The organism is Nostoc sp. (assembly GCF_036917515.1).
In the GTDB taxonomy this organism is placed as follows: domain Bacteria; phylum Cyanobacteriota; class Cyanobacteriia; order Cyanobacteriales; family Nostocaceae; genus Nostoc.
This window is the reverse complement of sequence record NZ_JBALDE010000107.1, coordinates 1-57,671: the sequence shown is the minus strand read 5'-3', so window position 1 is coordinate 57,671 and position 57,671 is coordinate 1. Positions and strand designations below refer to the sequence as shown.

Here is a 57,671-nt window from a genome sequence, read left to right as displayed (position 1 = left end):
TGCAATATTAATGTTGGCCTTGCTGAGAAACTTTCAGTAAAACCAGATCTGCCTTTTCGAGTTGAACATGAATATGAACGAAAAGGAGCACTGAATTTATTTGCCGCTTTTGATATCCCTCTGACCGCAAGCGTCAAGAAGAGTTTATTGCTTTCCTTGAGTATTTGGAATCGGAGATTCCCTGACAAATCACAACAATTCATCTGGTGTTGGACAATTTAAATGTACATAAAGGTCAGAAAGTCAGAGCTTGGTTAGTTAAACACCCACGTTTTGTGTTCCATCATCCCCCTGTACACTGTTCATCGATGAATCAAGTTGAGCAATGGTTTAGTATTCTCCAACATCAACCTCTCAAAATTGCTGATTTTGCTGATAAAAAAGCTTTAAGTGCGCGTTTACAAGCTTTTATTTCTAAATGGAATACAAAAGCACATCCTTTTAGTTGGAGTGAAAAATCAACTTTAAAAGTTATTGCTAAATGTCAAATTCCAGGTTCCAATTCTACGCCCAAAATAGACCTTGCGAGCGCAGCTTAATTTCCGCACCTTTTTTCTGGTGACGTGTACTTAGTAAGGTGGATAATTGTGGTTAGCAGCCTCCTCAATCACCTCATACATCACCTGAAGGATATGACTAAAAGTCAGTTTATCTGGATCGCTAGTAGCCATATTGATGATATCAACTCCCTTAGCAACAAGTTCATTCCGCTTGTAGACAAATTCAGCAAACAGATTGGGAGGAATTTTTTTAAGCATTTAGCGAACTGTATGAAGATTTACTACGAATGCACAATGTAGATATTTTTTAATACAGTTTACGCTACCTTAAGTATTGAAATAATCAACCTTATAGAAAAATACTAGTAATGATATCGCCCTTGTATCTCCCTGCTAAATTTAATTACGAATTACGTTAGGGAGTGCTTGTATTCTCACACAGAAGCAAGCTATACACAACTTCTGTCTGCGACACGCTGCGCGAACGTAGAGAGCGTCATTATGAATTATTTTAAAATCCCAGGCTAGGAACCAACTGGATTCGTCCAGCATCCATCTCTGCCATTAATAATTCTAGGGCCTCGTAATCAACATCAGAAATATAACCTAGTTCTGTTAGCTCTGAATTAATTTCATTCTCTATCTCAGGAGTTAGTTTTTTAATGTCAAGAGCTTTTTCTACCAATTTACGAATAGCGTACTGAGTTCTCATAAGTAATAATCCAACCGTAATATGACACTAATCATCCCAGATCAGCCTCAATATAAAGAGTGATCAAAATACTAACTTAGTAGTGATATATATCACAATTTAATTAGTTAGATAGATAATTCACTATGACTTTGCCGTATGCTATCAGCAACGCTAAAGTGAGAGATTTAACCTAACGTTAAGACTTAGCTAAATTAGCTTTATTTATAGACTAAGCAAGGTTTGTCAGCATAGTTACTGATAAATTATCTGCTCTATGGCCGTCTATAGTTGATTGTTTTTGAAGTTACATGAAAAAAAAGTATATTTAAACACATTTTAACCTGGAATTATAACAATCTTTAAACAGACATACTAAAGAAATAAAGATTTAGCAAAGAGAGCTAAGACGTATGGTCGATGCAACAAAATAGAGTTTATGTTCAAATAATCCTTAGCTTGACGCTTCAAAATTCTTAATAGGATGTAACTATGCAGGCAGTGCTTAACTATCCCAAGATTGCAGTTATTCGTCCCCAAGGGTGTTTAAATGCTGCAAACGCCTTGGATTTTGAACGAGATATGACTACAGCGTTGGCGCAAAATGCTATTTCCATCTTGGTAGTAGACCTCGCAGCAGTAGAATCGTTAGACAGCACGGGGTTGATGGCATTGTTATCTACACACAAGCTGGCTCTTACTTTAGGAAGAAGTTGCCGACTTTGCGCTGTTGCTCCACAAATTAGAATTATTTTTGAACTGACGCAACTCGATAGAGTATTTGAAATATTAGACACTGAAGCCGAATTGGCCCAAACATAACTTTATGTAAAAGCACAAAAGTTCGCGTAATAAATGGGCTTTTTGTAAAGGAGTTGTAAGTTGCAACGATAAACTCTGTCAGAAGACCTAATTCAATGCTAATGTTAGGATTGGATAGCTGTAATTAAGGTAGCTAGAAGATAGCACAGTGGTTGTTGCAGTTGAAAGATTAATAACGTCAGATATTTTAAAACCAGCCCGTTACCTGGGTAACGAGCTGTTAGCAGTACACAAACCTTGGGATACGGCAGCAATACGTTGGGTTTTAACCTACCCAGAAATATATGAAGTCGGTGCATCTAATTTAGGGCACATTATCCTTTATAACATCTTGAATGCCCAACCGCGTCAATTGTGCGATCGCGCCTACCTCCCAGGAAAAGACCTGGCAGGCAAACTACGCGAAACGAATACGCCATTGTTTGCGGTAGAATCAAAGCGATCGCTGACAGAATTCGACATTTTAGGCTTTAGCCTCAGTTACGAGCTGGGTGCAACTAACGTCCTCGAAATGTTAAATTTGGCTGGAATTCCATTGACGTGGCGAGAAAGGCAGGGAAGTATAGGGGCAGAGGAGCAGGAGGGTAGGGGGGAACTTACCGATACCCAGTCATGCTTTCCGTTGATTTTTGCTGGTGGGCAAACAGCGACATCGAATCCTGAGCCTTATGCTGACTTCTTCGACTTTTTCGCCCTTGGAGATGGAGAAGAACTACTGCCAGAAATTGGTTTAGTGTTGGAAGAAGGCAAACAAGCAGGATTGAGTCGGGAACATCTGTTACTTGATTTGGCACAGATACCTGGCGTATATGTCCCTCAGTTTTACGATATGGCAAAGGATGGTTCAGTTCATCCTCGTCGCCTGGATGTGCCAAAACGAATTCTGCGACGGGTTGCAAATCCCATACCAGCATATTCCATTGGGCTAGTTCCTTATGTAGAAACGGTGCATGACCGCTTGACCATTGAGATTCGGCGTGGTTGCACTCGTGGCTGTCGCTTCTGTCAACCAGGAATGCTGACTCGACCAGCACGGGATGTAGAACCCGATCGGGTTGTAGAAGCAATTGAACAAGGGATGCGGGCAACTGGTTACAATGAGTTTTCCCTACTATCTCTGAGTTGTTCTGATTATTTGTCCCTACCAGCAGTAGGGATGGAAATCAAAAATCGCTTAAAAAATGAAAATATTTCTCTGACTCTACCAAGCCAACGGGTAGACAGATTTGATGAGAATATTGCCAATATCCTTGGAGGTACACGGCAAGGTGGACTAACTTTTGCTCCAGAAGCTGGTACTCAGCGGATGCGAGACATTGTGAATAAGGGGTTGACAAATGAAGAATTATTGCGGGGAGTAAAAACCGCTTGGGAACAAGGCTGGGATAAAATCAAGTTGTATTTTATGATTGGCTTGCCAGGTGAAACGGATGCTGACGTTGTGGGCATTGCGGAAACAGTAAGCTGGCTACAGCGAGAATGTCGGGGCAAAGGCAGAAAACCCCTAAACTTTAACCTGACAATTTCTAACTTTACGCCCAAGCCCCATACACCATTCCAGTGGCATTCAGTTTCTACTGCTGAATTTAAGCGAAAGCAAAACCTGTTGCGGCAAGAATTCCGCCGAATCAAGGCAGTGAAGGTAAATTTTACCGATGTCCGCATTTCGGCAATGGAAGATTTTGTCGGACGAGGTGATCGCAATTTGAGCAAAGTAGTCCGCCGTGCGTGGGAATTAGGTGCTGGTATGGATTCCTGGTATGAAAATTTAGATCGGGCTTTTATTGCTTGGGGGTCTGCGATCGCCCAAGCTGATTTAGATTGGAAATACCGCCAAGTAGAAAATGGCGAATGGAATTTGTTTTACGCAGAAGAGCAGAGGAGCAGATTCGAAGATGGAGAAAATACCCAACTCCTCCTAACTCCTAACTCCTCACTCTCTAGTACAGACGCCATTAATCGCGTTTCTTCCCACTCCCTCGATATTCCCCTACCTTGGGATCATATTGATACCGGGATTGACAAAAAGTGGCTCCAAGAAGACTTGCAACGCGCTCTAGAAGCTGCAATTGTACCTGACTGCTCTTTTGAAGGTTGTTCTCATTGTGGCGTCTGTGGTACCGACTTTGGGCATAACGTGGTGATTGAATCACCTGCTATCCCAAAATTCGCTGGTGAGTTTGTCCCCAACACAACTAAGGCGCAAAGACTGCGAGTTTGGTTTGGAAAACAAGGTAATATGGCTTTGATGAGCCATCTGGATTTAATCCGTCTCTTTGACCGAGTTGTGCGGCGAGCAAGCTTACCAATTGCTTTTACTGGTGGATTTCACCCAATGCCACGGATTTCTCTAGCAACTGCTTTGGCTCTAGGAGCTACTAGCAGCTGTGAAATTGCAGATTTTGAGTTAACTGTGCCAGTGGAAGTTAATACTTTCCGAGAAAAGTTGGCTCGTGAAATGCCTACAGATATACCTATATATAATGTGGAGCAGATAGATTTAAAAGCTAGTGCCGCTACCCAACTGCTAGAGTCCGTAGAGTATTTAATTACTGTAGCAGCACTTGTAGAAATAACACCTATACAATGGCAAAACTGGATTGATACAATCAAAGCAAAAAAGGAACTTTGGTACGAGCAAATAACTAAGTCAGGCAAGAGCCAGTTAATAAATCTGCGCGATCGCTTGTTTGAACTGGAATTAGTAGAAACCCATAATCACAAAGCAGAATCTATGTCATCTGTAATCCGTTATCTAGGTAGCTATCGCCAAGACGGTTTGCTGTTGCGTCCCGAACAAATCCTGTTTATGCTAGAGACAGTGGCTAATGTAGAATTTAAACTCCTGCACATCCACCGCAATCGGCTAATTTTAGGGGTATAATCCCTGTAGGGCAACTTGCTAGTAGTTGTCCCAAGATGGCAGCTCATAGGAATTGATTTTTAGCAAGGTTGCGTTAGAATAGGGTGAAGAGAAATTTTCTGGCGCTGCATTGAATTAGCTGGTTCACTACCCTGGTATTCAGGGGGCGAAAGCAAAGATATTAGAGTGCAACTTCTAGGATTTTATCCTAGACAAACAAAAAGCAGATTAAAGAATGCACACTTTCTCTATAGCTACCTTGTGAATCAGTAACTAACAGCAGGCTCGGTTAGCTTCTCTAAATTCATGCTTTTTAAACAACTGCTGAATGTCTAATCCATGTAGTGCTCAAAAGCTAGTGCATTACATTACTTTTTTTAGAGTTAAAGCAACTGCCGTCGGTTTTGCCGACTTGTAGACGTTCACCAGACGCGCAAAGCGCTGCTTGTCTTAGGCTAGAGCGGCTCAAGGTAGGGTAGTAACTGGCGCTGCTGAGTATAACCCTAAGATAAATCCGGGGAATGGAAAATAGAAATAGTTTCTTTTTCTTAACGAATTCAGTAGGTTCCTCTCAAATAAAGCATCCTGAGTTAAAATGCTCACTCAGGATTTATAACTTTCAACTCAGAACTCTTTTGATTGAGAGTATTGCATTATAAATCAACCACGACGGTTGATTTAATTGCTTAAACGATATGCAGCAGTTCTGGAATAATCAGCCGTGAAAACGCTCTTAAGAGCGCCAATAGCTATTTAACTTAGAAGCTCAGATTTGCGATTTTTATTATCAGTAGCGCCTCTTGAGGGTTGCGAGGGCAGCGAAAGTATAATATCAAACCGAGAAACACTGATAGTTCAAACTGACGCAAAGACGCAGGTAGTTTTGAATTATTAAGTAATTAACCGGACTTGATACAACAAACCTCAAACCTGTAAGTGCTGCCAATTTTTGAGGAAATTGAATGCCAAAACAAATTATCATCGCGGAGCAGCACCAAATTGCTGCGGTTTTTTCTGAAGACCAAATACAGGAACTTGTTGTTGCTACAGGTCATCATCAAATAGGTGATATCTACTTAGGAGTAGTAGAAAACGTATTACCTGGGATAGATGCGGCATTTGTCAATATTGGAGACCCAGAGCGCAACGGTTTTATTCACGTCACCGACTTGGGGCCATTGAAGCTCAAGCGTACCGCAACCGCAATTACAGAACTACTGACACCACAACAGAAAGTTTTGGTGCAAGTAATGAAAGAGCCAACGGGGACGAAAGGACCCAGGCTCACGGGTAATATTACTTTACCCGGACGCTACGTAGTACTGATGCCTTATGGTCGGGGCGTAAATTTATCTCGACGGATTAAAAGTGAAAGTGAGCGCAACCGCTTACGAGCACTGGCGATTTTGGTCAAACCGGCGGGAATGGGTTTGCTTGTGCGTACAGAAGCAGAAGGCAAACCAGAAGAAGCAATTATGGAAGATTTGGAGTTACTGCAAAAGCAATGGGAGGCCATTCAGCAGGAAGCCCATTCCACTCGTGCTCCAGCACTGCTCAACCGAGACGATGACTTTATCCAGCGCGTATTGCGGGATATGTATGGCGCGGATGTAAATCGGATTGTCGTAGATTCTAGTACTGGTTTGAAGCGCGTCAAACAGTACTTGCAGAATTGGAGTGGCGGTCAAACACCGCAGGGATTGTTAATAGACCATCATCGCGATCGCTCCCCAATTTTAGAGTACTTCCGCATCACTGCTGCCATTCGAGAAGCCCTCAAGCCAAGGGTAGACCTACCTTCTGGCGGTTACATCATCATCGAACCGACGGAGGCATTAACCGTAATCGATGTTAACTCAGGTTCCTTCACGCGATCGGCAACAGCTAGAGAAACAGTTTTGTGGACAAATTGCGAAGCGGCAACAGAAATTGCTCGCCAGTTGCGTCTGCGAAATATCGCTGGGGTGATCGTCGTTGATTTTATCGATATGGAATCGCGACGCGATCAACTGCAAGTTCTCGAACACTTTAATAAAGCACTCAAAGCAGACAAAGCTCGTCCCCAGATTGCCCAACTTACCGAACTAGGTCTAGTAGAATTGACCCGCAAACGTCAGGGTCAAAATATTTATGAATTGTTTGGGGAAACTTGCCCCACCTGTGGTGGTTTAGGACATACCGTGCGTCTGCCTGGAGAACTCGAAAACCGATTACCGATACCAGCAGAGACACCAGAGCGCGAGCGTTTTGTATCCTTGCCTCACCGAGAACCACGTCAGTCATCTGCCCGCATCCCAGAACCAAGAGAAACCTATGATGGATTTGGGGAAGCATTTGACGGCGACTCAGAATTGAGCAACCTCAATCTGATCAATCATCCTAGTTATCAAGAACTTAATGATAAGCGTCGTACCCGGACTCGCCGTAGTCGAATTGGTGTCAATGGATTAAACGGGAAAGATGAAGCTCGGACTGTTCCCAATCCCCTAGCTTTTGTTAACGAGCCAGATTTAGACCTAGATACAGAACCAGAATTAGGAGTTGCGCCAGAAATTCCCTCACCCACTCTTGGTAAACCAGGCTGGAGTGAAAGAGTAGAGCGCACTAAAATTATTAAGGCAGAACCTGTTAAGCCAGTGGTAGAACCACCGGAGATTAGAACTGTAGAAATGAGCCTCCAAGAACAGGATATATTTGCTTTGATGGGAATATCTCCCTTGGTGAAGTTAGAGCAAGAGGTTAAAAATACCAAGTCTGTGATTATTAATGTGATTCAGCCCGGTCAACAGCCAACGACTCCAATTGAATCAACTTCAGAATCAACTATTGTCCAAAAAGCAACACCTGAAATAATCACTATTGCCCAAAAGGCAACACCTGAAATAACTGCCAGCAAAATACCGACACCAAAAGTTATTGAGTCAGAACAAAAATCTTTGATCGAAGAGACAACTGAAGCATCGGAGTTGACTGTGAATCCTTCGGGACACTTGTCTGCGAAAGCTACTGCTGCCGAGAAAGAGATCGCAGATGAAAGTGAAGCTAATAGTAGCGCCACAGCCAGCCGTCGCCGCCGCCGTCGTTCCTCAGCGATCGAGGATAATTAATTTACATTATGGTAGAAACATTGCCAACGCCTTTGGAACAATCCACTTGGCTGGAGTTTTCTACCTTGTCAGGGATTCCAGGGTTGGTTGCAGGTGTGGATGAAGTAGGGCGAGGCGCTCTGTTTGGCCCTGTGGTAGCGGTAGCAGTGATCCTACCAGATCGCGCTTTGCCAATACTGATAGCAGCTAAAATTAAAGACAGTAAAAAGTTGTCTAGTTCTCGGAGAACTCAGCTAGCGCAGCAAATTTGTGAGCTAGCTATAGACTGGAAAATAGGGTTTGCTTCTACTGCCGAAATTGACAAAATAAATATTTTGCAAGCAACGCTGTTAGCAATGAGGCGGGCTGTGCTGAAGTTAAAAGTACAGCCTGCACTTTGCTTGATTGACGGCAATCAGTTAATCAAAGATTTGCGATTGCCGCAACAAACAATAGTTAAAGGGGACGAGCGATCGCTCGCTATTGCCTCTGCTAGTATTGTCGCTAAAGTTTGGCGTGACGAATTGATCGTGCGTTTGGCATTAAAATACCCTATGTACAACCTGGAGTGTAACAAGGGTTATGGTAGCCAGCGGCATTTGCTGGCTTTGCAACAATACGGGCCCTCGCCTTTACATCGTCAGTCTTTTCGTCCTTGCCAAATCAAAGGTCTGAGTACTGAGTGATTAAATAATTACTCAGCATTCAGGATTGGGAATTCAGTAGTATCACTATCAAGTTCTTTATCTTTGGTTTGTGATATTACCCAGTAACGATAATCCGTCAAAAGTTGATTTAATAACCGTTGCTTAACCGACAACAGCACGCTTTTGAGCAAACCATTGCCAGTAGCTTCTAAAATTGGCTTAGGAGTGAAGGAGAATGGCGGTGGGAAATCCACCAGCACTTCTAAATCAGCTTTTCCTTGCAGGCGAGTACCAGTACTAAACTCTTTGGGAGACAAATACCCTTTTAAATTGAGAGCAAAGCGCTGGTTAATATACTCGAAACCTAAAATTTCACAACCTAACGATCGCAAATAAATTATTCCATTTGATTCTGCCCAGACTCTCATGTCTACAGTTGGTTGAATACTCAATGACATAAAAGTCAGCGGACGCATTTTCAAGCGAAATACTTCTTCAGAAAGCTGCTGAATCCGGCTATTCTCAACCAAAGCCTTAACCAGGCGTTGAGGCTGACGCAAGTAGTGCTGAATAGGAATAGGCTGCTCTGGAACAGCGATTTCAACCGATTGGGAGGCAGTAAACCGGGTAGCCATGAGCTGATAAAAATATATGTTTCTTAATTTTAATATTTTTTAACAACTTAGTTCTGATTATTAGAAAAGTACAAAGTTTCTTGACTAGAAATCAGCTATACATTGTTAGCAAAAAGTTGGTACGCTCATTCTATCTTTAGTTCAATAAATATAGATTAGAATTTAAATCTTGACACAAAATCAAGACTATGCTCATTTATTTGGGTAGAAACCAATATCATTGCTCTTAAATCTTCAGAAGAATTTAGCAAAAAACTGCTAGGAAATCTATCTATTAAAAGACTGATTTCCATAACTTATTTTCTTAAATACATATTTCGTTCTATCGCTTTAGTGTATAAATTTTAAAGATAACAGTGTTTAAGTAAGAGTAAAGGTTGGATATATTTACCAAAGCAAAATATCATAATTTCTACCTACGCATTAAACTTGCAACTCAAGGCTAAAAGCATGACTTTATCAATCGCACATTTAGGGCCTCCCGGCACTTACACAGAACAAGCAGCTGTTTTTTATGTCAACTGGTTGAGCAAAAGTACGGGAACTGAAGCTATATTATGCACCTACCCCACTATCCCTCAATCACTGCACGCCGTTGCTAATGGTCAAGCTCACTTGGCTGTTGTGCCAGTAGAAAATTCTATTGAAGGGAGTGTGACTACAACAATGGATACACTATGGCAGTTGGACAGTTTGCGAATTCAGTTGGCTTTAGTATTACCCATTGCCCATACGTTAATTTCTTGCGCGTCTAATTTAGATAAAATTAAAACTGTTTACTCCCACCCACAAGCTTTGGCACAATGTCAGGGATGGTTAGAGCGGTTTCTCTCAACAGTACAGATTATTCCCGGTAATTCCACAACCGAAGCACTACAGCGACTGGAGCAAGATACAACAACGGCAGCGATCGCTTCTAGTAGAGCAGCCCAACTCTACAACCTGCCGATACTTGCTAGTGGTATCAACGACAATCCAGAAAACTTTACTCGTTTTTGGGTGGTAAGTCAAGGTAAAATGGACGCTGCATACCAGGCAACAAAAGCACCTGCTAGTCACACATCACTGGCTTTTACTATGCCTGCCAACACACCCGGAGCATTAGTAAAACCTTTGCAAATATTTGCTCAACTAGGAATTAACCTCAGTCGGATTGAATCTCGTCCGACGAAGCGATCGCTAGGCGAATACTTGTTTTTTATGGATTTAGAAGCAGATGCCAAGGAAGCACAAATGCAATCTGCTTTAGCAGAATTAACTATTCACACAGAGATTTTAAAAATTTTTGGCGCTTACAATGTTTTACCGATCAGCACCCTTACTTGAAAAGTTAAGAGTTATCTGTTTGGGACTATAAATTATTTGTTGTTATTTCTTCCTAACTCCTCACTTTTCGTTAAATGTATCTTTGAGAACAGCGCGAGCTGCTAAGTGATTCCGAGTAGAAGTTAAAATTTCTGCTTCCCGCTCTAGACGAGTTACAGTATCTTGCATTTCTAACAATAATTGCTGCTCTGCGGCGACACCATAAAGGTTACTGGCTACCCAATAAGATAACTCTGTTGGTAAATCGGGTAAATCTTCTGGCAGTTCGATATTTTGTTCGGTTAATTTGGCTGACAGACGCACTACATCTCGCAATAATTGTTCTACCTCAGAAGATAAAGGTCGCAAATCTTTAGTCGGTGGTTGGTCTTCAATCCACTCAACTAAGCCAACCCGATATGGCTTTTCACGAACATATTCTAATACACGAAATCTTTGCTGCCCTAAAGTCATCATCTTGATCCGATCATCTGGTAGCCGTTGATGATGAATTATTTCGGCGCAACAACCAGTGTTTGCTATTGTACCTTTGACTGGATCAAACATCAAAACACCGAACCTGCGATCGCTCTCCAAAATCGTGTTCATCATGATTCGGTAGCGGAATTCAAAGATGTGTAGGGGTAATGGTCTGGTAGGAAACAGAACTACTTCAGGTAACGGGAATAGAGGTAATTCGCGAACTGCAATTTTAGAAGATGATGTCATTGTTGCTTTGGTATAAACTTAATCTTTAAAATTTCTTTTTCTCTACTTTTCCCGTACTTTATCTACATTCTATCATTTGTTTCCTAGCTAAATAAAAGCCCTGAGATATATTTCTTCAGGGCTGTGTAAATATTCATACTAATGTCATTTGTCCTCTGTTACAAAGTTCTGATTGGAGGAAACCTCCGCTCAACGCCAGTGACGCTCCTGCGTCGCTACCGCTGACGCTCGATGACTCGCTAACGCTTCGCTATCGCTAACGCCCAAGTGGGGAAACCCTTCCTGTGCGACTGGCTCGACTTTGCGCTTTGTCCTTTGCTAATGACTAATGACTAAATTAAAGTTTGACTTCGATATCTACGCCCGATGGTAGATCCAATTTCATCAGGGCATCAATAGTCTTAGAAGAGGGCTGGTAAATGTCAATAATCCGGCGATGAGTACGGGTTTCAAAGTGCTCCCGTGAATCTTTATCTACGTGGGGCGATCGCAGCACACAATAGATCCGGCGTTTTGTTGGTAAAGGAATTGGGCCTATAGCTGTAGCGTTGGTGCGGTTAGCTGTGTCTACAATCTTCTCGCAAGATGTATCTAATAACCGCCTGTCAAAGGCTTGTAAGCGAATTCTAATCTTCTGCTGCTGTAGAGTTGCCATCTTTAATTTTCCAGGTTCTGCGTAATTAGGGGAGTATTTACAGGTTAAAGGTTACAGGGTAAAGGTTACAGAAAACTATTACCTGTCCCCTGTAACCTATTACCTTATTTATAGAGGGAAGAGAAAGGAGCAGAGAGGCAAAATACATACCATCTCTGCTCCTTTGTTATGAGCAAAAAGGTGCTACTTGATAATTTTGGAGACGACACCAGCACCGATGGTGCGACCACCTTCGCGGATAGCGAAGCGCATTCCTTGTTCAATCGCGATCGCGTTGATCAATTCTACTGTCATCTTGATGCGATCGCCTGGCATCACCATTTCTACTTCTTTGCCTTCATCGGAGGTGTAGGCTTTGATAGTACCAGTTACATCGGTTGTCCGCACGTAGAACTGAGGACGGTAGCCAGCGAAAAATGGAGTCTTACGACCACCTTCTTTTTCTGTGAGGACGTACACTTCACCTTCAAATTCATTATGAGGTTTAATTGAACCTGGTTTGGCAATTACCATACCCCGTTCAATATCAGTCTTCTGGATACCCCGGAGTAGTACGCCAGCGTTATCTCCAGCCATACCTTGCTCAAGACTCTTCTTGAACATTTCAATTCCAGTTACGGTAGTAGCGCGAGTATCTCTGATACCCACTAGTTCAACGTTATCGCCAACTTTGACTACACCCCGTTCAATCCGACCAGTGGCTACAGTACCACGACCTGTGATTGAGAACACATCTTCTACAGCCATCAGGAAGGGTTTATCAACATCCCGCTCAGGTGTGGGGATGTAAGAATCTACAGCATCCATCAGTTCATAGATTTTGTCTACCCAAGGATTTTCTCCTCGTTGGGTCTTGGGATTCTTGGTCATTGCGTCCAGAGCTTGCAGACCAGAGCCTTTGATAATAGGGATATCATCGCCAGGGAAATCATAGCTGCTTAACAGTTCTCTTAGTTCTAGTTCCACTAGTTCCAGGAGTTCTGGGTCATCCATCAAGTCTTCTTTGTTCAAGAAGACAACCAGACTAGGAACGCCAACCTGTTTTGCCAACAGAATGTGTTCGCGGGTTTGAGGCATAGGACCATCGGTAGCAGCAACTACAAGGATACCTCCGTCCATCTGTGCAGCACCGGTGATCATGTTCTTTACATAGTCAGCGTGTCCTGGACAGTCTACGTGAGCATAGTGTCGATTTGCAGTTTCATACTCTACGTGAGCGGTATTGATGGTAATACCCCGTGCCTTTTCTTCTGGGGCATTATCAATTTGGTCGTAGCCCTTAGCTACAGCCTGACCCATAGCTGCTAAGGTCATGGTGATGGCTGCTGTCAAGGTAGTTTTACCGTGGTCAACGTGGCCAACTGTACCGATATTGATGTGGGGTTTATTCCTTTCAAACTTTGCGCGTGCCATGAATACTCATTTCCTTATTTTAACTAAGCGTTCCCTTTGCTTTTTGCAATGATAGTTTCAGCTACGCTGCGAGGCACCTCTTCGTAGTGGCTGAACTCCATCGTGAAGATACCCCGACCTTGCGTCTTTGACCGAATATCAGTGGCATAGCCAAACATGGTCGCCAGTGGAACTTTGGATGCGACCTTAGCAAGTCCCTGTTCGGTGTTTTGACTTTCAATTTGCCCTCGGCGGGCGATGAGATCGCCAATGACGTTCCCGATATAGTCTTCAGGAACTTCAACCTCAACTTTCATCATAGGCTCTAAGAGGACGGGTGAAGCTTTCAGCACAGCCTCTTTCATCGCCATTGAACCAGCGATTTTGAAAGCCATTTCTGAAGAGTCCACATCGTGGTATGACCCATCGATTAGCGTTGCTTTAACGTCAATCAATGGATATCCAGCTAGAACGCCTGATTCGCAGCTTTCTTTCATTCCTTGTTCTGCGGGGCCAACGTACTCTTTCGGTACTGAACCGCCGACAATTTTGGAGACGAATTCAAAGCCAGTACCAGCGTCTCCAGGCTCCAAATTGATCACAACGTGACCGTATTGACCTTTACCACCACTTTGGCGGATAAATTTACCTTCAATTCTGCTCACAGCTTTCCGAATTGTTTCTCGGTAAGCTACTTGCGGTGCGCCTACATTCGCTTCCACCTTGAATTCTCGTAACATTCGGTCTACTAGAATTTCTAGGTGTAGCTCTCCCATCCCCGCGATCACGGTTTGGTTTGTTTCCGGATCGACGCGGACACGGAAGGTAGGGTCTTCTTCTGAGAGAGATTGCAGAGCCTTGGACAGCTTGTCCATGTCGTTCTTAGTTTTGGGTTCAACCGCTACCGAGATTACAGGCTCAGGAATGAATAGAGATTCCAGAATTACTGGCGATCCATCATCACAGAGCGTGTCACCTGTCAAGGTGTCTTTCAATCCCAAAGCTGCTCCCAAATCGCCCGCTCGCAGTTCATCGACATCTTGCCGTTCATCTGCCTTCATTAGAACTAAGCGGGAAATCCGTTCTTTTTTATTCTTACTAGCGTTGAGAACGTAGCTGCCCTTTTTCAAGACACCAGAATAAACACGAACAAATGTCAGGCGACCGTAAGGGTCAGCCATAATCTTGAATGCCAGAGCTGCTAGGGGTTCGTTGTCATCAGCCCGCCGCTCAACAGTATCGCCATTCGGCAGTAAGCCTTGAATTGGTGGTACTTCACTTGGTGCTGGCAGGTAATCGACAACGGCATCCAGCATCAACTGTACGCCTTTATTTTTGAATGCCGAGCCGCAAAGTACTGGTACAATTGTCCCCGCGATTGTGCCTTGACGCAGGGCAGTCCGAAGTTCCTGTTCTGTAAGTTCTTCGCCCTCGAAGTACTTAGTCATCAGAGCATCATCAGTTTCTGCCGCAGCTTCTATTAGCTTGGTGCGGAATTCGTCTACCTGCGCTTGCAATGCTTCCGGGATATCAGTTTCCTGGATATCGGTTCCTTGGTCATTTGCATAAATATACGCACGCATTCGTACAAGGTCAACAATACCTTGGAAGTCGTTTTCACTACCGATTGGTAGTTGAATGGCGATCGCATTTGCCCGCAGGCGATCACGGATTTGGTCGTGAACTTTATAAAAGTTCGCTCCGGTGCGATCCATCTTGTTGATAAAGACTATCCGAGGAACTTTGTAGCGTTCTGCTTGCCGCCACACTGTCTCAGACTGCGGTTGCACGCCGCCCACAGAACAAAATACTGCGATCACACCATCCAACACGCGCATGGAACGCTCAACTTCAATTGTGAAGTCTACATGACCCGGAGTATCGATAATGTTAATTTGATGATCTTTCCAACTGGTACTGATTGCAGCGGCAGTAATGGTAATTCCCCGTTCCCGCTCCTGCTCCATCCAGTCTGTGACGGCAGTTCCTTCATGAACTTCGCCAATTTTATGAATTATCCCAGAGTAAAATAATATTCTCTCTGTTGTTGTTGTTTTGCCCGCATCTATATGCGCCGCAATACCAATGTTGCGTACTTTCTCTAGCGGGATCGTGCGTGCCACAGCTACCTCCTATAGTTTTTGCCTCATGATATCTTGTATATTACTCTTTGTTAAGATTCTATACTTTTACGGAAAACCGTCTTTTTTTGGAAATTTACGATATACCGTGGCAAGACGATATATCGCTTTCTTACTTAGTAACGATAGTGTGCGAATGCTTTGTTAGCTTCCGCCATCCGGTGCGTTTCTTCGCGTTTGCGAATAGCATTACCAGTTTCGTTGGCAGCATCCATTAACTCATTTGCCAATTTGCTAGCCATTGTCCGGCCTGGTCTAGACCGGGAATATTGCACTAACCAACGCAGTGCTAGGGTAGTGCCCCGTTCTGTACGCACTTCCATTGGTACTTGGTAGGTTGCTCCACCAACTCGCCGAGCTTTTACTTCTACTAAAGGCGTGGCATTTCGCACTGCTCTTTCAAAGGTTTCTAAAGCACCAGTACCAGTGCGTTCTTCAATAGTTTTTAATGCATCATAAACAATGCGTGCGGCAAGTGATTTTTTGCCATGACGCATGATCCGTCTGATAATCATGCTCACAAGGCGACTGTTATATACAGAGTCAGACGGAACTGGGCGCCTTTGAATAACACCACGACGAGACATACTTCACCTTTAATTCGGAATTGGCAACGAAATTATATGCTATCAGACACCGGAAACTAAAAGCGGTAGAACCCAACTCTCAGACTTCCTCTATTTTTTTCAACCGTTGCAGCAAGGCTGACTTAATTTAATGCTAATTCTTGATTTTTGATTTTTGATTTTGGATTAAAAGTTTTCGGTATATATTCCGATCCCAAGGATCTGAACAAATCAAAAGTCTGTAAGCCTAATTCCCTTATGGGATCGACCAATCCAAAATCGCAAATCTAAGAATCTAAAATTGTTTGACTTGCTACCTGCAACGAAATACTCAAGGCGACAAGATTATAAACTTTTATGTTCAGATGAGAAATTCGCTGTAGATTACAGCATTTTCCTCCTCAGAACTTCTACACTTGCTCGCTTAGTGTAGGTGTAGCTTGCTTAATTTCTTGAAACAGACTTTAGCAGTTTTGATAACTACTGTTAGAACAAAGACGGTGCTCCTTCTTTTGCCCTTCAGCATTTTTAAGGTAGGCGATTAATCGTGTTGGATGCGATTAATCGCCTAATTCTATTTTTTCGCTTCTTTAGGACGCTTAGTTCCATACTTGGAACGGCCTTGCTTGCGGTCTTTGACTCCGGCTGTATCTAGGGTGCCACGAATAATGTGGTATCTCACGCCTGGTAGATCCTTAACCCGACCGCCACGAATCATCACAACTGAGTGTTCTTGTAAGTTATGACCAATACCTGGAATATAAGCTGTGACTTCAAATCCAGAGGTAAGTCTGACTCTTGCTACTTTGCGTAGAGCTGAGTTAGGCTTTTTTGGTGTAGTCGTGTATACTCTGGTACAAACTCCCCGACGTTGGGGACATTGTTTCAGAGCCGGAGACTTGGTTTTCTGACGCGCTTGTTCGCGCTCATTTCGTATTAGCTGCTGTATTGTTGGCATGAGTTACAGCGCGTAAAGCTGCTTATGGTCTAAGTTTTAACAAATCCTGATTATATCTTTTTTTACGGTTTTATGTCAATTACTATCTTTCTTTGGTGATTGAACATCTGTTTTTTAACTAATGTTCAATCACTAATGACTCAAAGAGAAGGAATTGCCACAACCACAGGTAGCGATCGCCTGGGGATTGTGGAAGCGAAAACCACCACCCATTAAGTCTTCTGAATAATCAACTCTCAAACCGTTGAGGTAATTTACGCTTGTGGCATCGATGACTACTTGAATCTCATCCAAGTCGAAAACCTGGTCGCCAACTTTTATTGCTTCATCGAAGGACATATCATAATAGAATCCAGAACAACCACCTGGTTTTACTGCCAATCGAAACAAGACATTTTGCTGCTTGGACTTTATTCGCCCAATCTCACTTATGGCTGCTTGACTCAGATGAATCATGGAACTTGTTTTTTGCAATTGAATATCCCATCTTCCATTTTACAGATAGGTTGACCTTTGCTTGTGCAAAATTCCAAATCACCGAAGGTATGAGCGCGATCGCTATTACTACATTTATAACACTAACATGCTTCAGTCCCCACCTTAACAAGGTAGGGACTTCTGGGGTGTAATAGTTCGTTTACAAAAACGGTTTACACAAAAATGTATTCAGCTTTGGCATCATAGCTTTAATAACGTTGTTTTGGTTTTAATCTTTGGTACGGGCATAGTCATCTTGATAGCGGATAATATCATCTTCTCCCAAGTATTCGCCATTTTGGACTTCAATCAATACCAAGGGGATCACACCAGGATTCTCTAAACGATGAGATGTACATTGGGGTACATAGGTTGACTCATTATTGCTCAATAAGACTTCTTTCTCGCCACAAACTACTCTAGCTGTACCAGAGACGACAATCCAATGTTCGCTGCGGTGATGGTGCATTTGTAGACTGAGGCGGTGTCCAGGCTTAACTTCAATGCGTTTAATTTTGTATCCGCGCCCTTCTTCCAAAACTGTAAAAGCACCCCAAGGACGTAATTCCGTTGCAGCAACGCCCCTGGAAGTTATGTTTGGAGGGAGGTGTAGAGTTTCAGTCTGTGTAGTTTCTTGATATCGAGCCATAGTTACCTCATTTGAAGACATAACAAACCGTTGATATTTTTAACTATTGATCAAAAATTTGGCGCTATCTTGCAACCTTGAAAATCAGCAATTTTGTCGCACTTTGATAAACATAGCAAAATCAAACCTAATGGTGTAAACTATCACTACTAAAATTTTGATGTCTACACCAAGTCTTCATCAAGCAAAATGACAGCTTGTTCTCAACTTTAAAAAGTGATTGGGGATTGAGTTTTTTCTCTATATCCTATTCCCTATTCCCCATTATCGTGATTTTAGGAAAATACCAATTCCGTTATGAACACGAGCAGCGGTACTGGGTGATCGATCAAGTAGTTGCCCTCCTAAATAAAGGCTGGTAGAACTACCTCCATCTAAATTTAAAGCATCTACACAGCCCATGAGTTGCATCAATTGGGCATGTTCTGCCAAATTAGGCCCATAACCGCCGACACGATTATGTGTGGCAGTAATCATCAGTGTGCCTGTTTCTGTTGTGCAAATACCGCTACGAATAGCCTTTTCGGCAATAAAGGCATTACTAAATTTTTCGCCTTTGGCATCAAGGACAATTTGACGATTTTGGACTAATAGAGGCCCAGCACCGATAATGTAAGGATAACGACTAAAATCAGCTGGAGTAGTGGCGCTGGAAATACTTACTGTACTTCCAATAGGTAGCCCAGAGGCAGCACTAGTAGCGTTAGCGCGTAAAGTTAGCAGGTAGCCATCCTGGGGAATTGGAACCGCTGTCGCACCAACTTTGCCACCTGGTAACTGATTAGTAATTTGGTCTTTTTGTACTACTAAGATAATTTCGTTATCTGTTAGGGGTGTGTAAGTTGCTCCCCAAGCTGAGGTGTAACGAGCAATGCCACTTTGAATGTAGCCACTGTTGAGAAATAGAATTGGTAGGCGCTGGTCATTTGCTGTAATTAAAGTTTCTTCCAAGGTGAGACGACCGAAGTAAAATTGGCCTGAATCATTCCAAGCGATCGCACCTCGGTTAAGAATCGGGCCTGATAACCACTGACTATCTCGACGAATCGCACCTAATGGCAATCTGTTCTTGCGGTTAAAATAACCACCATTAATTCCAGCTACTGCTAAGTAACGTTGTGCTGTTTGAATTAAGGGAGCAGTACCCGCAAGTCCATCAGGACTAGCAGCCCACATAGGTTTCAATACTAGTCCAAATTTGCGGGGATTAACTTCTAACCAGACTACTGGAAAACGTTCTGTGCCTAAGTTGACATAATGCTGTCGCCAAAGCAATCCTGGGGCCCAAGTAATATCTCGTTCTTCTAGAGGATCGGGTCGAATATCGATAATCAGACGATTGGGGTTAGCGACAGTACTAACTTGAGGTGATAGACCAAAAGGAACGCTCAGACTAATAATCGTTTGGTTTTTTACCACCTCCACTTTTTGAATCAGCGGTTCCGGGGCTGGTGCTATTGGTTGCGTTGGTATAGCTGGTGATAATTGTTTAAGCAGGTTTGGCAGCAATGTTGGTGGTGCTACTGGTGGCTGGGGAGTATAGCGTTCTATCAAAACAGGATCGGCTATTCCATCCAGGGTAATTGTCCACTGTCTATTTGGCGGTGTAGTGGATTTGGGAGTTGGCGTATCTGGATCGGTTGACGGAGTTTGCAGTTTGGCGATCGCTGACCCTTGTGCAACTTGCCAGGGAGTAGGATGATCTAAATCGACAAGAATCTGATCGTGTTGAAAAGGGGCACTCGCGTATAGAGGTTCCAGGCTCTGAACAATATTTGTGATTTGGGTTTTTGGGGTAGAAATCAGCAAAGTGTTGTTATTAGCTTGAATTTGCCATCCAGATGTTTGAGCAAAATTAGTGATATCCAGATAGCGATATGCCCCTACTAGCCTGGTAGCTAATACTAATGGCTGTGTCAACGACGAAAACCACTGTATTGGTTGCTTCGCAAAATTACTACTGTTTAAGAAATTTACTCCAATTAATTGCCTAAATGCCCCGTCACTGATATTGATTGTCACCTGACCAGATTTTCCAGGCTGCTGCAACCAAGTTCCTGGTAAAGTACGACCATTGAGGGAAATTTGATTACCAGAAAATACCGCGTTTGTCAAAGGAGGTGCAGGTGACTGTGAGATTAACTTAGGTGTAGATTTGGTGGTTTTTGGGGACTCCTCGGCGTTAATAGGATAGGTAGTAATTAAGCACAGTATTGTCAAAAGTATTGGTGACACAGTAGCCCAAAAAAATTTGCGTTCGTCCTTGGCATTGACGGAGCCATCGCTAATCCCTGATTGGCAACAATTCGGCATTTTTACCATAATTTACTAAGTACTTTTGAAAACTACCACCCAAGGTATAAACTAACCAATTATTTGGAAATATAAAGAAAGCATGACTTTATTTTTGAATAAATATGATAATCTATATATTGGCTATTTATATCTTATAAACACACATTAATTTATTTAGACGCTAAAGCCACTGCAATCAAGTGTTTGAACTCCCACTAATTTTAACTACACCATATACGGTAGTTTTGGTTATCAAAACTGGATTAAGATATTTAATCCTCGCTGAATGTTGCTAATATGATTACTTCAGGAATGTCTAGTTAATAGTGATACATGCGGCAACTGGTAAGCGGCAAAATTCTAGACAACAAAAATATTTGGGAATTGTCAAATGGGTATCTATTGTAATACGCTGATTTTATTGCTGGATCGGGATGATTTTGGCTTTAAAATATAGTACAGCGTTTAATTTTAGTTTTGTTTCAGGTGAGCCAAAAAAATCGGCTCAGTAAATAGCTAGTGTGCATCTGGAAAAAAGGGATTGAGAAAATACTTAACTTCAAAATATAAAAAAGAAACTGTCAGGGCAAAAAGAATGTCTTGGCGGAGGTAACTTGTCTAACACCGCATAAACACTTAAAAAACACGCAATCATTTTAACACGGGATGACTGATAAAGTAAAACCGAAGTTAAAATTTTTTTTCCTTAAAATTCGGTGTTTATATATTTTTCCATCGCTGAAATTAGAAATTTTCCTCACTATGTAATGGCAAAATTGGTAACTCAATACTTCAGGAACAGGGTATGAATAATAAACCGATGAATCAAAACCAGAAAATCACAGCGGATATCAACTCAAGAGATACTTATCAGGGGCAAAAGTGGTTAGTGGAAGAACGAGATGCCTGTGGTGTAGGTTTTATTGTTCATCGCCAGAATCATACCAGCCACGAAATTGTCGAAAAAGCCTTAGCTGCTTTAACCTGCTTAGAACATCGAGGAGGTTGTAGCGCCGATCGCGACTCTGGTGATGGTGCTGGAGTATTGACAGCAATTCCTTGGGAGTTGTTCCAACAAGATTTTGCCCAAAGAGGAAAGGAATTTCCATCTAGCGATCGCATAGCTGTGGGGATGATATTTCTACCACAAGACCAGCAAGCTGCACAAGAAGCTAGGGCAACTGTTGAGCAAGTAGCTGCTGAAGAGAAATTAATTGTATTGGGTTGGCGAGTAGTGCCAGTGCAATCTGACTTGCTGGGGGTACAAGCAAGAGAAAATCAGCCCCAGATTGAACAAGTTTTGTTAGCTTCCGTTGACAAAAGCGGTGATGAATTAGAACGGCAGTTATACATTACCCGCCGCCGAATTAGTAAAGCTGCAACTAACATCTCAGAAGAATTTTATATCTGTTCGTTGTCAAGTCGCACAATTGTATACAAAGGCATGGTGCGTTCCGCTGTCTTGGGCAGCTTTTACGATGATTTAAAAAATCCAGCTTACAAAAGCGCCTTTGCTGTTTATCACCGCCGCTTTAGTACCAATACCATGCCCAAGTGGCCTCTAGCGCAACCGATGCGGCTTTTGGGTCACAACGGCGAAATCAATACTTTATTGGGTAACATCAACTGGATGATGGCACGAGAAGCTAGCCTGAATCATCCTGTATGGGGCGATCGCATCGAGGAACTCAAGCCATTAGTTCATATTGATAACAGTGACTCTGCCACCTTAGACAATGTAGTGGAATTACTGGTGCGCTCTGGACGCAGCCCCTTGGAAGCTTTAATGATTATGGTTCCAGAGGCTTACCAAAATCAGCCTTCTTTACATAAATTTCCAGAAATTGTTGATTTTTACGAATATTATAGTGGTCTGCAAGAAGCGTGGGATGGCCCAGCACTTTTAGTATTCAGCGATGGCAAAAAAGTTGGTGCAACACTAGATCGTAATGGTTTAAGACCCGCTCGTTACGCGATCACCAAAGATGATTACATTGTTGTAGCTTCCGAAGCTGGTGTAGTGGACTTCCCAGAAGCCGATATTGTCGAGAAAGGTAGACTCGGCCCAGGGCAAATGATCGCCGTAGATTTAGAAAATCATGAAGTGCTGAAGAATTGGGATATAAAGGGTCGCATCGCCAAGCAGCATCCTTACAGGGAATGGTTGCAACAGTATCGTCAAGAATTAAAGTCATTAGTCATTAGTCATCCGTCATTAGCAAATGGCAATGGCAAAGGACAAATGACAAATGACCAAGCACAAGTGACAATTGACAAGCAAACCTTGCTTCAGCGTCAAACTGCCTTTGGCTACACCACAGAAGATGTGGAAATGGTGATTCATCCAATGGCGATCGCAGGTTCTGAGCCGACTTTCTGCATGGGTGATGATATTCCCTTAGCCGTGCTATCACAAAAGCCCCATCTGCTGTATGACTATTTCAAACAGCGCTTTGCTCAGGTGACGAACCCAGCGATCGATCCCCTGCGGGAAAAGCTAGTAATGTCTTTGAAAGTTGAACTAGGTGAACGGGGTAACTTATTAGAACCTAAGCCAGAATATGCTCGCAGATTAAAACTCGAATCACCAGTGTTGACGGATGGTGAATTAGAGGCGATTAAACTGTCAGAATTTGCCACGGCTGAATTGTCAACCCTGTTTGCGCTCGCTAATGGTCCAGAAGGATTGAAAGCCGCAGTGCAGTCTTTGCAAGCACAAGCTGCTGAGTCAGTTCGGACAGGTGCAAAGATTTTAATATTAACCGATGGGGTCAATGACAGTATCAACACAGAATATACCTACATTCCTCCCCTCTTAGCAGTGGGCGCTGTGCATCACCATCTGATTCGTGAGGGATTGCGAATGAAAACATCCCTGATTGTGAATACTGCTCAATGCTGGAGTACCCATCACTTTGCTTGTCTGATTGGTTATGGTGCTGGCGCAGTTTGCCCGTATATGGCTTTAGATACAGTGCGTGATTGGTGGTCTGATCCCAAAACGCAAAAGTTAATGGGTGTGCAAAAAATTCCCACCCTCACCCTAGAACAAGCTTTAGGAAACTATCGCAAAGCAGTAGAGTCAGGTTTGCTAAAAATTCTCTCTAAAATGGGAATTTCTCTGCTCTCCAGTTATCAAGCAGCCCAAATCTTTGAAGCGATTGGTATCGGTGGAGATTTAATCGAACTGGGATTTCGTGGTACAACTTCCCGCATCGGTGGTTTGAGTGTTACCGAACTCGCTGATGAAGTGCTTTCCTTCCACGTCAAAGCTTTCCCAGAACTAACGACTAAGAAATTAGAAAACCTGGGCTTTGTGCAGTACCGTCCTGGCGGCGAGTACCACATGAATAGCCCAGAAATGGTTAAGGCGCTGCATAAGGCTCTAGATGGTAAAAACTACGACCACTACGAAGTTTATAAAAAGCACCTCCAAGGGAGACCAGTAACAGCCTTGCGGGACTTGCTGGACTTCCAAGGCGATCGCCCGTCGGTTCCTCTAGAAGAAGTGGAATCAGTATATGAGATTGTCAAGCGCTTCTGCACAGGAGGCATGTCTTTAGGTGCTTTGTCAAGAGAAGCCCATGAAACTTTAGCGATCGCCATGAACCGGATTGGCGGTAAATCCAATTCTGGAGAAGGTGGCGAAGATCCAGTGCGCTACACAGTTCTAGATGATGTGGATGAGTCTGGTTACTCGCCAACCCTACCTCATTTAAAAGGATTGCAGAATGGCGATCGAGCTTATAGTGCCATCAAGCAAGTTGCATCGGGACGCTTTGGTGTCACCCCAGAGTACCTAGTCAACGCCAAACAAATTGAAATCAAAATTGCCCAAGGTGCCAAGCCTGGGGAAGGTGGGCAACTGCCAGGCCCGAAGGTGAGCCAATACATTGCAATGTTAAGGCGCTCCAAACCAGGTGTAACGCTGATATCGCCACCACCGCACCATGATATTTATTCTATTGAAGACCTAGCACAACTGATTTTTGATCTACACCAAATTAATCCCAAAGCAAAGGTGTCGGTGAAGCTAGTTGCAGAAGTTGGTATTGGCACGATCGCAGCTGGCGTAGCCAAGGCCAACGCTGATATCATCCAGATTTCTGGTCATGATGGTGGTACAGGTGCATCGCCACTAAGTTCGATTAAACACGCTGGTTCACCGTGGGAACTCGGTTTAAGTGAAGTGCATCGCGTTTTGATGGAAAATAGCTTGCGCGATCGCGTGATTTTACGCGTAGATGGCGGTCTCAAGAGTGGCTGGGATGTGGTAATAGGTGCATTAATGGGTGGTGAAGAATTTGGTTTCGGCTCCATCGCCATGATTGCTGAAGGCTGTATCATGGCGCGAGTTTGCCACATGAATACCTGCCCTGTGGGTGTTGCTACCCAAAAAGAAGAACTCCGTAAACGGTTTACAGGAATACCAGAACAAGTTGTCAACTTCTTCTACTTCATCGCCGAAGAAGTGCGTAGTTTGTTAGCCCGACTTGGCTACCGTTCTTTGTCAGAAATCATTGGACGCGCAGATTTGTTAAAACTGCGCCCAGAAGCAAAACTCACCAAAACGCAATCGCTTAATCTCGACTGTTTACTTCAGCTACCAAATAGCAAAGACAATCGTAGCTGGTTGGTGCATGAAGAAGTTCATAGCAACGGCGTGGTTTTAGATGACAAGTTCCTTGCCGATCCCGAAATTCAGGCTGCCATTAAAAATCAATCTACTGTCACCAAGACTTACCCAATTATTAATACTGACAGAACAGTGGGTACAAGATTAGCAGGTGCGATCGCTTCTCAATATGGTGATAGTGGCTTTGAAGGACAAATTAATCTCAACTTTACAGGTAGTGTTGGACAAAGCTTTGGTGCTTTCAACCTTCCCGGCATAATTCTAAGCTTGGAAGGAGAGGCAAATGACTACGTAGGTAAAGGGATGCATGGTGGTGAAATCATCATCAAACCTCCAACTGATGCTACCTATAACGCATCACAAAACGTGATAGTTGGCAATACTTGTCTCTATGGTGCTACTGGTGGCATGTTATTTGCCAGCGGACTAGCAGGAGAGCGCTTTGCTGTGAGAAACTCCAAAGGCATTGCAGTGATTGAAGGCGCTGGGGATCACTGCTGTGAATACATGACAGGTGGTGTGATTGTCGTCCTTGGCAAAGTAGGACGTAACGTAGCCGCGGGAATGACTGGTGGACTGGCATACTTTTTGGATGAAGACGACTCATTTCGTGAGTTAGTCAACCCAGAAATTGTCAAAGTCCAGCGGGTGATCACAGAAGTAGGTGCAAAGCAACTGCAAGAGTTAATCCAAACTCATGCAGAACGTACTGGTTCACCAAAAGCGAAGAAAATTTCGCAAAACTGGCAAGAATTTTTGCCAAAATTCTGGCAGTTGGTTCCACCTTCTGAAGCTGATAGTCCAGAAGCTAATCCCGAAAAAACAACTGAGTTCAGTTTAGTAACAAGTCATTAGGGACTTCCAAATAAAAAATATTCAACTACTTCTTGTGGGGTGGGTGTCTCGCCTGCTTGTAGCCAAAGGCGGGTAAGATATCCACCCCACAAGATTGGATAATTTATTTGTTGGAAATCTCTAAAAGGAAGTATAGCAATAGCCAGATTAGTTAGGACGCCAAACGTAAAACATGCTCCATAGCAATTCGTAGATTATCAAACTGCTCTAAGAGCTTGCGGATGCGGCTTTTTAACCAAGACCAACATCGCTCAATTTTATGTTTTCGTCAGGGGAGTAAGGAGGTAAGTACAGAAGTTGACCGCCTGCATCCTGAATTAGTTGCTCAATGCACCCCCCTTTGTAGAAGGTAGCATTATCCATCACCACTACTTGTCCAGGGGTAAGATTAGGAATCAAGCAGGCTTCCACCCAGGTCTCAAAAATTGTTCGATTGCAAGCGCCCTCGACTGTAAACGGTGCAATCAAACGCTGGTTAGACAACGCTGCAATCATGTTAACCCGTCCCTGATGCCGACCTGATTTGAGGGCATGAAAGCGCTGACCTTTTCATTCCAGCTGTAGCCGTAATCCTCACGATTGTCCATGCCTGACTCATCTACGTAGACTATTGCCTCTACTTCCCAATTGGCTAACTTCTCTATAAATTGTTGCCGTTTGATTTCATCGCGTTCCCGGTATCCATAAGTTTTTTTTTCGCGTGAATCCAATTTTCTTCAACGCCCTTGAAATTGTACGAGCACTGATATCACTGTTCCAAAGTTCTGCCATCTGTTTCTGCGTCTTATCCCCATGAACTTTGCTAAACTCACGAAACTTCTCCCAATCAGTAATTTTGCGATCGCTGCGGGGCGGTTTGTTCGTTTTTAGCTGAAAATCCCCCGTTGCTGCTTTGCGCTTCAGCCAAAGATCGATAGTATTACGGCTGATATTGAACAGTTCACTGACCTCACTTTTCTTTAAGCCATCTAGTTCAATGGCTTGGATAACTTTTTGGCGCAAGTCATAACTGTAGGGTTTGGACATAATATGATCGCAGACTATGAGATGACACCGAATTAGCTCTATTCTATGTCCTAATATACATGGCTGCTGCTATATCTTCACTAACTGAATCAGAAATAACGTATTTTAACCAAAAAATATAATTTTAGTTTTTAGCCAATTACTATTGATTAATTACCCATAATTAATAATTATTACTTTTTGTGAGCAAGCAATTTTTGGTCTGTATCTTGAATTTCTAAAAGTTCTGGAATAGTTACAAAGCGATAGCCTTGCTTTCTAAAGTTGCTAATAATTTTTGGTAAAGCTTGTATAGTTCTGGAACGGTTCCCACCACCATCATGCATTAGTACAATACCACCAGGTTTTGAATCTTTAATCACGTTATTGATCAACTTTGGTACAGCTGGCAACTTGTAGTCTGTGGAGTCAGCTGACCACATCACCACAGCATATTTTTGGCCTTTAGCATAAGTAGCTAATCCATTGTGCAGGTTGCCACCAGGCGGTCGGAACAGATTTGTTTTCGCACCTGTAACTTGATAAATTAGGTCTGTTGTGCGATCAATTTCAAAAGCAGCTGCTTGTTGATTAAAGAAGTGGTACCAGTGATGCCAAGTATGGTTGGCAATGACGTGACCTTGAGCAACAATCTGCCTTCCTATCTCTGGATAATTTTTTAGGTTCTGCCCGACAACAAAAAACGTCCCTTTGATATTATTTGATTTAAGGATATCTAACACTTGTTCTGTGCTTTGAGGCCAAGGGCCATCATCAAAGGTGAGAGCAATCACTTTCTCACCTTGAGAAAGTTTTGCATCCTTAATTATTGCCCCTTGAAAACTTGATGGTATGGGGTAAGCTAGGCCCTTTGCTTGTGCTTCTTGTTGCCAACTTGTAAGCATCGTTGCCTTTAATTTTTCAATACGCTGCTGAGTTCCTACGTTTGCACCGATATCTTTGACATTTATACTTTGTCTACTCTGAGTCTCTGAAGCATTTGGTCTTAGAAGCATCATAAAAGCAAGACTAAAAACACCAGCTAAAGCAAGTAGCGCAATTAATATTCCTTCTGGCCACAGAAACGACTTATTGTTTTCCACCTGAAAGCTCCTTCAAAAATCGAACCATCACCACGGTTATGACGGTACGTTATAGCACATTTTTATTAGATATTTAGATACCAGTTGCTCTCTGGTAATCATGAAAATTTGAATTGGGACTAAGGGAAATTCACAATCGAGAAAACAGATTATACGGTTTTAACTGAAATCTATATGCTTTAGGTTTGGACGAACGCTTATACAATACTTGGTACTGTTTAATGTCAACCCACTCATCGAAGGCAAAGTCTGCACTTTCACATTCTTACCGCTAGCTCTAAGAAGAAGCAAAATCAGATAATTAACCACACCCCAAAATCCTCTTAATAGCAGTTCTAAATTATTTGCTGTTTTTCACTTCATTGCTAAGGCAGCATTATCCTTTTAAGTTTTATGGCTTTGCAAATAAGATGAACTAAGCTGCCGCGCTTACAATTTACACTTTTTACAGACTGAAATTTTTATAGACAGACTGTCTGATAGTAAAGTTATATAATTTACAACTTACTGAATTATTTGATTAACATACAAAACTACTTACAAAGGGCGGTTTTTTAAAAAAAAAGTCTGGTAAACTATTAGTTATATTCTTGATAAAATATATTTTACTGCCTGTTGTCATTGTTTCCTTTTTAAGAAAAAGTTAAATTTTCAACTTACAGAATGTTATCTTGTACTTTCTCTGAAATAGACTAGACGAAAATTGATTCAATATAGTTTCTCATTGCCAAGGGGCATTTATTCTTTAATCTAGTCACTTGTGACTCATTCAGCAAAAATAATTCTATCAGTAGTTTAGTTCTCTTTCGGATGTTGATACTTTAGCCGAAATTGCCACTAGCTTTCTGTCTGTGAATATTTTTCTCGATAATTAAGTATGTTTATATCTTAATTAATAGTACAGTTTAATATACACTGTCACCGTGTAATTACGGAAATTAGTTTCATACATATAGGTAAGTAATTAAAATCACAATAGTACAGTATCTATCTATTGAAGTATTACATACTATATTTAAATAAATGTAGTGTTTTTACTAAAAATACTTTGTTTAACTAGTAATATGTATTTAAAAATACATATCAATTAAAAATAATTTTATGTAATACTACTTAATAATACAAACCAAAATATATTTTTTTGCAACTCAACCTTCAGCAAGACTTCCCTCTGCCTTTTTTCGGTAAAGTGAGATATATATCGCTATCCGTTGTCGCAACTGGTGTTGTGTTAAACGCATATTTTCGATCCGATAGGTCACGAAAAGGACAATTTAAGCGCCTAACGCACCGTCATACTTGCTGTACGTTAGGCTAAAGTCATAACACACCATACTTAAGATTTACTTTATAAATAGTCTCTAAACCCAGTTTTCCTATTAATATACCTTTTGAGTCAAAATAATCAAGGTATTTGTCTCACTTCTGAAACTGGCTAGAAACTTTTATGATTCCTCACGAAAGTGATGCAAAAGAAAAGCGCGCGTCGTTAAAAGTATGGCGTAGTTGGCAAGAAAATCTGATTTTAATTGTGATCGCACTGTGTTTGGCATTCCTGATCCGGACTTTTATTGCCGAACCGCGCTATATACCTTCTGATTCAATGTTGCCTACATTACATACTGGCGATCGCTTGGTAGTTGAAAAAATCTCCTACCATTTTCACCCTCCCATAACTGGAGATATTATTGTTTTTCAGCCACCCGCAGAACTACAACGTCGAGGATATCCCAAAGACCAAGCGTTCATCAAGCGAGTTATTGGGCAGTCGGGTGAGGTAATTAGTGTTGCTTCTGGCAAAGTCTACCTCAACGGTCAACCCTTAGCAGAAGACTACATCGCTGAACCTCCAAATCAGCCATATCGACCAGTGAAAGTCCCAGAAGACGAATTTTTCGTCATGGGAGATAATCGTAACGATAGTAATGATTCTCGCTACTGGGGCTTTTTACCCAGAAAAAATGTCATCGGTCGGGCAACGTTTCGCTTTTGGCCTCTCGACCGTATTGGGTTCATTTAATCAATTTTGGATTTTTCTTTCAATCCAAAATTCCAAATTGCTAGAGTTAGGAGTTATTTTAAGACTTCTAACTTTTAACTTAAAACCTCAAATAATACATTATCTGGGCGATCGCATCACCAGTTAACTCTAATCGCTGCTGGAAATCAGCCAGGTTACGGTAAGGCCCGACTGATTGGCGATTTTGCACCACTGCTTCCGCCAAAGACAAATCTATAAATGGAATTTGTGCTAATTTTTCAATGGTTGCTGTGTTCGGGTTAACTATATTGGTAGGATTTTCTAAAGATTCGCGGTCATAGTAAATAAAATTCAGCAGAGGCTTTAATGGCTCTAAGCGCGGCGCTGGCATACCCAAAGCCGCAGCAATATCTTCAATACAGTAAAATTTCACACCCGAATGTGAAAGTTCTACAAGCGATCGCGCTTGGTGAATTGACAAACCTGGTAGGCGTAACCAATCATCTACAGTGGCTTGATTAGCATCAATGCGAATACCTAATTGAGCTGCAATCTGAATTTCTTCCCCAGATTGTAGGCGATAGTAGGGATCGTTGAGGAGCTTGGCACGGAGTTTTTGCAGTCTGGAATTTAAAGGTAGCCAGTTATTCATGATTGTCGCTTACCTCAAGAAATCTGGTCTAGCAATTGGCGGCGCTTTTGTTCAAATTCATACTCTGAAATTAGTCCATCCTGGCGCAGAGCATCTAATTCACGCATAGCCTCAGCGATCGCTCCTACCTGATTAATCGCCTTTTGTGAGTTCCTTGCCGCTGACTTGCCTAGATTAAAATTACGATCAAAAGCTTCTTCATCTTGGGCTAAATACCAAACTCCCTCAATCGCACTAGCTACCTTGGGGATAGGCGTCCAGGAAAGCAACACATACAAAACACCCCACAGGGGCTGTCCCAAGTAGAATTTATGTAATCCTGAAATTGTCAGCGTGCCAGAAAAAGCTAAAACAGCGGCAACACTTCGACTTTTGCGCTTACTCAACATATTTCTAATAGAAGATATACGAATACCATAATTTCTACAATAAGACAGCCAAAAGGCACAGAAACAATTCATCCCTAACTAAATCTTCTCAATCCCCAATCCACAATTTGAAGAAATTTGAGTAAGTTTCACATGACTGTGCATTCAGCTTTGATGCTAATTTTAAGTTTTTAACGGATCTAGATTACTACGATGTCACAGACTTTCCTACCGCCAGAATGGCTAAAACAGCTTTGTGATCCTTACGCTGTGCTAGGAATTTCTGTGAGTGCTGACGATCGCCAGATTTTTAAACGCTATCACACTTTAGCGAAACTCCTACATCCCGATCACTATGCTAAAAGCTGTAATCCAGACCAACAATTAGCAACGGCAATACTTAGCCATTTAATTAATCCAGCTTACGAACAACTCAAAAATCGACACAAGCGCTTGATTGCCATAGCCATGCTGCGATCAAACGCAAAAGTATTACAGCAACAAGCTTTGTGTAGGCAAAGTGCCATAGCTAAGGAAATTATAGAAATGTCTGCACCCCAAGCAGAATTGTTTTATGAAGAAGCGATCGCCTCCTATGCAGAAGCTCAATACAAATCACTCCATCAGTTTTATCAAGTTACACAACAAATTAGTATACTGAATTTAGTTTATTTACAGTTGCATAAACCTGACCTGTTTCTACCGCAAAAACCCGTTTGCATCATCCCTGAAGTAGAAGTCAAGCCAGTTGGATTGGCATTAAATGAAAAAACTAATATCAAACCAGTTTTGACAAACTACGCTCAACGTCACTACCAGCGAGCGATTGAGTACGTCAGGCTAGCTAATTGGCCCCTAGCTGTGCAAGAACTGCGCGATGCCATCAAGTTAGAGCCAAATAACAGTGACTATTATGCCTTATTAGGTTTAGTACATTTCAAACAGAAATTTATCGGCATGGCCAGGGTTTACCTCCGTCAAGCATTAAAACTTAACCCACAAGATTCATTAGCTTTGAAATACGCTACCATACTGAAAATTCAACAGGGTGAAAATACCAATCCTAAATCAATGGCTAAAGCTTTGAGTATTGCAGCTTTATTAAGTCGATTTAACAAGGGTAAACGTTCTCAAGTCAAGTGTTGAAATTTCGGTAACAAACCGTACTAAAACCGAAGCTTCGTGACTAGATTACTCCCCTAGACTAAAATAATAAATAGAAGTAAAACTATTAAGCTACTGAGTCTGGGCGCTCAGTTTAGTATAAGCAATATGGGATTCTTCGATTCTGAAATAGTTCAGCAAGAAGCAAAACAGCTGTTTGAGGATTATCAAGCGCTGATCAAGCTTGGCAACAGCTACGGCAAATTTGATCGTGATGGCAAAAAGCTGTTTATTGAGCAAATGGAAGCCATGATGGATCGGTATCGCATCTTTATGAAGCGCTTCGAGCTATCAGAAGATTTCATGGCACAAATGACAGTAGAACAACTGAAAACGCAATTAGGTCAGTTCGGTGTCACCCCCCAACAAATGTTTGACCAAATGCACCTCACTTTAGAACGGATGAAAGCCGAGCTAGAAAAACAGTCTTAACAAAAGTTAGGAGTTGGGAGTTAGGAGTTCTCGATAAACTCATAACTCATAACTTATCACTCCTAACTTTAATTTGACTTGGGACGAGAAAACTGCGAAGGTGGCTTGAAGTTTTCTACTGGTACATTTTTGAGTGCCTTATCCATAAAATCTTTCCAAATGGGAGCGACCAGAACACCACCTGTGGCATGGTCAGCTAATTGTCTATTGTCATCTCTCCCTACCCAGACAGCAGTTGTCAACTGTGGCACAGTACCAACAAACCAAATATCTTTTTCTGATGATGTTGTTCCGGTTTTTCCGGCAGCTGGGCGACCGATAGCAGCACTTTTACCTGTACCTTCAGTGATTACCGATCGCATGACATCGATAATTGCTGCTGATGCCCAAGGATCGAGAACTAGCTGCGGTTTAGGTGTGTTATCTAGCAATACGTTACCACTACTATCGGTGACACGGGCAATTACAGTTGGTGGAGATTGCCAGCCATAATTAGCAAAGGTAGCATATGCACTAGCCATTTCCAGAGGGGTGACACCAATAGCCCCAAGTGGTAAGGAAGTCACAGGTTCCATCGGACTTGTAATACCTAAGGTACGGCACGTTTCTATGACTCTATTCATCCCTACAGCCTTACCAATCTTGATCACCGGAATGTTACGCGATTGGGCTAAAGCTCTGCGGATTGGCATAGCTCCGCTAAAACCGCCATCATAATTTCTCGGAAAGTACCAACCGTTACCATCTCGATAGCTAACTGGGGCATCGACGACCGTTGAATCTGGCCCATACTTACCACTAGCAAAAGCAGTATAGTATACAAATGGTTTAAAAGAAGATCCGGGTTGCCGTTGAGATTGAGTTGCACGATTAAACTCACTGGTCTTAGGATCTATACCACCCACCAGTGCCTTAATAAAATGTGTGCGTGGATCAATTGCCACCAAGGCCATTTGATTCTTAGATAATCCTTGCCCCAGAAGTGTTTTATGCCACTTACTAACAGTTTCCTCCGCCATGACTTGGAAGTTGGCATCAACTGTAGTTTGCACCCGCATTCCACCTTTAAGTAGTGTCTCACGCCCAAACTTTTTAGCTAACTCCTGCGCTACGGTATTGGTTACATAAGGTAGAGCACTACCTTGAAAGGATTTGATTCTCCCAAGTTTGATTTCTTGTTTGAGGGCATTGTCGTATTCTGACTGGTTGATCCAGTTCAAATCCCGCATCCGCACTAGGACTTCTTTTTGTTTCTGTTTTGCCAGCTTCATGTTCACAAACGGGCTGAATTCTTCTGGCGCTTGGATCAAACCCGCCATCATTGCTGACTCACCCAAGCTTAAATATTCTGCTGACTTATTAAAGTAACTGCGGGCTGCCGTTTGTACACCATAATTGTTATGACCCCAATAAACTTGATTGAGGTACATTTCTAATATTTGGTCTTTAGTGAGAATTTGCTCTAAGCGGATTGCTAGCACAGCCTCTGCTAATTTGCGGGTAAAGGCACGCTTGCGAGACAAAAATAGGTTTTTTACCAATTGCATGGTGACAGTAGAGCCACCCTCTTTGACTCCGCCTGCTGCTGCGTTAGCTACTATGGCCCGGCCAACACCAGTGGGATTAATACCGTGGTGATCGTAGAAGTGGTCATCTTCACTTGCTAATACCGCTCGTTTTAAATTCGGCGAAATTCTGTCTAGAGGTACGACTTCCCGGTTGGCTTCCCCGTGAATACTCGTTAAGAGTTTGCCCTTAACGTCATAAATGTAAGTCGTTTCTGAGGGAAAGAAGTTACGTAGCTGTCTCACATCTGGCAAATTACGGAAACTGATGGCTAAACCAACCAGTCCTCCGGCTACAATGGAACTTGCCAGCATGGTGATTGAAAGGAGAGTACCGCCAGTTACCTGACCGACTCCTTTCAAAAACTCAAAACCTGATGAAGCCCGACGCTGTGGCTGTTTATCTTCAAAAGTCCTAGACGACGACACGGCTATTTCACTTCCTCATTTGTAAATTTAACTGTAATTGATTGGGTGAAGCAAGGCGATTAGTTTTTTTGCAATTATAGTAGTTTGGCAGATGAGAAAGCGGATAAATTGCCAGTGAATATAACCAACTTAACTTCTAGTGTGCAAAACATAGCTAATAATCAATCTCTTCGGATGACGCAAGATATGAATTGGTTGCGTCGTGGTGTAGTAGAAGTATTCCCACAATCAGATGATGTTAACAGCGAAAGTTTAGAAAGGCTCTTGCTAACTACACAACAACCTTTAAGGGTTAAATTAGGGATTGACCCTACAGGTACTGATATTCATCTTGGTCATAGCATACCAGTACGGAAACTGCGGGGATTTCAAGATGCAGGTCATACAGCAGTTTTAATTATTGGCGATTTTACAGCACGTATTGGCGATCCAACTGGTAAATCTGAAGTGCGTCGTCAGCTTACAGAAGCAGATGTAGCTAAAAATGCTCAGACTTATTTAGATCAAGTACGTCCTATCTTGGATTTTGACACCCCAGGAAGGTTAGAGGTGCGCTATAACTCCGAATGGCTCTCTGGTTTAAACTTAGAGAAAATTTTGGAGTTACTCTCCACGATGACGGTGGGACAGATGTTAGCGAAGGAAGGATTTGCCGATCGCTATAAAAAAGAGAATCCGATTTTTATCCATGAGTTCCTGTACCCATTAATGCAAGGTTTTGATTCGGTTGCAGTTGAGGCAGATGTGGAATTAGGTGGCACTGACCAGAAATTTAACATTGCTGTAGGCAGAGATTTACAGCGCCATTTTGGTCAAAAGCCCCAATTTGGAATGCTGCTGCCAATTTTGATTGGCACTGATGGCGTGCAAAAAATGTCTAAGTCTTTAGGTAATTATATCGGATTATCAGAACACCCAGGACAAAAGTATCAAAAGTTGCAAGGAGTTCCTGACCATCTGCTGTCAGAGTATTTTGAACTGTTGACGGATTTACCTTTGGATCAACTGCCAGAAAATCCCCGCGATCGCCAAACACTCTTAGCATGGGAAGTTGTGAAACAGTACCACGGTGAAACCGCAGCCCAAGAGGCGAAAGAAGCAGCGCAAAGCGGCGGTAAGGAAGGTGCAGTTCCAGAATTTTCTCTAGCTGGCGTGCAGCAATTCCCTACTAAGTTAGCGTATATTCTCAATGTCACTGGCTTGTGCAAAAGTACCGGGGAAGGAAAGCGGAAAATTCAAGAAGGTGGAGTGCGCCTAGATGGCGATCGCATCACTGATGCTGATACCACTTTCGCTGCTCCTAGTGAATTACAAGGTAAAGTTTTACAAGTTGGAAAAAATAAGTTTGTGCGCCTAGTGCCTTAAATGGGGAATGGGGAGTCAGGAATGAGGAATGGAGAACAGGTAGGACAACGAGTTATTGTGGCTTTGGATGTGTCAGATGAACAAAGTGCGATCACTCTTATAGATCGGCTATCACAAGTGGTTTGGTGGAAAGTTGGTTTAGAGTTGTTTACTAGCACTGGCCCGAAAATTCTAGAAGTGTTAAAGTCTCGGCAAAAGCGCATTTTCTTGGATTTAAAGTTTGATGATATTCCCAATACCGTTGCTGGTGCTTGCCGGAGTGCAGCTAGATATGGAGTGGATTTACTGACAATTCATGCTACTGCTGGTAGAGATGCCCTGAAAGCCGCAACTGAGGCGGCACAGGAAGGGGCTGCAAAAGCAGGCGTACAGCCACCAAAGTTAATTGCTATTACTCTGTTAACGAGCATTTCTGCTCGGCAGTTGGCATTTGATTTAAAAATACCCCTAGAATTGCCAGAATATGCTCTAGAAATGGCACTGCTGGCTCAAGAATCTAGTTTGGATGGGGTAGTTTGTTCGCCTCAAGAGGTGGCACAGCTACGACAAACTTGTAAAGATGACTTTTTGCTTGTGTGTCCGGGGGTTAGACCAACTTGGGCAGACAAAGGCGATCAAAAGCGATCGCTCACTCCAGCACAAGCCATTAAAGCTGGTGCAGATTATCTAGTGATTGGTCGTCCCATCACTGCTGCTACTGAGCCTGAGTTAGCCTGGAAGCGGATTTCTGAGGAGTTAATCACGGTGGCATGAAGCTAAGAGTCAGTGAGAAACTCAGAGTGCAGAGTGTAGGGGAGAACAATCTTGCCTCTTCGCTCAGTCAGAAAAATTACAGTTTCCTGTTTGCTTGTGGCTTCTGGATTGTAGTTTCAAATAGCTTTGCTTACCCAGCCTTCTCGATAAACCCCACCCCTAAACCCTCGGCGCTAGCAGAAAGAGAAAATGTCAATAGTGATGTGAAGTCTTTGTGTTCTGAGCAAAATTTAGAAACATTAACTATACAGCTATTGCAAAAATTACCTAGTTATACCAATCGCGCTAGTCAACGCGCCCGCCGCCTCAGTAGAAGCAGTCAGGTTTACAGTTATATGTTAGTGGCAGGAAGACCTGAATTTACTCCTCTGCCCCTTAACCTTGAAGAATATAGTGCAGATGCGTCTAAAAGTGCTGCATCAGGAGTTGAGCAAGTTTTCTTTACTACCTTGGAGCGGCAGTATATAGATCAGAAAGCTGTAGAATTGCAAGAATTTCACTGGCTGTTATTGACTAAAACTAAAAGTGGTTGGCAACTAGTGATGATGTTTTCTCAAGTCGGTTCCTATTTACAACAACGGTCACTATCTCCACCACGAGATAGTAGTAACGGTACTGTTGCCCAAGGAGTTAAAGCTTGGTTGCGCGATTGTGAAGCTGGAAGTTTACGTCAATAAAACCTAATTCCCAATCTTCGTGTAATGTCTAAAAATACTTACTCAAATTCTCTATAAACAGGATTATCACTTGTGGTTAGAAACTACATTGAAATAATTACAAGAACGAGATTTAGAATATTTTGATTAGGAGCGTTTGATTGAGGAGATTGAAAGATTGGGTAATGGACAATAACACAAGTTTGAAAGTTATTTACTTCTTTTGAAATGCTCTGGCGCGGCATAGCCCCTTGTTAAAGGTAAGCTAACTTTTTACAGCACAGCGTAAATAAACTATCCATTTCAAATCAGTAAAATGCTTACGCTGTATACCTGTTTGAATTTTGTTCGCGAGTCCGCAAGCATCATTGTAAATTTTGAATTCGCCTCTTGCGGTACTAGTTATTTTCATAGAAAATACATCACCTAACTAGCTCGTATCAGTATGATTTTGCCTATATCTTTAGGAATATTTTTAGGAAAAATAACTAATAAATAGCTAAAAGAAGCAGACATTATTTAAAAACGCAGATTGGCTTGAATTTAAGCGTTGTAACTCCTGTTTTTTGGCGATAACATGGAAAGAAGTTTATTTCAAGCTTTATCAAACCGCCTTTAGCGTCAGTTTTTTTATGGACATTCAGTTAATTAACATCGGGTTTGGTAACATCGTGTCTGCCAACCGAGTAGTTGCCATTGTCAGTCCAGAGTCTGCCCCGATTAAGCGGATTATTACCGATGCCCGGGATAGAGGTCAACTGATTGATGCAACTTACGGTCGTCGCACTAGAGCTGTAATTATCACCGATTCTAGCCACGTAATTTTGTCAGCAATTCAGCCGGAAACGGTAGCGAATCGCTTTGTAATTTCTCGCGATCATCAAACTGTAGATAATTGATTAGCAGTGGATTTTTCCCACTTCTCTTTATACCGGATCAGTAGTACCATGTAAATTAGACAAATTTTATGTTACTCTTGCTACAAACTTTTTAGTCATTAGTGGACTAGACCAGGAACACAAGACTAATGAATAATATGTATTGATTGATTTACAGGTTGAAAGGATGATGCCAGTTTTACCCATCCACAGTAGTGCGACTACCGAAGAATGCTTACATTTAGGCAGGTTAATTGTTTTAACTGGCCCCAGTGGGGTCGGTAAAGGCACTTTAATGCGATCGCTCCTAGAACGTCATCCAGAACTCTATTATTCTGTATCTGTAACAACTCGTTCTCCCCGTCCAGGGGAAATCGATGGCAAAAGTTATTACTTCATCAGCCGCAGTAAATTTGAACAATTAGTTGCTGAAGGTAAATTTTTAGAATCGGCAGAATTTGCTGGTAACTATTACGGCACTCCCTGTGAAGCTGTACTTACCCAAATTCATGCCGGTAAGTTAGTGGTACTGGAAATTGAATTAGAAGGGGCAAGACAAATTCGTGCTTCTTTTCCCAGTGTCCTCAGCATTTTTATTTTACCGCCTTCCTTTGATGAATTAGAAAAACGAATACGCTCTCGTGCTCAAGACTCCCAAGAAGCGATCGCCCGTCGTCTGCTCCGCGCCCAAGAAGAAATTCAAGCCGCAGATGAATTTGATATTCAAATCGTTAATGACGATTTTGAAACTGCTTTAAATGATATTGAAGCAGTTTTGTTTAAATAAATTAGGAGTTAAGAGTTAGAAGTTATGAATTATTTAAACTCCTAACTCCTAACTCCTAGTAATTAACCAAATAGACCTTGAATTAGTGCCAAATTACTAGTCAAAAAGTAAGCAACTACTGCACCACCAATACCACCAATCAAGAAAGAACTGGCGAAGTTGTTCCAGCTTTCTTTAGAGTTAAAAGCATCTGCTGGTGGCTTGGGTACGGTAACACTAGGAAGTGCTTTGGGTGGATTGCTACTGGCATACAGCGACAGAGCGCCTGTGAGAACTACAACCAGCCCGATAGCTCCTAGTAATCCAGCTAAATTAGCATTATCTGTGTCCCGCAGTGGGCCCAATTTGGCAAAAGGGCCAAATAGCCAGTAACCATGAGCCATACCAATTTCCAAAGCGCGTCTAGCAGGAGCCAGACCTGGGCGATAGGCAGGTAAATTATTAATGAACCATTTGCTCAAGGGAGAAGAATTAATCGGGGTTTCTAGGTTGCCTACCTGTGGATCGCCGAATGCGGGAAAAACAACTTCCCGATTTCTAGGATCGCTGGGAAGATTCTTTGATGCATCTACTGCTTGTGCCATATTTTATGTTCGCCTCTAAAATTAAAATGGTGGCATTTTCATATTAATAATAATTGTAGCTAAAGAAGCATTTTGTTTAAGAAGTTTAGAAAAATTAATTTAGCTTCTTTTAAAACTGTGAAACTCGCGATCTATAAACAGGATCACGAGTTTCAAAAAACTATTTTTGCTGTCTATTTTGGTGATAATTCTGCATAACTAAGCTGAATACATCAACTATACAATATTAAGCAAAAAACCAGAAATTGATTCAATTGTCCTAAATCCCATTTGACACTTATGGTAGTGGGTGGAAAAGTAAGTCAGGGAAAAAGCGGTTGAATTCAATCAAGATACCTGCTGTGATTATCATCCAGATGGTAGCTGCCACGGGCGCTGTGGAAATGAATTTAATCAAATAAGCTGATTGGTCGCCTTTGTCTGCCATGAATTTAGTCTCCAAAACGAATGAATTAGTTAAACTGAATTTAGCGCGGAGAAATGGGGATTTCTGAATCCTTGGCTGCTAATCTTGCAGAGAGCAATTCTTGGACTGCTGCTGCTGGCCAAGCAAAGCCTGAGGCCATGATGGGTAGTGCCAAAGCAAGATCGATTTGGATTTCTTTTAGTTCAGTGTTAGATTCCTTTTTAATTGCTTGCAGATAGGCACGACCTACCCAACCAATCCAACCAGCAATATATAGAAACAAAATGCTAGGGATCAAAAAGTCACCAGCATGATTTAGACGACCATCAACAATCAAGTGGGGGTATCCTTCAGGACCACACAGCTCCTGAGAATAACGCTCAAATCGCTTTATCCCTGATTGAGGATCGGCAGTGGTATTACGGGCATTAGCTGCTAGCTGTTGAAAAGCGGGATTGTCTCCGCATGGTGTCAAATTAGCCCCTAGAGCTTGTGCTGGGGGGGCAAAGTTGAACCAAAGACTAATCGCTAAAATCAAAGCAAACAATCGTCGCATAGAGTTGTTTCCTTTTATTACAAAACAAGAAGTTATTTGTACAAAACGAAGCGGCTTGTACAGTTGTTTATTTGCATAACTAGGAAGTCATCATACTCTTGGGTGGGAACCGAGTAAAGTTTAAGTAAATAAAAGTTAAAGCTTCTCAACCAAGTCTTTATCGAGTGCTAAGTGGTGAGAACCAGTCTTGAGTATCAGAATTGTTGTTGTAGGGTAGTAAAGAAGCAAGATTTTGTCTCTAATACTCAAAACTCAGCATCCTCAATGGCAACCGTTTTAGCAATAGAAACCAGTTGTGATGAAACAGCCGTCGCAATTGTTAACAACCGTAAAGTTTGCAGCAGTATCGTAGCCTCGCAAATTTCGATCCATCAGCAGTATGGCGGAGTAGTACCAGAAGTAGCGTCTCGCCAGCACTTGGAAACAATCAATGAAGCGATCACCCAAGCTTTAGAGCAAGCCCAATTAGACTGGGGAAAAATCGACGCAATTGCCGCCACTTGTGCTCCTGGACTCGTAGGAGCGCTATTAGTGGGGTTAACTGCTGCCAAAACCTTGGCAATGGTACACAACAAGCCATTTTTGGGAGTTCATCACCTCGAAGGTCACATTTACGCAACTTATTTAAGTGAATCAACTTTAAATCCCCCTTTCCTTAGCTTACTGGTTTCAGGCGGACATACAAGCTTGATTTATGTCAAAGATTGTGGTAAATACGAAACTTTAGGACAAACCCGTGATGATGCTGCGGGTGAAGCCTTTGATAAAGTGGCGCGATTGTTAAAGCTGGGTTATCCCGGTGGACCAGTGATTGACAAGTTGGCACAAGAGGGGAATCCTCAAGTCTTTGCTTTACCAGAAGGAAGAGTTTCTCTACCCGGTGGTGGATTTCATCGTTATGATACGAGTTTTAGTGGGTTAAAAACGGCTGTATTACGTTTAGTGCAGCAGTTAGAAAAAGATAGTAGACAAGTACCAGTGGCAGATGTAGCAGCTAGCTTTCAGGATGCGGTAGCGCGATCGCTAACCAAAAGAGCGATCGCCTGTGCCCTTGACTATGGTCTAGACACAATTGCCATTGGTGGCGGTGTAGCTGCAAACAGTGGCTTGAGAAAAAACCTCCAAGCCGCCGCCGTTCAACACAACCTACGTGTCCTATTCCCACCTCTAAAATTCTGTACCGATAACGCCGCCATGATTGGCTGTGCCGCTGCTGACCATCTATCCCGTGGTCATACATCCCCCCTCACACTAGGCGTTGAGTCTAGGTTAGGGCTGACTCAGGTAATGAAGTTGTATCAACCTATTGAGTAGTCATTTGTCATTTGTCATTTATAACCACCAATGCCCTATACCCTATAACTATTGACTATCGATCTGATATGATCGGCCACAGCATCCGGCTGTTCCAACATCGCCAGGTGTCCACAATTAGGAATTTCCAGGACATTTTCACCACAATATTGAAAAAGTCTGTGAAAGCTAGCTAAATGGCGCACATACTTGGGTTCCATGACCTTGTCTTCTGCGCCAGCCAAAAAATAAACTGGCTGCTTCAGTTGGGATACTAGCTCAGGTAAACGATTGATTTCTTCTTCAGTTGTAGAGTCTAACAGAGTTCCCAAAGCCGCTTCTGGATCAGCCACAACGAAATCTATGACTCGCTGACGTGCCCAATAGCGCTCCAAAGGACGAGCCACACTAGCTCTGGTAAACAGCAAATCAATCAAAGGCACTTGGGAGAGCCAGCGCGGACGGACTTGCAAAAATTTCTGACCCGCCGATCTAAACTGCTCAAAGGCTTCTTTGAGGTAAATACCACCACCAGCGTTAATACAGATAACGCCCTTAATACACTCAGGCATTTGATCTGCTCCCCAAAGAGCGATCGTCCCACCCAACGAGTGACCAATTAGCCAAGCACTGGTAATATTTAGCTGTTTTAAAAGAGCTGCTAAATCCTGAGTATACGCAGCAGGAGTATAAAGAGAATCGAAAGATGAGCTAACCGCACTACTGGAGATGGGCGTCAGACTCAAAGACGTTTGTGCTCGACTAAAATCGGTTTTTACCTGGGACTGGGATTCACCAAAACCCCGCAAATCATAGGACAAACACTGCAAATCATCTGATAGGCGGGAAATCACAGGTTGCCAATATCCACGGCTATTGAGCCAACCGTGGATAAATACTAAAGCATGGGGGCAGGAAGTGGGAGCCGTTAGCTCGTATGCGTGTGGAACGCCCAAGATTTCGATAGTTGCCATACTTATATCGTACCCTTAAGGACGGGTGCGACTAAATACTAAAGTGGAAAGAGTTAGAAGTTAGGAGTGAGGAATTTTTAACTCATAACTCCTCACTTTTCACTTTTTTATTTACCCAACAACCTCTGTCGCACTCCTTCAGCAATTTTGTGACCCAGATATTCAGGAATAAGGCTTTCATTCGGCCCTAACAAGTAGAGAATTAGCCGTGTACGTCCACGCCAAACCAGTAAATTGGCATTGACTACCAAAAGGTCTTCCTGCCAGATAGCGTACATCACTTTGTAGAATAATCCTGGTTGATTATCAGCTTCAATCACTAGAGCAGGAAGATGAAAAACCGGATCGACATAGAACTCAGTTTGTACCTGCTCTAAGCCAGTGTCAAGATTAAATTCTACTGCCAGCATCTCTTCTACCTCAAACCGACCTCCTAAAGCCTCGCGAATGGCGCGACAGACATTTTCTGCGGTTTTCTCGGTCAAGGCTTTACTACCACGAGATACCAAAAGTTTGATAAAAACTAACATTGGCGGACGGATCTGACCGTATAGACTCAGACCGTGGATAGTCAACCCATAAGCTGCTAGTACACCAAAAATATCGCTGAGGAGAAAAGACTGGTTACGGTAAGCAAAATGCAGGGCACTTTTGCTACCTTCCGGTTTCAGTTCAATAACAGCGCGTCTAGTTTTATAGAGACGGTAGGCTAGCCGCAAATTTTGCAGTTGAATTTCACTGCTGACGAATTGCTCATAAAACTGGGGAAACGCTCGGTTAAAGCGCTTTAGAAGTTCCAGTGTGGAAGATTTTAAACCAGAAGCCATTGTTAAAGGTAAGACTCGCTTGCTTTCGTCATCTGGGAGGTGGGTGTTAGGGGCTGGGTGTTTGGAACTGAGGACTGGAGATTGAAGACTGCGAGGACAAGGGGACAACACAAAAGTGTTCTCGATACCCAATTCCCAATTCCCAATGCCCAATCCTGTGTATACAATTCACTCCTAAGCTAACGTGCATTTAAGCTCTATACGAGCAATTGCCAGGATTAGATTTTTGAATTTTGGATTGTTTATATCCTTACCCTTTTGGTGAATTTCTCCTAGCCTTTACAACAAAATGCTAAAGTTGAAAATGATTGGTGTGAAACACGCTTTAACTGGCTGTTACCATTGCAAATCCCGAAAACAAACGAAAATTGAGTGTAAAGGATAGTAAATGGGGTAGCGCTGTTAAAAGTGAATCAACACTCCTGAGAGTGGAAACCAATTCAGTTATACTACCCGAACCGCGTTGGCATGGGTTTTTGGAAAACTTGGTTTAGTACTCCTGAATCTGTAGGGACAACTAGGACAAACCTCTTTGAAGAGCATACAGCAGAAACTGCGGGCAATAGCCCCAGTAGTATTAGCGAAGCTTCTTCAAAGGAAGCTCGGATCGTGTTCAGCACGGAACGAGATATTGACCTATATGAGCTAGAAGAACTCTGTGATGCAGTTGGTTGGTCGCGTCGTCCTCTAAGAAAAGTGAAAAAAGCTATTGAGCATAGTTTTCTCGTTGCCTCAATGTGGCAAGTGAGAGGAAACCAAAAGCGGCTCATTGGTTTTGCCCGTGCTACTTCAGATCACGCGTTTAATGCCACTATCTGGGATGTAGTAGTTCACCCGGACTTTCAAAGTCAAGGACTGGGTAAGGCGCTGATGAAATATGTTCTTAAAAAACTTAGGAGTGAAGAAATTAGTAATGTCACTCTCTTTGCTGACCCCCATGTTGTAGATTTCTACCGAACTATGGGGTTTATGGCCGATCCAGAAGGCATCAAAGGTATGTTCTGGTATCCTCACTAACACTCAATCCAAATAAAACCCGATTCGCACAATAAAATCAGGTAGGTATAGTAGTATAAATCTATTATTTTAATTTGGTTTGGCAAGGTTTAGCCGACGAACGAACAAGTAATATCTCTTGTAAAACGAAGTCGGCAGACAAACCTTTATCAGTGTAATTATCTAATTTAGCTCGAATTTGCAGAAATATAAATATATTAGGCATGAGCGGTGTTATGTGATATGATTGGCTTAATGCTTTTGTGAAGTGCGATCGCTTTGATGGAAAATAAAACCAAACCCAAAAAAGTAGATTAAGTATAACGGGATGTAGCGCAGCTTGGTAGCGCGCCTGCTTTGGGAGCAGGATGCCGCAGGTTCAAATCCTGTCATCCCGATTTAATTAATATAGTTAACAGTCAAGGTAATTAGCTAGGTTTCCTTTGCTAAATCTGCAATTTAATTGGATATTTTTACGCAGAAGACTAATTAGAGCTAATTCGTAAACTCAAGTAAAGTACTTGTCTAGTAAGGGTTTCAGGAATTTAAGTCAATAAAGCACTTATTCGCTGAAACTCAGACCTAGTAATGAGTTGAGTACCCTTAAGATTTTCTTTACGAATCAGCTCTTAGGCTGTTCTGCTGTTGAAGCCTAACAGGTAAATTTCGCCATTAAGTAATAAGGTGATTTTTGACACTGAGCTTTGTATAGATTTGAGAAGATATTAAACCAATCGCAGATGGAACGATTGATTAAGTAATAGCGTCAACCAATATTAGAAAAAGCCGATAAAATGGCATTTATCATCTCCAAAGTTGGAGAGAGCGAGAGACTTTTTACTGTTTGAGAAGACATATAATAGGCATCTACGGCATTTCGCGGTAAATAGCGAAGCGAAACCTGGAAAAACACAACGTTAGCACAGCCAATTTGTGAAAACGATACTATAGCAACTCTAAATAGTTAGGGAACATTGGATTTTGACCGTTGAGGCTTAACACTCAACTTCAACGCGCACAATGAATTTTTCAAAACTAAAATGAATTGCTATATAACTAAAGCTAGTTGGTGCTGTGCAAATCCAACCATTTGTTGAATTTAATTGGACTATTGATGCGAGGAGCAGTCATGAAATCATTTATTCGCTTAGGTGCGACATTGGGTATAGCTGGCAGTGTATTTTTAACCGGACTTTCAGGAATAGGCAATATGCCAGGACTAGGCAATCTAGAAGCGATCGCGTTGCCACAAGATCAGGTGGTGAAAAAGCTCCAAGAAGTACCTGTATTCACGCTTACCAATCCTAAAGGCGAGTTCGTAGTTCTTTCGAGAAACAACGCATCCAAGCAAATCTCACAAGTAGGATTTTTTATTAGCAAGCAAGATGCTCAAAGATTCCTTGACAGCCGACTCAAAAAAGAAAATCCCCAGTTGGCAGGCACTCTACAGGTTAGACCTTTGTCCTTAGCAGACTACTATAAAATAGTCCAAGAAAGCAAAAAGAAATCAGATTCTGTGATTTATACTTTAGTGCCGACGCAACAGCAAGTAGCCTCGGCAACAAGTATGCTGAATCAAAATGGTAAAAAGGTAGAGCAATTCAATGGCATTCCCTTATTTGTACCCAAATTTAAGAAAGATAATAGCTATCTGACTATTCCCCTTGCTAAAGGTAATGAACGATACATCCCTTTCTTTTTTGAGAAAGAACAAGCAGTGGCTCTGTTAGACGAATTCAAAAAAGCCGTGCCAAAAGAAGCAAATAACACTGAAATTCAAGTAGTGGATTTGTACGGTGTTATGGAGGCTCTCAATAGCAGCAGCGATCCTAGTATCAATAAAATTGTTCTGTATCCATCACGGGAGTCGATCAATTTTATTCGCTCCCTTGCGCCAAATCAATCACCAGCTGCCAAGCCAGCTGCCCCCGCTCCGAAAAAATAACGGATATGCGCTCCAAGGTTGAGGTATGGGGGAGAAACATTTAATAGTCTCTGGTTTACAACTTTGGCAGTGGCGGAATGCAGCTCTAGAAGCAGCGATCGCCACTGATGTGCCACCAATGGAGGTAGATTGGCTACTCCTCGAAGTTGCTGGGTTAGACCGCTTGGCACTGCGTTTAGAGTCTTTTAAAAACTGGCCGCAAATCCAGATGCAATTGCCGCTAGAAGAGTTAGACCATCTGTGGCAGAGGCGATTAAATGACCGCTTACCAGTGCAGTATATTGCCGGCGTTACACCTTGGCGTAACTTTCAAATCGCGGTGTCAAGTGCGGTTTTGATTCCTAGACCAGAGACAGAGTGTTTAATTGATTTAGCTAAAGCATCTACTAGCAATGCCTCAGGACACTGGGCAGATTTGGGTACTGGAAGTGGAGCGATCGCACTGGGATTAGCAGATGTCTTGCCAAAAGCAACAATTCATGCGGTTGATTACAGTTTAGAAGCTCTGGCGATCGCTCGATCCAACGCCGATAATTTGGGTCTTGCAGACCGGATTCGATTTTATCAAGGTTCCTGGTGGGAGCCACTGACATTCTTAAAAGGTCAGTTCAGTGGTATGGTGTCAAATCCACCTTACATACCCACTAGTACTTTAACTACTTTGCAGCCAGAAGTAGTTAACCACGAACCGCATTTAGCTCTGGATGGTGGCGCTGATGGCTTAGATAGCATTCGCCATTTGATCGAAATCTCCCCCAGTTATTTGCAACCTGGTGGGTTGTGGCTGATTGAGATGATGGCAGGACAGGCAGATACAGTGCAAGAACTTTTGCAAAATCAAGGTAGCTATTATAAAATTCAAATTCACGCTGATTTAGCTGGAATTGAACGCTTTGCCCTTGCTTATAAAAGTTAAAAGTGATGAGTGAGAAATTATGAGTTTGGTAATTGGTCAAGACTTATATTATCTAGTATGACAGTGCCTGGAATGAAGGTAGAGCAAATCTACTTAATATAACAAATTCCACCAAGGCGAATAATCTAGAATTTGATTTAATCAAACTTTTAATCGGGATCGCATTTTTTATCTTGCCACTGCGGCAATTTACATCTGCTGGTAATCGCCATCGCGCACACGCTTCAAACCCTGATATCTTCGTAAAACCTTGTTTGCCACATAAAGATTGAATTTAAAGCGCAGAGATAAGACACAGCCTAATCAGGTTGGGTGTAATTCTGATTAATCATATTTTTTGCATAATGGGACTTAGACAAAAAGTAGCCAGAAAAAAACCTCAAATGTATATACAGAGATACTTTGACCTCAGGTTGCCTAGTTTGTTGATATATCTGGGTTTACAAGCATTTTTGAGACTTTGGTGTATTTTCCTTACTCTGTATGGGTTTGAGGCTTATTTCTGCATCAAAAATGTTTAAGTCCTAATAATCAGGGTAGAAAAACTAAAGCCCGTAGCTAGCCGCCAATCTTTCTGAATTACATTGTATTTTTTTATACGATTTACTTATATCGTCGGCTTGCTTTTGTTTACTATGTATATCAAACAGAGGCAGAAACTTTACAGATTTTACTTGCTAATTGTAGTAAATTAATGCTAAGAGCAAAATTATTTAGGTTAAAGCCTTAATAATTGTGTTGTACAAGCAGCTAAACATACGAAACAAAAACTGTATGTATGATTCCTTAGAGCCAAAGCTTTTGTTTGACAGGGCTTGTGTAGTTAATTTCTGGTAGTTGCAAGATGCTTCAGGCGCAAGACTTAAACCTAGTTACACTTCAATTATCGATTTTTACACCAAATATTTCTTCCTTTGCTGCTTCAAAGGCTTTAGGTATTGTTCTAAGTAAATATTCCCAAAGATATGATGGTGATGTCCAGGCACTACCTCTACCGGAAGAAGTTCCTTTAGAGATTCCTAGAATAGTGTTACAAAGTAAAGATAAAGCTTATAGGTTAGAAATTTCACCTGCGCGAATTAATTCTTTATGGTTAAGAACTGACAATGTAAAAACAGAAACACAAGAAATTGTTGATATTTGCAAGGAAGTATTAGAATATTACATTCAGTCAATGCAAATAGAAGTTAACCGCTTGGGCTTGGTTACAATAAGAGTTCATCAAACACAAAAACCAGCAACTTTGTTAAGTAATAAATTTTGTAAGCCAGAATTAATAGATCAAGTTTTTTCCTCTTCTGAGAACTTTGAAATTCACAACCATTCTATTAAAAATATAGAAAACTTTGTGGTTAATGTGTGGACTCGCTGTAAAAGTGGATTGATAGTAAATAACGATCAAACGCATTCAGCACTAATAGTAGAACAAGATTTAAATACACTTGCACAAGACTTGGAAGATCGCAAGTTCAATCTGGAGGAAATAAAAAGTTTTTTTAGCCTTATGCAGCTTGAATCACAAGCTATTTTACAACTTTATTTTCCGAATAATCAGATATTATGATAGCTATATTAGATTCCCAAAACCAGTCCGCAATAGATAGAGAAGAAAGTATTATTGAATATTCAATTAAACGATATGTGGAAGCTTTAATTCCTAATCGTGTTACAAATTTTGATAGTTTAACAAAGACTAAAGTTACTAGCAAACGACCAGCTTATGTTCAGGTTTATACATCGCATAAATTTTCAAAAATATTAGCGATTATTAAATCTATTGATAAATTGAAAGAAGATATTCAACCTAGAAAACAAGATCCTGCTGAAATATTCTCCAGAATATATCTATCTAGCTTTGCGGGATCAAGTAATTCATTGAATGAGGCATTAAAAATCACTCAAGAACGCCTAATTGAACTTTGGCAAGAAGATGAAGAAGATGAATATGGTATTGTGAGGCCTACTGTTTATGCCTTTGATAAAGCGTGGAGCATTATTACTGAAGCATCACAATTTTTGAAAGATTCTTTTAGAAAAGCGTCTGTCTCTACGGATGACGAAGGAGGTATTCGACTCACCTGGACTAAATTTGAATCAGAAGCCGAAGTTCGTCTTATCTGTCCCTGTGACCATTATAAAGAAGTATATTTGTACCATGAGAAAGATTCAGAATATAATATTGTCAAGAATGTCACAGGATTCAATTTAGCGAGTTGGTTAGACTGGCTCAATCAGGTGTGATGGATGATGAACAATCTAATAGTGGCAAGAAAGAATATAACCCATTGTCATGTAGCGCCATTGTTTACAGAGCATTACTTAGAAAACAATGGATAGATAAAGATACAGAAAGAGTAAAAGCGGATGCTTATTTTTTACGTAGAAATAAAAACGAAAAAGGTCTTTCAGTTAATATTGCCGCATACTGCTCGCCTAAGCAGTGTGCGGCAAAGTTTAACAAGTGTTTTGCACTAGCCAGTTTGCACGTAGGACGCATTCGGGATTTAGGGTTAGATGTGATACAAGACTCTTCAGACCATGCTAATATAATTGGCCTACCTGATGTTAATGATGATGCAGTTACGGCTGAACGTCTTGCAGGTTTACTGGCGAAACAATCACGAATTATAAATCTGTAAATGCAAAATTGAGAACAATGGCAAAACCAGAAGAATTCGCGTGTCAGTCACACTTGCAGAACAAATTTTGTCATCTACCAGGGTAATAGATTCTAGCATTGAGCTAGACCAATAGTTGGCTTTACGGGCTACTGTCGGCAAGAGTATTAATCTGAAACAAATGACAAAACCAAGGTTCTTAGCATGGTAAAGCCTCGTTCATTCGCAACAACAGTAAAATTTGTGGACGAATATTGTCAGTAAAAATGACACAAGTTTCTCTAACAAATCTAATAACTGGCGCACGTGCTGGTTTTTTGGTGAGCTTTCCGACTGATACTGTTCCCGCACTTGCAGTAGTACCAGAAAAAGCAGCATTAATTTTTGCGGCGAAGCAACGTAGTCAAGACAAACCTTTGATTTTGATGGCTGCTAGTGCTAAAGATTTGTGGCTGTATGTCAAAGGTAGTGAGAACGAGTATAAAGTTTGGCAAGAAGTAGCAGATAAATATTGGCCAGGAGGACTGACATTAGTTTTGCCAGCGAGTCAACGCCTACCAAAAGTTATGAATCCCATCGATCCCACAACAATTGGCATTCGAGTACCAAACAGTGCGATCGCTCAAACTATTTTGGCTCAAACAGGCCCTCTTGCCACCACTAGCGCCAATTTTTCTGGTCAGCCGCCTTTGCAAACAATCGCAGAAATTGAGAATCAGTTTCCCCAGGTTTTGACTTTAGCAACGACAGAATATCAGGGTGAAATACCAGGGATGGGTATACCTTCCACTGTTGCTAAATGGACAGGGATAAATTGGCAGATTTTGCGGCAAGGTGCGATTGAGTTAGATTTATCAACTGATAACCAAGTATAGGTAGCTATAATGTTGTTTTCATGTTTTAACAACAGAGAAATCTGAAACTTTAGTTTGCGCTGTTGTATTTAATTAGCAAGTTAATAATTGCCAGATATGAATTGGAGCAACTGGATATATCTAGGAGTAGGAATAGCACTAGGTATGGTTTTCCGTCAGTTATTTGGGCGCTCGTCAAATGTTTCATCTCGCTCATCCCCAGTAGCGCCATTAGCTGAACAGGATATGCCACCAATATCGCAACAGCTACAGCAAACGCAGCTGGCATACCTGATGGCCAGGGAGATGAGCCAGTTTAAAGCTGGTTTTTTGGCGCGGACTACCCATGAACTGCGATCGCCTTTTAATGGTTTGATTGGCTTACATCAATTAATTTTGTCAGATTTGTGTGAAAATCCAGCTGAAGAGCGAGAATTTATTGCCCAAGCTCACGAGCGAACGCTGAAGCTGCTGAAGCTAATGGATGAAATTCTCAACGTTGCTAGAACTGAACATGGCACCAATAAATTAGATATTCAGCCTATACCCTTAGCCTCAATTTTAGAGGAGGTTCATGACTTAACTTATATGCTGGCGGCAAATCGCAATTATCCCTTACAGTTATTACCTGCCGACTCAGAAATTTATATTTTGACAGATTACCTCTGGCTGCGCCAAGTATTAATCAGTTTAATAGATACTGCTATTACTCAGATGGAGGAAGGTAGCATTTGCATTTCTAGTAACACCCTATCTACAAACAATTTTGTAAATATTTGGCTAGATATCCCAACCCATGCTATGACCTGGAGCGAGCCGATTGATTTGCTCAAAATTGAAAATCAGTTGACCCAGATTGACCAGAAGAAGACTGCTCTTTCCCCAGGAATGAGACTGTTAATTAACCAGACTCTGCTGGAAGTTATAGGAGGAAAGTTAGAAATCTTGCCCTCAACCATTGTCAAGGAACCACCTCAGCAGCTTACCAGACTACAAATCTCTATCCCCTTAGTAAGTAGTCCTGAGTCCTGAGTAGTAGAGAGGAAATCTTGTTTCTTGACTACCCTACTACTACAACAGTTCTTATACTCAGCACTCAGCACTCATTGCTCGGAACTGTTTCGGTGATTCCTGAAGCTGAACTTCTGTAGCAGCAAGGAAAGTACGGTTAGCTCGGTTATGTAGTACCATCGTAGTGGTAGTGTTGGGTTGAAAACCAATCTTTTCGTAGAAACCCTGGTGGTGAGTAGTCATTAGATAAACGCGCTCAACCGACCTCATGCGGGGATGTCTCAAAACGGTTTCTACTAAATTGCTTCCCAACCCACTATGTTGATACTCTGGATGAATCACAACATCCCAAATTGTGGCGCGATAGATGCCATCAGATGTTGCTCTAGCAAAGCCAATGAGTCGATCGCGATCGCAAACAGAAATCACTGGCTCACTGTTGGCAATAGCTATATCTAAATCTTCAATACTGCGTCCCTTTGCCCAGAAAGCGGAAACGTTTAACAGTTCTTGGAGTTGGTAAAGGTCAATTTCAGACTTGCGATCGCTAAATTTAATCTGAAGATGGTTCATGTATGGCATCCACTTTTGGCAGTATCTTTGAGCAGACATTTGGTGAAATTAAATATGTATTATCCAGAAATCTTGTAGAGACTTAGCAGTGCTACGTCTCTACAAGATTTCTGGGCAGATGTTTAGTAAGGTTAAGTCATATTTTGCGATAAATTGCTGTACGTGTAGAGAAAGAAATTTTAATGACAAACCCACTTCCATAGAGGATGAGTTTCTCCTTGTTGACGTATCCGATAAACTTGTTTTTCTAAACGTTGTTTTTCTTGCGGTGGTAGTCCGAGTAGAATATTCCGACTTTGCCAAACTAAAACAGCAGCAGTCATGCCAAGACAAAAGGCGAGACCGAAGGTAGACAGTGGATGGTAGAATAATCCAAATCTCACTGCCACCCAGGTAAAATATTGTTGCCACAGAGCAATTTCTGCACGTAGACCCCACAAGGAAACAGGCGCAATGGTCAGCCATAAACAGCCGACAAACAGCCACCGACCATATACTGTCAGTTGATGTAGCCTTTGTACTTGTTGAACAAACGATGGGTCAGATTTCTCAAAGTCTGGGACAGTATTTAATGGTTCTTTCGGTTGATCCATAGCGGAATAAGATTGCAAGGCGTGGGTGAGCGATTCAAAATGCTTTCACTCACCTAATTGTGAAATATACACAAGTTTAACTATCCTGGGAACTGGGAGATGTATCAATCGAATTAGCGCTGTTTAGCACCTGGGATTTACCCCTGTACTCTCGCCACCAAGCAAGGAGAGTACCGGCTATGAAAATACTTGAATATGCACCCATTGTGAATCCAATAATTAAGGCCAGGGCAAAGTTTCTCAGGGTTTCACCACCAAATAGAAACAGAGAAAATAATGTTAGCAAAACGGTCAACGTGGTATTAATTGATCGCGTTAAAGTTTGATTGATTGCATCATCAACAACTTTGTCAATGCGATCGTTAGGATGTTGATTCAGTATTTCCCGAATGCGATCGTAGATGACCACGGTATCAGTCACCGAGAAACCAGTAATAGTCAAAATAGCAACCACGAAAAGGCTATCAACTTCAATACCTACTACTAATCCTAAGATGGCGAAAACACCCAGCGTAATCAAAACATCATGGAACAATGCAATAATTGCGATTACGGCATAGTCCACCTGGAACCGCACACTTAAATAAATAACGATCCCAGCAAAGGAGACAACCAGAGCTAATAACCCTTGAGAAAATAGCTGACGACCAAGTGTTGGGCCAACGATGTCAATTTGAGTGGCTTTGGGGTTAAAGACTCCAATTTTTTCACTCAAAGCTGTTTGCAACTGGGTGCGTTGCTCGACATTTAATGTCTTTGTGCGAATGGATATTCCCTGTTGTTTTTGACCAACAACTTGGATGCTACTATTATTTAGCTTCTGAGCGTCAACTACCTCCCTGACATCAGAAATTTCAATCGGTTGAGTACAGTTGTTTGCTTGTGTACAATCACGTTCAAATTGTAGTCGCGTACCACCAACGAAATCTAAACTGGGACGTAGGGGTGCGCCTAGTTGTTGCCAAGAAATCACCATCGCCACGATGCTAACGATCATCAGGGTGGCAGAAATTGTCCACCAAAGTCTCCGACGTTTGATGAGACTAAATTTCATGACTGTACCTCCGCACCAGACTTAATTGACGTTGAGAGATTGGGACAAAACAACTCTGGCTTACGCAAGTTGGGAAATCCCAATGTTAGGAACAGCAATGTGCGACTACAAGTAATGGCAGTAAACAAATTCACCCCTAACCCTAGCGCCAATGTCAAAGCAAAGCCTTTAACTAAACCTGCTCCTAACCAAAACAGTGCTGCACAAGAAATTAATGATGTGACATGACTATCTAAAATGCTAGACCAAGCTCGGTAGAATCCAGACTCTACAGAACGATATAAAGTTTTACCAGCACGTAGTTCTTCACGGGTGCGCTCAAAAATCAATACGTTAGCATCAACTGCCATGCCTATACTGAGGATAAACCCAGCAATACCGGGGAGAGTTAATGTAATGCCTAGCAAACCGAAGGTGGCATAGGTTAATAGCGCGTAGATGATTAAAGAAAAGTCGGCAATTAACCCTGGTAGTCGGTAGTAAACTAACATGAAAATTAATACTAACAGTAATCCGCCAATACCAGCGTAAATACTGCGTTGAATACTATCTTTACCTAAACTTGCCCCGACGGTACGGTTTTCAACTATTTCTACTGGTACAGGTAATGCGCCACCGCGTAACTGCACGCCTAAGTCATTGGCTTGTTGAGCGGTAAACCGTCCTGTAATCACAGCAGAGCCACCAGTAATACCAGTGGCGGCAAATTCTATACCTACAGTAGGAGCGCTGATCACTTCATTGTCCAGAAAAACACCAATGCTACGCCCAGTACCAGCGAGATTTTTTGTCAAATTGGCAAACAGTTCACCACCCTTTTGGTCGAAGCGAATGGCAACATTCCAGTTGTTACCTTGAGTGGGTTCACCATAAGCATCCTTGAGGTATTTGCCAATTAGCGGTGGATTGGTGCTTTCAAACAATTCTGCGATCGCAGAATTATTTTTCTGTAAATTTTCTTGATTCTTGATAATTGCCGCTTTGTCGATACTCTTTCTTAATTCTTCTTGCTTGAATTTTAATTCAGCTCTTGATGCTTGAAAAGCAAGCAGTTGAGTTTCTGTATTCGGCTTTTGGGTACGAAATTCTAACTGCGCCGTACCCCCTAATACCCGTTCAGCTTGTTCTGGATCGTTGACTCCTGGTAGTTGCACCAATATTTTATCTGAGCTGACTGTTTGGATTACTGGCTCAGAAACACCCAGACCATTAATCCGGCCTTCGACAACTTTCTTGACACCTTCCAATTCTCGGTCGGTGATTTTGGGAATTTCCGGTGATGGTTTCACCTGAATTGTGAGCTGTGAACCTCCGCGCAAGTCTAGCCCAAGAGGTATCGGAATAGTGGCAATCACCGTAATCGCGGCGATTATCAGGACTAAAATCAAAATTAATAGCGATCGCTGTCTTTGCATACCATAACTCGCATCTGACAAACGCTATAATAGCGCTCTTTTGAGGAGTTATGAGTAAGTATTGGGGACTGGGGATCGGGCATTGGGGATTGGGCATGAGTTATTCTCCCAGTCCCCATTACCCCTTATCCCCAGAGGGGGCCCCACCTTCCCCAGTTCCTAAACTCGCAACGCCACCATTTTTTCCACAGCTTCTACTATTTGCTCTGGTTGGATGATTGTCAGTCGTTCCAGATTGCCGTTGTAAGGTGTAGGAATATCTTGGGAAGAAAGCCGCAGTACTGGCGCATCCAATTCATCAAATAAGCGATCGTTTATTGAGGCGATGACTTCTGCTCCAATACCCGCAGTTCGCATCGATTCTTCCACAACAATGACTTTATGAGTTTTACGTATTGATGCACCAATGGTATCAAAATCTAATGGTTTGAGGGATATTAAATCGATAACTTCTGGATCGTATCCTTGTTTTTCAAGAATTTTTAGGGCTTGCACTACATGATGGCGCATCCGTGAGTAAGTAATAATTGTCACATCTCTCCCTGGACGTACAATTTCTGCTTTATCTAAGGGGAGTAAATATTCTTCTTCTGGTAAATCTTCTTTCAAGTTGTAAAGCAGAACGTGTTCAAAGAACAACACTGGATTATCATCGCGGATAGCGGATTTCAGTAGTCCTTTAGCGTTTCTTGGTGTGGAGCAGGCAACAATCTTCAACCCTGGCACAGCTTGGAAGTAGGTTTCTAGTCGCTGGGAATGTTCTGCGCCTAGCTGCCGTCCTACACCTCCAGGGCCGCGAATTACCATCGGAATTTTAAAGTTACCGCCAGAAGTATAGCGCAGCATCCCAGCGTTGTTGGATATTTGATTGAAGGCGAGCAGTAAAAAGCCCATGTTCATGCCTTCAATGATCGGACGCAACCCAGTCATTGCGGCTCCTACAGCCATCCCAGTAAAGCTATTTTCAGCGATAGGGGTGTCTAGAATGCGGAGTTCGCCATATTTTTGGTACAGGTCTTTGGTAACTTTATAGGAACCGCCGTAGTGCCCGACATCTTCACCAAGAACGAATACGCTGGAGTCACGCGCCATTTCTTCATCAATGGCTTCCCGTAAGGCGTTGAAGAATAGTGTTTCTGCCATTTAGACCTTTTGAGTACGATTATGGTTTTAGAATTTTATCGTGCTGCTGTCCCAAATAAGGTGAGCGATCGCACTAGTTAGAGTTTAGGTTTTTTAAATAAACAGTCCCTAGCATAGAGCGAGTGATTCCCATAACTATATCAAAGCTATTTAACTTAGATTTTAGAGGTTTTATGAGCGAGCGTTTTTCACTCTGGCAAATGCGGCTGACTTATCTATGTAATAAAACGTATATAGATGTATAAAAAATACTTAAATATTCACGATTGAAATATACTAACTCAACTTCAGTCACGCCAAAGTAAAAAATTTGTTGTGGCAATAATTTAAATATGCCTACTGTAGAACAATTGAAAACGTTGTTTATCTTAAGTTTTTGGACTACTAAAATGTATTTACCTGTGTTTTTAGTGCGAATCGATGAACGAACAAAAAATCTTGTAATTATCGCTGGTGAAGAAAATGAAATTATAATTTACCTAGACGGGAAGTGGAGATACGTATGAGTAAACCAGATTTTATGACAATGGCCCGTGTCCAATTGCGTCAATATATCCTTGACCACAGAGAAGATGATCAAGCCTTTCAAACTTATTTAGATCGATTCACCTCTGAAGACGCTGTAATCTTCCCTGCGCCGCAGTCAATAGATGATTTAGAAAACTTCCCAGAATTGCATCAACAAAACCTAGAAAGACTACGAAAGCAAGCTTAAATCCTCGCAACCCATCAATCAAGATTTTATAACTTGGCACTGATAAGCAAAAGAAGTGTGATGTCTGATCCCTCTTTTGTTACTACGGGGAGAGTATAATCAGGAAGGAAACCGGAAATAGTAATTAGCAGGGATGGTTACGCCACGCAGAGAAGCAG

Annotated in this window: 54 protein-coding genes, 1 tRNA gene and 1 pseudogene (1 of these 56 running past the window's edge); 28 read left to right on the top strand and 28 right to left on the bottom strand. The window is 42.0% G+C overall.

Annotation, left to right across the window (positions count from 1 at the left end):
- On the top strand, positions 1 to 40 hold the final stretch of the coding sequence (locus tag V7K89_RS13820; RefSeq protein WP_335187935.1) for a hypothetical protein. Its footprint begins 113 nt before the window's first position; the window shows 40 of its 153 coding nt (coding positions 114-153); its start codon lies beyond the left edge, outside the window; it ends in the stop codon at positions 38 to 40.
- Between the two features lie 166 nt (positions 41 to 206).
- Positions 207 to 539 carry a transposase gene (locus tag V7K89_RS13815; protein WP_335187933.1) on the top strand — a complete coding sequence of 111 codons (333 nt, stop codon included), beginning with the start codon at positions 207 to 209 and terminating at the stop codon, positions 537 to 539.
- Positions 540 to 569: 30 nt separating this feature from the next.
- On the opposite strand, the gene V7K89_RS13810 is transcribed toward V7K89_RS13815, so the two are convergent.
- Entirely contained in the window at positions 570 to 758 is a 189-nt protein-coding gene (locus tag V7K89_RS13810; RefSeq protein ID WP_335187931.1) for a hypothetical protein, read from the bottom strand.
- 253 nt (positions 759 to 1,011) lie between these two features.
- Entirely contained in the window at positions 1,012 to 1,212 is a 201-nt protein-coding gene (locus V7K89_RS13805; protein ID WP_094349495.1) for a hypothetical protein, read from the bottom strand.
- Positions 1,213 to 1,683: 471 nt separating this feature from the next.
- On the opposite strand from V7K89_RS13805, the gene V7K89_RS13800 reads away from it, so the two are divergent.
- The 4 genes from V7K89_RS13800 to V7K89_RS13785 all read left to right on the top strand — a co-directional run bounded on the left by V7K89_RS13800 (position 1,684) and on the right by V7K89_RS13785 (position 8,648).
- Positions 1,684 to 2,013: an STAS domain-containing protein gene (locus V7K89_RS13800; protein ID WP_335187929.1), complete on the top strand. Its 330-nt coding sequence runs from the start codon at positions 1,684 to 1,686 to the stop codon at positions 2,011 to 2,013.
- A 148-nt stretch (positions 2,014 to 2,161) separates the two neighbouring features.
- Entirely contained in the window at positions 2,162 to 4,897 is a 2,736-nt protein-coding gene (locus tag V7K89_RS13795) for a TIGR03960 family B12-binding radical SAM protein (RefSeq protein WP_335187927.1), read from the top strand.
- 941 nt (positions 4,898 to 5,838) lie between these two features.
- A complete protein-coding gene (locus V7K89_RS13790) occupies positions 5,839 to 7,983 on the top strand; it encodes an Rne/Rng family ribonuclease (protein WP_335187925.1) in 2,145 nt (714 codons plus the stop codon).
- 8 nt (positions 7,984 to 7,991) lie between these two features.
- Positions 7,992 to 8,648 (top strand): ribonuclease HII, encoded by a 657-nt coding sequence (locus V7K89_RS13785; RefSeq protein ID WP_335187923.1) that lies wholly within the window; start codon positions 7,992 to 7,994, stop codon positions 8,646 to 8,648.
- Positions 8,649 to 8,656: 8 nt separating this feature from the next.
- Here the strand turns inward: V7K89_RS13785 and V7K89_RS13780 are convergent, their stop codons facing one another.
- Positions 8,657 to 9,244 (bottom strand): DUF1997 domain-containing protein, encoded by a 588-nt coding sequence (locus V7K89_RS13780; RefSeq protein WP_335187921.1) that lies wholly within the window; start codon positions 9,242 to 9,244, stop codon positions 8,657 to 8,659.
- A gap of 450 nt (positions 9,245 to 9,694) precedes the next feature.
- On the opposite strand from V7K89_RS13780, the gene pheA reads away from it, so the two are divergent.
- Positions 9,695 to 10,570 carry a prephenate dehydratase gene (pheA, locus tag V7K89_RS13775; protein ID WP_335187918.1) on the top strand — a complete coding sequence of 292 codons (876 nt, stop codon included), beginning with the start codon at positions 9,695 to 9,697 and terminating at the stop codon, positions 10,568 to 10,570.
- A 60-nt stretch (positions 10,571 to 10,630) separates the two neighbouring features.
- Here pheA and V7K89_RS13770 read toward each other — a convergent pair whose 3' ends face one another.
- The 9 genes from V7K89_RS13770 to V7K89_RS13730 form a co-directional block, all read right to left on the bottom strand.
- Entirely contained in the window at positions 10,631 to 11,278 is a 648-nt protein-coding gene (locus V7K89_RS13770; protein WP_335187916.1) for an LON peptidase substrate-binding domain-containing protein, read from the bottom strand.
- 337 nt (positions 11,279 to 11,615) lie between these two features.
- Positions 11,616 to 11,933 carry a 30S ribosomal protein S10 gene (gene rpsJ, locus V7K89_RS13765; protein WP_008232935.1) on the bottom strand — a complete coding sequence of 106 codons (318 nt, stop codon included), beginning with the start codon at positions 11,931 to 11,933 and terminating at the stop codon, positions 11,616 to 11,618.
- Positions 11,934 to 12,116: 183 nt separating this feature from the next.
- Positions 12,117 to 13,346: an elongation factor Tu gene (gene tuf / locus V7K89_RS13760; RefSeq protein ID WP_335187914.1), complete on the bottom strand. Its 1,230-nt coding sequence runs from the start codon at positions 13,344 to 13,346 to the stop codon at positions 12,117 to 12,119.
- A 23-nt stretch (positions 13,347 to 13,369) separates the two neighbouring features.
- Positions 13,370 to 15,448, bottom strand: a complete 2,079-nt coding sequence (gene fusA / locus V7K89_RS13755) for an elongation factor G (protein WP_335187912.1) — start codon at positions 15,446 to 15,448, stop codon at positions 13,370 to 13,372.
- A 134-nt stretch (positions 15,449 to 15,582) separates the two neighbouring features.
- On the bottom strand, positions 15,583 to 16,053 hold the full coding sequence (rpsG, locus tag V7K89_RS13750) for a 30S ribosomal protein S7 (RefSeq protein WP_322695583.1): 471 nt from the start codon (positions 16,051 to 16,053) through the stop codon (positions 15,583 to 15,585).
- 553 nt (positions 16,054 to 16,606) lie between these two features.
- Positions 16,607 to 16,990, bottom strand: coding sequence for a 30S ribosomal protein S12 (gene rpsL / locus V7K89_RS13745; protein ID WP_012410236.1), 384 nt, complete (start codon positions 16,988 to 16,990; stop codon positions 16,607 to 16,609).
- Between the two features lie 132 nt (positions 16,991 to 17,122).
- Positions 17,123 to 17,446, bottom strand: a complete 324-nt coding sequence (locus tag V7K89_RS13740; protein WP_335187910.1) for a HesB/IscA family protein — start codon at positions 17,444 to 17,446, stop codon at positions 17,123 to 17,125.
- 250 nt (positions 17,447 to 17,696) lie between these two features.
- The gene (locus tag V7K89_RS13735; RefSeq protein WP_104907515.1) at positions 17,697 to 18,116 is read right to left on the bottom strand and encodes a cupin domain-containing protein; all 420 of its coding nucleotides are present in this window, start codon (positions 18,114 to 18,116) and stop codon (positions 17,697 to 17,699) included.
- A gap of 264 nt (positions 18,117 to 18,380) precedes the next feature.
- Positions 18,381 to 20,429 carry a phosphodiester glycosidase family protein gene (locus tag V7K89_RS13730; protein ID WP_335187908.1) on the bottom strand — a complete coding sequence of 683 codons (2,049 nt, stop codon included), beginning with the start codon at positions 20,427 to 20,429 and terminating at the stop codon, positions 18,381 to 18,383.
- Between the two features lie 787 nt (positions 20,430 to 21,216).
- On the opposite strand from V7K89_RS13730, the gene gltB reads away from it, so the two are divergent.
- Positions 21,217 to 25,902, top strand: coding sequence for a glutamate synthase large subunit (gltB, locus tag V7K89_RS13725; RefSeq protein WP_335187906.1), 4,686 nt, complete (start codon positions 21,217 to 21,219; stop codon positions 25,900 to 25,902).
- Between the two features lie 151 nt (positions 25,903 to 26,053).
- Here the strand turns inward: gltB and V7K89_RS13720 are convergent.
- A pseudogene (locus tag V7K89_RS13720) lies at positions 26,054 to 26,928 on the bottom strand (IS630 family transposase).
- A gap of 173 nt (positions 26,929 to 27,101) precedes the next feature.
- Complete coding sequence (locus tag V7K89_RS13715; protein WP_335187904.1) at positions 27,102 to 28,010, bottom strand: polysaccharide deacetylase family protein; 909 nt, start codon at positions 28,008 to 28,010, stop codon at positions 27,102 to 27,104.
- A gap of 1,447 nt (positions 28,011 to 29,457) precedes the next feature.
- On the opposite strand from V7K89_RS13715, the gene lepB reads away from it, so the two are divergent.
- Entirely contained in the window at positions 29,458 to 30,030 is a 573-nt protein-coding gene (gene lepB, locus V7K89_RS13710; protein WP_335187902.1) for a signal peptidase I, read from the top strand.
- Between the two features lie 79 nt (positions 30,031 to 30,109).
- Here the strand turns inward: lepB and V7K89_RS13705 are convergent, their stop codons facing one another.
- Positions 30,110 to 30,643: a ComEA family DNA-binding protein gene (locus tag V7K89_RS13705; RefSeq protein WP_335187901.1), complete on the bottom strand. Its 534-nt coding sequence runs from the start codon at positions 30,641 to 30,643 to the stop codon at positions 30,110 to 30,112.
- Between the two features lie 14 nt (positions 30,644 to 30,657).
- On the bottom strand, positions 30,658 to 31,032 hold the full coding sequence (locus V7K89_RS13700) for an NINE protein (RefSeq protein ID WP_335187899.1): 375 nt from the start codon (positions 31,030 to 31,032) through the stop codon (positions 30,658 to 30,660).
- A 192-nt stretch (positions 31,033 to 31,224) separates the two neighbouring features.
- Here V7K89_RS13700 and V7K89_RS13695 point away from each other — a divergent pair, with 192 nt between their 5' ends.
- Positions 31,225 to 32,157 (top strand): J domain-containing protein, encoded by a 933-nt coding sequence (locus tag V7K89_RS13695; RefSeq protein ID WP_335187897.1) that lies wholly within the window; start codon positions 31,225 to 31,227, stop codon positions 32,155 to 32,157.
- 126 nt (positions 32,158 to 32,283) lie between these two features.
- Entirely contained in the window at positions 32,284 to 32,607 is a 324-nt protein-coding gene (locus V7K89_RS13690) for a DUF1825 family protein (protein ID WP_335187895.1), read from the top strand.
- A 68-nt stretch (positions 32,608 to 32,675) separates the two neighbouring features.
- Here V7K89_RS13690 and V7K89_RS13685 read toward each other — a convergent pair whose 3' ends face one another.
- A complete protein-coding gene (locus tag V7K89_RS13685; RefSeq protein WP_335187893.1) occupies positions 32,676 to 34,601 on the bottom strand; it encodes a transglycosylase domain-containing protein in 1,926 nt (641 codons plus the stop codon).
- Between the two features lie 114 nt (positions 34,602 to 34,715).
- Between V7K89_RS13685 and tyrS the strand changes: the two genes are divergently transcribed.
- The 5 genes from tyrS to gmk all read left to right on the top strand — a co-directional run bounded on the left by tyrS (position 34,716) and on the right by gmk (position 39,040).
- On the top strand, positions 34,716 to 35,966 hold the full coding sequence (gene tyrS / locus V7K89_RS13680) for a tyrosine--tRNA ligase (RefSeq protein ID WP_442941657.1): 1,251 nt from the start codon (positions 34,716 to 34,718) through the stop codon (positions 35,964 to 35,966).
- A gap of 21 nt (positions 35,967 to 35,987) precedes the next feature.
- Positions 35,988 to 36,719 (top strand): orotidine-5'-phosphate decarboxylase, encoded by a 732-nt coding sequence (pyrF, locus tag V7K89_RS13675; RefSeq protein ID WP_335187891.1) that lies wholly within the window; start codon positions 35,988 to 35,990, stop codon positions 36,717 to 36,719.
- Positions 36,716 to 37,396, top strand: a complete 681-nt coding sequence (locus V7K89_RS13670; RefSeq protein ID WP_335187889.1) for a hypothetical protein — start codon at positions 36,716 to 36,718, stop codon at positions 37,394 to 37,396. The genes pyrF and V7K89_RS13670 overlap by 4 nt, the downstream gene beginning before the upstream one ends.
- Before the next feature lie 611 nt (positions 37,397 to 38,007).
- A complete protein-coding gene (gene remA / locus V7K89_RS13665) occupies positions 38,008 to 38,274 on the top strand; it encodes an extracellular matrix/biofilm regulator RemA (protein WP_073639751.1) in 267 nt (88 codons plus the stop codon).
- 166 nt (positions 38,275 to 38,440) lie between these two features.
- Positions 38,441 to 39,040, top strand: a complete 600-nt coding sequence (gmk, locus tag V7K89_RS13660) for a guanylate kinase (protein WP_335187965.1) — start codon at positions 38,441 to 38,443, stop codon at positions 39,038 to 39,040.
- A gap of 62 nt (positions 39,041 to 39,102) precedes the next feature.
- On the opposite strand, the gene V7K89_RS13655 is transcribed toward gmk, so the two are convergent.
- The 3 genes from V7K89_RS13655 to V7K89_RS13645 form a co-directional block, all read right to left on the bottom strand.
- Positions 39,103 to 39,624 carry a photosystem I reaction center protein subunit XI gene (locus tag V7K89_RS13655; protein WP_335187887.1) on the bottom strand — a complete coding sequence of 174 codons (522 nt, stop codon included), beginning with the start codon at positions 39,622 to 39,624 and terminating at the stop codon, positions 39,103 to 39,105.
- Positions 39,625 to 39,901: 277 nt separating this feature from the next.
- Complete coding sequence (psaJ, locus tag V7K89_RS13650) at positions 39,902 to 40,051, bottom strand: photosystem I reaction center subunit IX (RefSeq protein ID WP_335187885.1); 150 nt, start codon at positions 40,049 to 40,051, stop codon at positions 39,902 to 39,904.
- A 40-nt stretch (positions 40,052 to 40,091) separates the two neighbouring features.
- The gene (locus V7K89_RS13645; RefSeq protein ID WP_335187883.1) at positions 40,092 to 40,586 is read right to left on the bottom strand and encodes a Photosystem I reaction center subunit III; all 495 of its coding nucleotides are present in this window, start codon (positions 40,584 to 40,586) and stop codon (positions 40,092 to 40,094) included.
- Between the two features lie 264 nt (positions 40,587 to 40,850).
- On the opposite strand from V7K89_RS13645, the gene tsaD reads away from it, so the two are divergent.
- Positions 40,851 to 41,900: a tRNA (adenosine(37)-N6)-threonylcarbamoyltransferase complex transferase subunit TsaD gene (tsaD, locus tag V7K89_RS13640; protein ID WP_335187881.1), complete on the top strand. Its 1,050-nt coding sequence runs from the start codon at positions 40,851 to 40,853 to the stop codon at positions 41,898 to 41,900.
- A 35-nt stretch (positions 41,901 to 41,935) separates the two neighbouring features.
- On the opposite strand, the gene V7K89_RS13635 is transcribed toward tsaD, so the two are convergent.
- Together V7K89_RS13635 and V7K89_RS13630 are read right to left on the bottom strand one after the other, a co-directional pair.
- A complete protein-coding gene (locus V7K89_RS13635) occupies positions 41,936 to 42,853 on the bottom strand; it encodes an alpha/beta fold hydrolase (protein ID WP_335187879.1) in 918 nt (305 codons plus the stop codon).
- A gap of 107 nt (positions 42,854 to 42,960) precedes the next feature.
- Positions 42,961 to 43,680 (bottom strand): hypothetical protein, encoded by a 720-nt coding sequence (locus V7K89_RS13630; RefSeq protein ID WP_012410214.1) that lies wholly within the window; start codon positions 43,678 to 43,680, stop codon positions 42,961 to 42,963.
- Between the two features lie 468 nt (positions 43,681 to 44,148).
- Between V7K89_RS13630 and V7K89_RS13625 the strand changes: the two genes are divergently transcribed.
- Positions 44,149 to 44,697 carry a GNAT family N-acetyltransferase gene (locus V7K89_RS13625; RefSeq protein ID WP_292859591.1) on the top strand — a complete coding sequence of 183 codons (549 nt, stop codon included), beginning with the start codon at positions 44,149 to 44,151 and terminating at the stop codon, positions 44,695 to 44,697.
- Between the two features lie 64 nt (positions 44,698 to 44,761).
- On the opposite strand, the gene V7K89_RS13620 is transcribed toward V7K89_RS13625, so the two are convergent.
- Positions 44,762 to 44,902, bottom strand: a complete 141-nt coding sequence (locus V7K89_RS13620; protein ID WP_335187877.1) for a hypothetical protein — start codon at positions 44,900 to 44,902, stop codon at positions 44,762 to 44,764.
- Positions 44,903 to 45,000: 98 nt separating this feature from the next.
- Here V7K89_RS13620 and V7K89_RS13615 point away from each other — a divergent pair.
- The 8 genes from V7K89_RS13615 to V7K89_RS13580 all read left to right on the top strand — a co-directional run bounded on the left by V7K89_RS13615 (position 45,001) and on the right by V7K89_RS13580 (position 52,041).
- Positions 45,001 to 45,074 (top strand) — tRNA-Pro (locus V7K89_RS13615).
- A 731-nt stretch (positions 45,075 to 45,805) separates the two neighbouring features.
- Positions 45,806 to 46,621, top strand: a complete 816-nt coding sequence (locus tag V7K89_RS13610; protein WP_335187875.1) for a Tic22 family protein — start codon at positions 45,806 to 45,808, stop codon at positions 46,619 to 46,621.
- Positions 46,622 to 46,646: 25 nt separating this feature from the next.
- Positions 46,647 to 47,537 carry a peptide chain release factor N(5)-glutamine methyltransferase gene (prmC, locus tag V7K89_RS13605; RefSeq protein ID WP_335187873.1) on the top strand — a complete coding sequence of 297 codons (891 nt, stop codon included), beginning with the start codon at positions 46,647 to 46,649 and terminating at the stop codon, positions 47,535 to 47,537.
- Between the two features lie 844 nt (positions 47,538 to 48,381).
- Positions 48,382 to 49,101: a hypothetical protein gene (locus V7K89_RS13600; RefSeq protein ID WP_335187871.1), complete on the top strand. Its 720-nt coding sequence runs from the start codon at positions 48,382 to 48,384 to the stop codon at positions 49,099 to 49,101.
- Positions 49,098 to 49,778 carry a hypothetical protein gene (locus V7K89_RS13595; protein WP_335187869.1) on the top strand — a complete coding sequence of 227 codons (681 nt, stop codon included), beginning with the start codon at positions 49,098 to 49,100 and terminating at the stop codon, positions 49,776 to 49,778. Before V7K89_RS13600 ends, V7K89_RS13595 begins: the two co-directional genes overlap by 4 nt.
- Complete coding sequence (locus V7K89_RS13590) at positions 49,778 to 50,176, top strand: hypothetical protein (protein WP_335187867.1); 399 nt, start codon at positions 49,778 to 49,780, stop codon at positions 50,174 to 50,176. The genes V7K89_RS13595 and V7K89_RS13590 overlap by 1 nt, the downstream gene beginning before the upstream one ends.
- A 245-nt stretch (positions 50,177 to 50,421) precedes the next feature.
- Positions 50,422 to 51,030: an L-threonylcarbamoyladenylate synthase gene (locus V7K89_RS13585; RefSeq protein WP_335187865.1), complete on the top strand. Its 609-nt coding sequence runs from the start codon at positions 50,422 to 50,424 to the stop codon at positions 51,028 to 51,030.
- Positions 51,031 to 51,126: 96 nt separating this feature from the next.
- Positions 51,127 to 52,041 (top strand): sensor histidine kinase, encoded by a 915-nt coding sequence (locus V7K89_RS13580; RefSeq protein WP_335187863.1) that lies wholly within the window; start codon positions 51,127 to 51,129, stop codon positions 52,039 to 52,041.
- A gap of 57 nt (positions 52,042 to 52,098) precedes the next feature.
- Here the strand turns inward: V7K89_RS13580 and V7K89_RS13575 are convergent, their stop codons facing one another.
- The 5 genes from V7K89_RS13575 to V7K89_RS13555 form a co-directional block, all read right to left on the bottom strand.
- Entirely contained in the window at positions 52,099 to 52,593 is a 495-nt protein-coding gene (locus tag V7K89_RS13575) for a GNAT family N-acetyltransferase (RefSeq protein WP_335187861.1), read from the bottom strand.
- Positions 52,594 to 52,772: 179 nt separating this feature from the next.
- Complete coding sequence (locus V7K89_RS13570) at positions 52,773 to 53,186, bottom strand: hypothetical protein (protein WP_335187859.1); 414 nt, start codon at positions 53,184 to 53,186, stop codon at positions 52,773 to 52,775.
- Between the two features lie 76 nt (positions 53,187 to 53,262).
- On the bottom strand, positions 53,263 to 54,240 hold the full coding sequence (gene secF, locus V7K89_RS13565) for a protein translocase subunit SecF (protein WP_335187857.1): 978 nt from the start codon (positions 54,238 to 54,240) through the stop codon (positions 53,263 to 53,265).
- Positions 54,237 to 55,655 (bottom strand): protein translocase subunit SecD, encoded by a 1,419-nt coding sequence (secD, locus tag V7K89_RS13560; RefSeq protein ID WP_335187963.1) that lies wholly within the window; start codon positions 55,653 to 55,655, stop codon positions 54,237 to 54,239. Before secD ends, secF begins: the two co-directional genes overlap by 4 nt.
- A 159-nt stretch (positions 55,656 to 55,814) precedes the next feature.
- Positions 55,815 to 56,798 carry an alpha-ketoacid dehydrogenase subunit beta gene (locus V7K89_RS13555; protein WP_335187856.1) on the bottom strand — a complete coding sequence of 328 codons (984 nt, stop codon included), beginning with the start codon at positions 56,796 to 56,798 and terminating at the stop codon, positions 55,815 to 55,817.
- A 332-nt stretch (positions 56,799 to 57,130) separates the two neighbouring features.
- Here V7K89_RS13555 and V7K89_RS35885 point away from each other — a divergent pair, with 332 nt between their 5' ends.
- On the top strand, positions 57,131 to 57,304 hold the full coding sequence (locus V7K89_RS35885; protein WP_442941654.1) for a DUF6888 family protein: 174 nt from the start codon (positions 57,131 to 57,133) through the stop codon (positions 57,302 to 57,304).
- A complete protein-coding gene (locus V7K89_RS13550; protein ID WP_335187854.1) occupies positions 57,301 to 57,513 on the top strand; it encodes a DUF6887 family protein in 213 nt (70 codons plus the stop codon). Before V7K89_RS35885 ends, V7K89_RS13550 begins: the two co-directional genes overlap by 4 nt.
- Positions 57,514 to 57,671 lie beyond the last annotated feature (158 nt).

Coding starts and splice junctions, on each gene's coding strand:
- V7K89_RS13550 (WP_335187854.1), top strand. CDS start 57,301: ATGAGTAAACCAGATTTTATGACAATGGCCCGTGTCCAATTGCGTCAA.
- lepB (WP_335187902.1), top strand. CDS start 29,458: ATGATTCCTCACGAAAGTGATGCAAAAGAAAAGCGCGCGTCGTTAAAA.
- V7K89_RS13810 (WP_335187931.1), bottom strand. CDS start 758: ATGCTTAAAAAAATTCCTCCCAATCTGTTTGCTGAATTTGTCTACAAG.
- V7K89_RS13590 (WP_335187867.1), top strand. CDS start 49,778: ATGGATGATGAACAATCTAATAGTGGCAAGAAAGAATATAACCCATTG.
- V7K89_RS13570 (WP_335187859.1), bottom strand. CDS start 53,186: ATGGATCAACCGAAAGAACCATTAAATACTGTCCCAGACTTTGAGAAA.
- rpsG (WP_322695583.1), bottom strand. CDS start 16,053: ATGTCTCGTCGTGGTGTTATTCAAAGGCGCCCAGTTCCGTCTGACTCT.
- V7K89_RS13805 (WP_094349495.1), bottom strand. CDS start 1,212: ATGAGAACTCAGTACGCTATTCGTAAATTGGTAGAAAAAGCTCTTGAC.
- V7K89_RS13800 (WP_335187929.1), top strand. CDS start 1,684: ATGCAGGCAGTGCTTAACTATCCCAAGATTGCAGTTATTCGTCCCCAA.
- secF (WP_335187857.1), bottom strand. CDS start 54,240: ATGAAATTTAGTCTCATCAAACGTCGGAGACTTTGGTGGACAATTTCT.
- V7K89_RS13645 (WP_335187883.1), bottom strand. CDS start 40,586: ATGCGACGATTGTTTGCTTTGATTTTAGCGATTAGTCTTTGGTTCAAC.
- remA (WP_073639751.1), top strand. CDS start 38,008: ATGGACATTCAGTTAATTAACATCGGGTTTGGTAACATCGTGTCTGCC.
- V7K89_RS13740 (WP_335187910.1), bottom strand. CDS start 17,446: ATGATTCATCTGAGTCAAGCAGCCATAAGTGAGATTGGGCGAATAAAG.
- V7K89_RS13790 (WP_335187925.1), top strand. CDS start 5,839: ATGCCAAAACAAATTATCATCGCGGAGCAGCACCAAATTGCTGCGGTT.
- V7K89_RS13705 (WP_335187901.1), bottom strand. CDS start 30,643: ATGAATAACTGGCTACCTTTAAATTCCAGACTGCAAAAACTCCGTGCC.
- rpsJ (WP_008232935.1), bottom strand. CDS start 11,933: ATGGCAACTCTACAGCAGCAGAAGATTAGAATTCGCTTACAAGCCTTT.
- V7K89_RS13635 (WP_335187879.1), bottom strand. CDS start 42,853: ATGGCAACTATCGAAATCTTGGGCGTTCCACACGCATACGAGCTAACG.
- V7K89_RS13580 (WP_335187863.1), top strand. CDS start 51,127: ATGAATTGGAGCAACTGGATATATCTAGGAGTAGGAATAGCACTAGGT.
- gmk (WP_335187965.1), top strand. CDS start 38,441: ATGATGCCAGTTTTACCCATCCACAGTAGTGCGACTACCGAAGAATGC.
- V7K89_RS13625 (WP_292859591.1), top strand. CDS start 44,149: ATGGGTTTTTGGAAAACTTGGTTTAGTACTCCTGAATCTGTAGGGACA.
- V7K89_RS13695 (WP_335187897.1), top strand. CDS start 31,225: ATGTCACAGACTTTCCTACCGCCAGAATGGCTAAAACAGCTTTGTGAT.
- V7K89_RS13670 (WP_335187889.1), top strand. CDS start 36,716: ATGAAGCTAAGAGTCAGTGAGAAACTCAGAGTGCAGAGTGTAGGGGAG.
- V7K89_RS13585 (WP_335187865.1), top strand. CDS start 50,422: ATGACACAAGTTTCTCTAACAAATCTAATAACTGGCGCACGTGCTGGT.
- V7K89_RS13780 (WP_335187921.1), bottom strand. CDS start 9,244: ATGGCTACCCGGTTTACTGCCTCCCAATCGGTTGAAATCGCTGTTCCA.
- V7K89_RS13700 (WP_335187899.1), bottom strand. CDS start 31,032: ATGTTGAGTAAGCGCAAAAGTCGAAGTGTTGCCGCTGTTTTAGCTTTT.
- tuf (WP_335187914.1), bottom strand. CDS start 13,346: ATGGCACGCGCAAAGTTTGAAAGGAATAAACCCCACATCAATATCGGT.
- pheA (WP_335187918.1), top strand. CDS start 9,695: ATGACTTTATCAATCGCACATTTAGGGCCTCCCGGCACTTACACAGAA.
- psaJ (WP_335187885.1), bottom strand. CDS start 40,051: ATGGCAGACAAAGGCGACCAATCAGCTTATTTGATTAAATTCATTTCC.
- V7K89_RS13785 (WP_335187923.1), top strand. CDS start 7,992: ATGGTAGAAACATTGCCAACGCCTTTGGAACAATCCACTTGGCTGGAG.
- gltB (WP_335187906.1), top strand. CDS start 21,217: ATGAATAATAAACCGATGAATCAAAACCAGAAAATCACAGCGGATATC.
- prmC (WP_335187873.1), top strand. CDS start 46,647: ATGGGGGAGAAACATTTAATAGTCTCTGGTTTACAACTTTGGCAGTGG.
- V7K89_RS13620 (WP_335187877.1), bottom strand. CDS start 44,902: ATGCCTAATATATTTATATTTCTGCAAATTCGAGCTAAATTAGATAAT.
- V7K89_RS13600 (WP_335187871.1), top strand. CDS start 48,382: ATGCTTCAGGCGCAAGACTTAAACCTAGTTACACTTCAATTATCGATT.
- rpsL (WP_012410236.1), bottom strand. CDS start 16,990: ATGCCAACAATACAGCAGCTAATACGAAATGAGCGCGAACAAGCGCGT.
- V7K89_RS13655 (WP_335187887.1), bottom strand. CDS start 39,624: ATGGCACAAGCAGTAGATGCATCAAAGAATCTTCCCAGCGATCCTAGA.
- V7K89_RS13770 (WP_335187916.1), bottom strand. CDS start 11,278: ATGACATCATCTTCTAAAATTGCAGTTCGCGAATTACCTCTATTCCCG.
- V7K89_RS13610 (WP_335187875.1), top strand. CDS start 45,806: ATGAAATCATTTATTCGCTTAGGTGCGACATTGGGTATAGCTGGCAGT.
- V7K89_RS13730 (WP_335187908.1), bottom strand. CDS start 20,429: ATGCCGAATTGTTGCCAATCAGGGATTAGCGATGGCTCCGTCAATGCC.
- secD (WP_335187963.1), bottom strand. CDS start 55,655: ATGCAAAGACAGCGATCGCTATTAATTTTGATTTTAGTCCTGATAATC.
- V7K89_RS13690 (WP_335187895.1), top strand. CDS start 32,284: ATGGGATTCTTCGATTCTGAAATAGTTCAGCAAGAAGCAAAACAGCTG.
- V7K89_RS13595 (WP_335187869.1), top strand. CDS start 49,098: ATGATAGCTATATTAGATTCCCAAAACCAGTCCGCAATAGATAGAGAA.
- tsaD (WP_335187881.1), top strand. CDS start 40,851: ATGGCAACCGTTTTAGCAATAGAAACCAGTTGTGATGAAACAGCCGTC.
- V7K89_RS13575 (WP_335187861.1), bottom strand. CDS start 52,593: ATGAACCATCTTCAGATTAAATTTAGCGATCGCAAGTCTGAAATTGAC.
- V7K89_RS13630 (WP_012410214.1), bottom strand. CDS start 43,680: ATGGCTTCTGGTTTAAAATCTTCCACACTGGAACTTCTAAAGCGCTTT.
- V7K89_RS35885 (WP_442941654.1), top strand. CDS start 57,131: ATGCCTACTGTAGAACAATTGAAAACGTTGTTTATCTTAAGTTTTTGG.
- V7K89_RS13735 (WP_104907515.1), bottom strand. CDS start 18,116: ATGGCTCGATATCAAGAAACTACACAGACTGAAACTCTACACCTCCCT.
- pyrF (WP_335187891.1), top strand. CDS start 35,988: ATGAGGAATGGAGAACAGGTAGGACAACGAGTTATTGTGGCTTTGGAT.
- V7K89_RS13555 (WP_335187856.1), bottom strand. CDS start 56,798: ATGGCAGAAACACTATTCTTCAACGCCTTACGGGAAGCCATTGATGAA.